The organism is Amycolatopsis speibonae (assembly GCF_042647925.1).
Classification (GTDB): Bacteria; Actinomycetota; Actinomycetes; order Mycobacteriales; family Pseudonocardiaceae; genus Amycolatopsis; species Amycolatopsis speibonae.
Window position 1 is genome coordinate 55,958 of sequence record NZ_JBHRWK010000044.1, and the last position, 57,671, is coordinate 113,628.

Genomic DNA, 57,671 nt, shown 5'->3' on the forward strand with positions numbered 1-57,671 from the left:
CGGGGCATTTCCGGCTCCTCACATGCGGTGAAATCGGTACTTCCCACCATCTGGACATCTCAAACTTCGGGAAGATAGTATCGGCTTGTGGGACAGCATAGCGGTATCGGAGTACTCGACAAGGCCGTGGCCGTGCTTCAGGCCGTGGCCGAAGATCCTTGTGGCCTGGCGGAACTGTGCACGCGGACCGGTTTGCCGCGCGCGACGGCGCATCGGCTGGCGGTCGGGCTCGAGGTGCATCGCCTGTTGCGCCGCGGCCCCGACGGGCGCTGGCGGCCGGGGACAGCGCTCGCGGAACTGGCGGGCGGTTCGACCGATCCGCTGCTCGACGCGGCCGGTTCGGTGCTGCCGAAATTACGCGACATCACCGGGGAAAGCGTTCAGCTCTACCGTCGCGACGGCGTCCAGCGCGTCTGCGTTTCGACCGCGGAGCCGCCCAGCGGTCTCCGTGACACGGTGCCGATCGGCTCGCGACTGCCGATGACGGCGGGATCCGGTGCGAAGGTGCTCGCCGCGTGGTCGGATCCGCACACGCAGCGGACGATCCTTTCCGAAGCCGTGTACGGGGAGCGCACCCTGCTCGAGGTCCGCCGTCGCGGCTGGGCCCAGAGCGTGGCGGAACGGGAACCCGGTGTGGCGAGTGTCTCGGCGCCGGTCCGGGATTCGACGGGCACCGTCGTCGCCGCGGTGTCGGTTTCCGGGCCCATCGAACGGATAGGGCGCAAGCCGGGAGCGCGCTGGGCCGCGGACCTGCTCGCCGCCGCGGACGCGCTGCAGGAGCGCCTCTGAGCCGTCCGGACGCATGAGAAGGCCCCCTCGCTCACGGCAAGGGGGCCTTCTCGCGGTCCGGACCGTCCTATCAGAACTCGTCGGCCTCGGTCAGCTCGTGTTCGAGTGTGTCGGCACGCGTGACGAGGGACTTCAGCGGATGTTCGAACTCGTTCCGCAGGTTCAGATCGACCAGCGGGATCGTGTGCTTGAGCAGAGCGACACCGTCCACCACCGCCGCGCCGCCGACCGAGTCACCGCCCGCCAGTTCGAGCAGGCGGCGCAGATCGATCTTGTCGGCCCAGCCGACCGGGGACGAGATCTCCACCCACTCCGCGCCGTCGTGGTCGGGCAAGTGGTGCAACGACACCTGCTGGCCGCGGCCTTCCCCGGTGTCGACCCGGAACCGGAGCCAGCCGTCCCGCTCTTCGAGCACCTCGTACCGCGCCCGGACGAAATTGATCACGCCTGCCCAGATGGACACCCTCGTCACCTCTCGGTTTCGCCGCCTCGTGCGCTGTCGAGCATGGCACATCCGGAGCGGCCTCAGCCGCCCGGATAGAGGCCGGCCATCGCGCGCACGGTCTCGGTCAGGTGGGCGACCAGCGCGGCGGGCTCCAGCGCCTGGGCGTCGATGCCGAGCCTGAGCAACCCGGCGGTGGCGTGGGGCACGCTCTCCATCGGGATCCTGGCGCGCCGCCGGCCTTCGGCGTCATCCTCGGTGAGGGTGCGGCGGGCCAGTCGCACGGCCCGGGGCCGAGGACGTCCGGCAGGGCGGCGATCCCCCGCGGCGACAGGCGGATGAGCGCGGTCTCGGTCTCCTCCGCCTCTTCGTAGCCTTCGACATGTGCCCGCCAGAACGCGGAGAGTGCGAATCCCTCGGGCCGTTCGGCCTTCTCCGGCAGCGTCCGCGACCGCTGGATCGAGGCGACCTTGTAGGTGCGCGGCTGGTTCCGGCGGGCGGCGATGAGGTACCAGACCCCGGCCTTGAGCACGAGCCCCAGCGGATGCAGCCGCCGCGTGACGACGCCGGGTTCCGGCGACCAGCGGCGGTACCGGATCTCGATGACCTGGCCCCGCCACAGCGCTTCCGCCACGGCGGTCAGCAGCGGCACCGGTTCGGCTTCGGAGTACCAGCCGGGCGCGTCGAGATGGAACCGTTGCCGGATCCGCGTCGACGCCTCCCGGTACGGCGTCGGCAACGCGGCCGTCAGTTTGAGTAACGCCTCGACGTCACGGGGACGGTGCGCGCGGTCACGCCGAGTTCCGCGGCCAGCCTGGCCGCGCTCATCTTCCCCCGGTTCCGCAGCAGCAACAGGAGGGACATCATCCGGCCGGCACGCACGATCCGAAGTCTGCCAGCGACCGCTGACAGAAGATGTCAGTGAAGGCGCCGCAAGATCGTCGGCATGAACGATTTCGACGGCTGAAGACCCTTTTCGAGGACGGTGACGACTGATACGAGTTCCCCGGGACCTCCACCTGCCTGCCGATCTTCGGGGGCGGCGGCAACACCGAGGAGATCGTTTTCCCGACGCTGGGCAGCAGCGGCTTCACCCCGCGCCTGTTCGACGTCGAGAGGAAGGAGTGGTCGATCTACTGGGCGAGCAGCCGGACCGGGCTGCTCTATCCGCCGGTGGTGGGCACTTTCGCCGACGGGCGAGGCGACTTCTACGGCGACGACACCCACGACGGGCGGCCGATCAAGACGCACTTCATCTGGTCGGAGATCACCGCGACGTCGGCGCGGTGGGAGCAGGAGTTCTCGGCTGATGGCGGGAAGACCTGGGAATCGAACTGGGTGATGGAGTTCAGCCGGGTCTGAGGGTTCGGCTGAGGCCCGGAATAGCGTGGGTCCAGGTGGTCGTGAGTGGCGATTCGGGTTCTCTTGAGGAGCAGGACAACCGTGTCGGGCTGGTGATGGGGACTTTCGCCGCGTCGGATTCGGGGAAGGTTCCCTTCGCGTCACCCCGCTGGGTTCCGGTGGTCCCAGACCTGCGCTACCCGACTGTCCTGAAGGGGTCCTTCAGGACGTTGAACGTCTTCAAGGGGGCCTTCACGACACCGAGCCCACCGACCCCGGAATGCCTCCAATGAAGCGCTTGCCCTTCCCTCAAAACCCCACTTGCCACTCACGACTGTTGCCGCTGTGACTCCCGTGACCCCAGTGACACCTGATGCGCTCTCGCCGAAACGCGTCCCGCTAAAGGGGCGCCATGCGGTAGCCCGACCCTCGCACGGTGTGGATCAGCGGCGGATCCTTCAGCTTCCGCCGCAGCCGCGCGATGACGACGTCGAGCACGTTCGACGCCGGGTCCGCCATCTCGTCCCACGCGTACCGGATCAGCTCCCGCCGCGAGACCGGCCGTCCGGTCGCGGCCATCAGCCGTTCCATCACGAGGTATTCCTTGCGGGTCACGGTGAGCAGCACGCCCGCCCGCGAGATCTGGTGCCTGCCGGTGTCGAGTTCGACGTCGGCGCATCGCAGGATCACCGCCTGCCCGGCCATGTCGCGGCGGCACAGGCTGCGCACCCTGGCGATCAGTTCCGGCATGGCGAACGGCTTGACCAGGTAGTCGCCGCCGCCGACGCGCAGCCCGTCGATCCGGTCGGCGACACTGTCGCGCGCGGTCAGGAACAGCACCGGCAGCGGCCATCCCGCGCCGCGCCGGTTCCGCACGTACAGCAACGCGTCGCCCGAGGGCAGCATCCGGTCGAACACCGCGCAGTCGTAGGCGTTCACCATCAGCGCCTCGTCGGCGCCGGGCAGGTCGGCGGCGGTGTCCACCGCGAAACCGTCGCCGCGCAGGGCGAATTCCAGCGCCACCCGCAAGTTTTCGTCGTCTTCGGTCACCAGCACCCGCACACTGGCACGTTATCGTGCGATGGCCGCCTCCACGTCGGCCACGTGCAACCCGCGCAGTTCTTCGAGCGCGGGCATCCGGCCCATCAGCCGCAAGCGCTGGGACTGAGCCGTGCGCGCCTTCTCGAACAGCAGCCGCGCGTCCCGCGCGTTGCCGAAGTTGACGTCCCCGGAAACGCGCCGGAAGTGGTCGGTGAGCACCGGGGCGGCGCCGGGGTCGAGTTCGTAGTCCCCGGCGGCCGCCATCCGCCCGAAGATGGCGAGCAGTTCGGCGGGGTTGTAGTTCTCGAACTCGATCGTCTTGCCGAAACGGGACGCGAGACCGGGGTTGGCGGCGAGGAAGTCGACCATCTCGTCGGTGTACCCGGCCACGATCACCGCCACCTCGTCGCGATGGTCCTCCATCAACGGGACCAGGGTGTCGATCGCCTCCTGACCGAAGTCGCCGCCGGAACCGGCGAGCCGGGTGAGCGTGTACGCCTCGTCGATGAACAGGACGCCGCCTTTGGCCTCCTCGAACACGGTCGCGGTCTTCTCCGCGGTGTGCCCGATGTACTGCCCGACGAGATCGCGGCGGGACACCTCGCGGAACTCGCCGATCGGCAGGACTCCCAGAGCCTTCAGCAGTTTTCCGTAGATCCGCGCGACCGTCGTCTTGCCGGTCCCCGGCGCGCCCGCGAAGATCAGATGGTGCCCGGCGGCGCCGACCGGCAGCCCGGCCCGGCGGCGCCATTCGTTGACCTGCAACTCGTCGACCAGCGCACGGACCTCTTCCTTGACCTCGGGAAGGCCGATCATCGCGTCGAGTTCGGCGAGCATCTCGTCCAGGGCGCTGTCGCCGGCGGTGCCGGGATCCGCGGCTTCGCTGACCTTCGGCGTCGCTCCTTCGGCGATCGCGATCCCCGGTTCCGCGGTGTTGGTGACCCGGCAGGCGGAGATCTCACCACCGCAGCCGGACGCGAACGCGATCCCCGGTCCGCGTGTGTCGGTGACCGTGCAGCGCTCGATCACCGGCACCCCGTGGTGCGCCACGGCGATCCCCTCGTGACCGGTGCGCGAGATCACGCAGTTCTCGATGCTCGGCCGGGCGTACTGATAGACGTAGACGCCGCGCAGCCCGCACCCGGTCACCGTGCAGCCGGTCACGACCGGATCGGCGCCCTGGCCGAGGGTGATCCCGTCCCCCGTCACGTCTTCCACGGTGGTGTTCTCGATCCTGCCGGGCGAACCGTCGACGAGGATCCCCTGCTCCGCCGCCGAAATCACGGAGCCGGTCACGGTGAACGCCGTCAGGCCGCGGATCGCGATCGCCGGGCCGCGCCCACCGGAGACGGTGCAGCGCCGGACGGTCAGTTCCGTGTCGTCGGCGTGGATCGCGGAAGCGTCACCCGCCAGGATCTCGATCCCTTCGAGGACGAGCGTTCCGCCGGTGGTGCGGAAAACGGGCCTGTCGGCGCCCCTGCCGTCGACGACGACGGTGGCGCCGTCGGCCGCGGCCAGGGTCACCCGCAGGCCGGTCAGTTCGGCGGTTTCCGCGTATTCGCCACCTTCGATGGTGATGACGGCGTTGTCGGAAGCCTCCGCCAAGGCGTCGCCGATGGTCGGATACGCGCCGGGCCGTCGCGCCACCAGCAGGACACGACCGGGGGTCGAGGTGGTCATCAGCCCGCCTTCGCCATCAGCCAGCCGCGGTCGACGGCCTTGGCGCCGGCCTGGAACCGGCTGCGGGCGCCGAGCCGGTTCATGATGTCGGCGACCATCCGGCGCACCGTACGCACCGAGATGCCGAGCCGCGCGGCGGCGGATTCGTCGGTCGTGCCGGAGAAGAGCAGCGTCAGCAGCTCCTGCTCGCGGCAGCTCAGGATCGAAGCGTTCTCAGGCTCCTGGAGGTCCAGCGGGACGAGCGGGGCGGCGGCCTGCCAGATGCGCTCGAACAGCCCGACCGTCGCGGTGACCACACCGGGCAGCCGGAACACCGCGGAACCGGCCTGCCTGCCGTCCGCGGGGAGGACGACCGAGGTCCGGTCGATCACCAGCGCGTCCATCGGGACCTCGGCGTCGGTCCGCACCTCGGCCCCGGCTCGCGAAATCCGGTTGAGCGCGCCGGACATCCGCGCGGAGTCGGGGAAGAGCACCTTGTGGCGTACGCCGGGGCGCACGTTCGCGAGCGCGATCCGCTGGAACGCGGTGTCCGTTCCCGTGCTCATGACGAGCACCTCGCCGGTCGCTTCCGCGAGCAACTCGCCGAGCCCCGCCCGGTCGCTGCCCGGGCCCGCTCCCGTGACCAGGCTGAGCTGGCCGGTCTGCACGGTCATCGCAGGTACCTCCCTCTTCCCCCGGCGCGGTGCCGAACGACGTCCTGTTCATGCCAGTTCCCCGCCTTCCGGGCGGCGATGGCCACCTGAGGCGTTAGCGTTCAGGGGCACCGCGGAACTGCATGCGTCTACTTTCGCTGTCCGAACATGAGGTTTTGATGACACGGGTGATGGTCGTCGAAGACGACGGGAATCTGCGCCTCGCGCTGGTCACACAGCTGCGCTCGGCGGGTTTCGCCGTCGACGACGCGGGAGACATCGCGACCGCCGACAGGTTGCTGCGCGGTACGCACCACGACTGCGTGGTGTTCGACCGGATGCTGCCGGACGGCGACGCCATCTCCTACGTCCACATGCGACGGCAGCTGGGCTGGCGGGCGCCGGTGCTGTTCCTCACCGCCCGCGACGGGCTCGCCGACCGGGTGGCCGGCTTCGAACACGGCGGCGACGACTATCTCGTGAAACCGTTCGTGATGGCCGAACTGACCGAGCGGGTGGCGAACCTGTGCCGCCGGTCCGCGTTCGACCGGCCCTCGGTGCTGCACCACGAGGATCTGGTGATGGACTGCGCGCGGCGCGAAGTGCGCCGGGCGGGCGTGCTGCTGACCTTGACCAACAAGGAGTACGCGGTGCTCGAATACCTGCTGACCAGGGCCGGGCTGCCGGTGCAGCGGGCGGATCTGATCGAGCACTGCTGGGACGCGCAGGCCGATCCGATGTCCAATGTGGTCGACGTGGTGGTGAAGCGGTTGCGCCGCAAGTTGAAGGAACCCGAACTGATCCACGCCGTCCGCGGGCTCGGCTACCGGCTGGGCACCCGATGAACACCCAGTCCTCGGCCGATCGGCTGCGCAGACTGCGCTGGACGCTGACCGCGTTGTTCACCGTGATGAACACCCTCGGGCTGGTCGTGTTCGCGTGGCTGCTCATCAGCGCGGACAGCGACCAGGGCGAAGATCGGATCGACGCCGAGCTGAGCAAGGTCACGGCGTCGGTCAGCAGGCTGGTCGCCTTCGACGGCACCATCGACCTCGGCTTGGTCAACACCGACGTGCTGAACGACCGCTGCCCTCAGTTCGCGATCCTGCCCGGGAGCGCACCCGCTTTCCCAGCACACCTCTCGCGGGCGATCTGTGTCCCGATGAGCGAACAGTTGCTGAACGGCCTCGCCACCGAAGCGGTGCGAGGCGGCAAGCTGGTGCAGGGTCACCAAAAGGGCACCGACGGCGCGATGGTCAAGGTCCGCGCGGAACCGTTGCGCGACGGCGACGGCAAGGTGTTCGCGGCCGTCGTCGCGGTGCTGCCCACCGCGACCGAAGACGACGCGCACACCCGGTTCACGCTGCTGGTGATCGGCGGCACCGTGCTGCTGGTAGCGGTACTGGGCTTCGCGGGCCACCTCCTGTCCGGCCGCTCGATCCGGCCCGCGGCCGCGGCCTTGCAGCAACAGGAAGTCCTGCTCGCCGAAACCGCGCACGACCTCCGCACCCCTGTCGCGGCCCTGCGCGCGCTCGCCGAAACCGCGATGGCCAACCCCGCCCAGTCGGCGGAACTCCTGCCGCGGACCGTCCGCCTCGCCGCGAGAATGGGCGGGATCATCGACGACCTGCTCGTCCGCGCCCGGCTCGCCGCCGGCGTGGAACAACTGAACATCCAGCCGATCTGGCTCGACCAGCTGGTGGTGGGCGTGGTCGAGGACACCGCGACCGAAGGCGCCGAAGTCACCGTCACCGCCGCTCCCACGAAGATCGACGCCGACCCCACGCTGCTGCAACGGGCGATCGGCAACCTCCTCGACAACGCCATGCGCTACGGCCGCCAGCCGGGCGCGAAGGCGTTCGTGCACCTGACCGTCGCCGGCGGCACCGTGACCGTCGCGGACCACGGCCCCGGTATCGACACCACGATGGCGGGCGAGGCCTTCGACAGGTTCGCCAGCACCGGCGGGTCTTCCGGGCTCGGGCTGTCCATCGTGCGGTGGGTCGCCCAGTCGCACGGCGGCACGCTGGCGGTCTACAACGCGGACGAGGGCGGCGCGATCTTCGAACTGCGGTTCCCGGTCAGTACTTCCTGAGTGAAGGAGTGACGAACGTGACCTTCGACATCATCGGCCTGTGCCGCGACGAACCCGGCGCGGAGGCGACCATCGAGGCGCTGCTGGTGGCGGGCCCGGAGCTGTTGGTGGCGGAGCACGCGGACAGCGGGGTCACGCGACTGCACCATCCCGACGGACGGCCGCTGGTGGTCATTGAGGACATCCGGCTCGTCCGGGTCGCCGGTGAAGCACACCGCCTGCTCGGCCTCGACGCCGAGACCGAAGTCCCGCATCCGGTGTGGTGGGTGGAAAGCCGCGCGCCGGATGACGATCCGGAAGCGGAAACCGTCGCCAGGACCTTCATCGGAGCGCTTCTCGAAAGGACCGGAGGACTGTCGTGGTCGAACCGCTGACCGACACCCCCGCCGCCGACATCGAGACGGCGGAGGCCATCGTCGTCGAACAGTTCCGGTCCGTCGTCTCCGCTTCTCCCAGGCTCCTCGGCGCCGCACGGGCAGCGGCCGCGAGTGGCCGGCTCCTCCAGGTGGTCACCTCCGAACACAGCTGTCTGACGTATCCCCTTGAACTGCTGCTCGGCGAGGGCAGGTGCGAATGGGTGATCCGGGATTCCCGGGGCGGCCACCGCGACGGGACGCGTGGATTCCCCTTGCACTGGAACGGATCCCGCTTCGCTCACGAACCGGATGCCACGGCGGCGGCACCGGTGGGACCGGTACCCGGCTCGGGCGCGTTGGAGGTGCGGATCACCACCCTGCACGGCGACGGCGCGGCGCTCCGGCTCGGCAAGGCGGTCGAAACCGTGACATCGGCGCTCGGCGGCGGCGAACCGGCGGGCTGGGGCGCGGCCGAACCGGTCACCGAGCCGTGGTCTGCCGCCACGCTCACGAAACTCTGCCGTGACCGGCTGCCCGCGCGGGCGGAAGTGATCGTGACCGGTCCCGGCGTGGTGGGGCGGTTGCGTGCACGGAAGGTGGGAGCCGGGGTGCTGGAGGAGGTCGAGCTCAGTGGTCCTCCCGCGGGAACGGTGCCGCGGGAAGCCGTCGAGGCGCTCGCCGCCGAAGCCGCGGGTTTCGCCCGGATGATGGTGGTCGCCGCTCATCCCGGCAGGCCGGACGGCCTGCGGGTCAGCGGTCCGACCCCGCCCGCGCTGCCCTACGGTGTCCTCATCGGACACGAGATGGTCGCCAGGAACGGTGTCCCGCACGCCGAACGGACGCCGGCCGCGAGGGTGGCGATCCTCGACGACGTCGGCCATCAGGCCGCGTGGTGCAGGCTTGACGGCGGACAGCGCCTTCCGTACGAACAGCTGGCCGCCATCCTGCACCACTACGGGATGCCGGATCAGGGCTGAGACGACGGCCAGAGCCGCGGATACCGCCTTGCCCACTCGGCGGCGAAGCGCTCGTCTTCGGCCGGGGACCGGGCCGAGAAGTGCCAGAACGCGTCACCGGCTACGGTTTCCAGCAGGCCGGACGATCCCTGTCCGCCGAGCCAGTCCTGGGGCAGGCCGGGGATCCCGGCCCGTGCCCCCACGACCGCGCCGGCGATCGCCCCGGTGATCGCACTGCGCCCGGAGTGGTTGACGGCGGCCCGCATCGCCCGGCGAGGATCGAAGAACCGCCGCGACACCGCGAGCATGGCCCGGCCCAGCGCGTCGACGGCCGTGCGGCCGGTGCCGAAACCGTCCAGTTCCTCGGGATCGGGGCGGATCTGTTCGGCCTGCGCGCGCACCGCGGCGGCGAGTGCGGCCACCGCCGGGCCACGCGCGCCTTCGCGCTCGGACACCCGTCGGCAGACGACCTGCGGCGGCGGCGCGTCGGCGTGGAACAGCGCGGTGAACAGTTCGGCCAGCACACCGGCGGCCTCGGCGGTGGGACCGTCGGCACCGGCGCCCGTCGCGAGCAGCCTGCCGACCTGCGCGGCGGTCGCGGCGTCGGACGCGGGGCCGCCGCCACAGAGTGCCGCCACCATTCCCAGCACCAGAAAGGTGACGTCGTCCCCGGCGAGAGGCGGCTCCGTCGGGCCGTCACGGAGTTCCGGGACACGGGAGAGCCATCCTGCCGGGATGTCCGGCCCCGGCCGCGAGAACAGCGCACCGAGCGCCATCAGCCCGCCGGGGGCCGCACCGCCGAACCGCGCGGGCAAGGCACGCAGCAGCCCTTCGGTCTGGAAGAGCAGCCGCCGGGTCAGCGGGCCGGGCCGTCCGGCGGAAACAGGTTCGGCGATCCCTTCCTCGCCGAACCTCGTCTTGATCTCGGACCAGGACGCCGAGTCCACGGCGGAGCCCAACGCCTCCCCCGCGGCGAACCCCGCGAACGCGCCCGCGACGCGGTGCCAGGCGAACCGGTCTCCGGAGGTGTCCTGGCGAAAGAACTTGCCGGAGGACGACACGTGGGGCCGGACCCGGCCCGCGGCGTCGTATCCGGCCACGAGACCGTTCTCGCCGAGGTCTTCCGGCCAGGACTGGCCCGCGAGGTCGTCGTCCGGGGAGTCGATCCCGCCGGATCCCACCCCGTTGCGCTGTTCCCACGCCCGGCCGAGCACGAACCGCTGACAGTCCTCGACGGACAGTTCGAATCCGGCCGCCCTGGCCTTGCCTGCCGCGTCACGGAGCCCGGCGGAGGGGTCGATCCCCTCCGTTCCCGCACGGAGCTGTTCGATCATGGACACCACCGGTGCCGAGTATTCGGCGGGGACCTCCACGATTCGGCTGACAGCGCGGAGGAACGGCCACCGCGCTCGCGCCCAGGTGAGTTCCTCGACGGTGACGGAGTCCGAAGGGAACGAACCGGGGTTGACGGCCAGACCGGCACCGGGGAACTCGGCGGCGAACGACCTCACGTCCATCCGCACCCATTTCGCCGTCCCCACCGGGAGTCGCCTGCTGGAACTGAACACCGTCAAGATCCGCGGATTCTCCTGCCACAGCGAGGGAATCGGTCGTTCCGTCCGCGGGTCGACCGGGATGTGGACGGCCGCGGTGAGCAGACCGGCGAGATACCGTTCACGGCTGAAACGCTGTACTTCCAGGCAGCCGAGCAGGTGCTCGAGCGGGGTCTCCATGGCCGGATGTCCCAGCCGCTCGGGGCCGGGACGGTAGCCGGGATTGACCCGGATCTCCCCCGTCGGCCCGCCCGCCGGATCGAACTTCCGCCAGCCCAGCACGGCACTCGACGGCACACCGAGATAGGCCACCCCGCCCCGCGCGAACTCGGGTTCCAGGATCTCCCGCCAGTCCTCTTGTCCGGCGAAGGCGACCGGCACACTCGGCCCGAGACCGTCCGGACCGGGATCCGGACGGCGCAGTTCTCCGTTCGCCCGCACGAGCAGCACCGGCCTCGGCACGAGCGAGGCGAGCCGGTCCCCGCCGTCCAGCGCGCGAATCGTGTTGTACGGAACCAGCCACCCGTCCGGAACCTCACGCACCCGCTCGTGCTCGACCCTGACCGCGTGTTCCCCTCTCGTCAGATCCGCGGGCGTGCCGAAGCGCAGCCACGCCTGTGCCTTCGCGATCGCTTCGCCAGCCTGCACGGTCAGTCCTCCGTTTGCGTGTTCTTGGTGACCACGACTTCGAGTTTGGCGAAGTCGTCCTCGACCCGGACTCCCTGTTTCGGGTACCAGGCCCGCATCGCGACATTGGTGCCATGCCATTTGGGCTTGATGTCGGTCCAGAATTCGACTCCCCTGCGGCCTTCCGGCAATGGGCCGCGATAGGCCTGCACCACCGGCGCACTGTCCCCGTAGACAGGGGCCCTGCCCCAGATCTCGCGGGAGTCGGCTTGCATTCTCGCCACCCCGGCGTTCTGGCTCGTGCTTTCCAGCCGGTGGAACGGGCCGTATCGGGCCGGGGCACCCGGTGGCGCCGGATCCGCGTCCGCGACCACCTCGAAATCCGAGATCCCGTCGTATTTGAGGACGAGGTCCGCTCCGGCTTCGAGAAACCCGCCCGCCGGTTTCCCGTCCATCGCACCGACGTGGAGATAGACCACCTTGCCGCCGGATGGCACGGCCCCGCGGTCGAAGGGGCGCGAGTCCGGCGTGACGGCACCTCTGGCGAAGATCCGGACCTCGGTCCCGTCGGCCAGCCGCCCGTGGAGATCGAGCCCCGCGACGATCTCCACCACCTTCTCGATGGTCAGACCCGGCAGGCCCAACGCGGCCAGCCGCCGGGAGCCCAGTCCGCTCAAGCCCTTCGCCGCGCTGTCGAACGGCACGTCGGTGAACGGCAGGAGAGCGAGGGCGACCGGCCGCTCGGGCAGCTTCAGCAACCAGCCTGTCTGCGGGTCGAGGAACACGACCCCGTAAGGCCGCCGGACCACCAGCGCGACGTGCTCGCGCGCGAGCCCGTCTTGTCCGGTGTGGACGATGTCGATGACCGCCATCGCGCCGGCCGGGCGGGAGTTCATCGCGGCGATGACACTGTCGTAGCTCACACCGTGACCGGTTTCCCACACACCTCCGAGACGGTCGGAGATGTACGCCAGTGCGGCGGTTTCCTCCGGCCGGACCGGCCCGGCCGTCACGTCTTCGCCACGCAAGCGCAGGACGAAGGCGACCACGGCCTTGGTGCAGTTCGTCAGGTAGCCGTGCCGCTCCGCGTCGGCCGAGTGGGCGAGCGGATTGGTCTTGGGCAGTTCGGGGAACTCCTCCGCGATAAGCCGTTCCGCGTCCGCCCTTCGCACGGAACCATCGTGGATCGACGGCGAGGAGGTGAGCGGCGTCGGCTTGGCAAGGTTCGAAAAGTCGCCCGTCGCGGCCGGTTCCGCGGTGCGGTTCCGCCACTTCGGCAGCCAGTTCCCAGCGCCCTGGGGCACCGTTCCCCATCCGGTGCCGGCGGTCCAGTCCGGCGTGTTCACCATCGGCGGCGGACGACGGGGCGCGGCGGGCTCTCCCGCGGTGGTGGTGCTCTTGCCGGGACCGGACGGCCAGTCCGGGGCGGGTTCCTGGGTCTCCTTCGCCCAGTCAGCCGAACTCAGCCGCTGATAACGCACGATGGCGTTGTTCAGCTCCGCGTTCCCCACCCAGACCGGTTCTCCGTTGCCGGTCCGGCGATAGTGCTCCAGCAGCGTGACCACCCGGTCGGCGAACCGGGCCAGTTCCGCGACGGCCAGCCGCCGCTCACCGAGTGTCTCGTAGTCGCCCCAGCTCTTCCGCGTGTCGAGCCGGGCGGCTTCCGCCGTGATGGACCGTCGCGCTTCGAGGAGTCCGGCCTCGTAGGCGGTTGCCCAGTCCAGGTCCGGCCACAGGTACTCGGCGATCTCGAGCGGTTCCAGGTACCGGAGGGGCGCGGGCGGCTTTTCCGGCGGCTTGGCCGCCATGAACGCGGCGACCTGCCGCATGGCGTCGAACGCCTTCGGGGCCAGCCCGAGCATCGCGGGCCGCTCGGCCCGTCGTGCCTCCGCGGCGATCGCCTCCGCGGACATGGTCACCTGGGCGGTGGCGAACCGCTCCGCCTCCGCCTGCTCCGCCGCCCGCTTGTCCGCCTTCTGCTGATTGGTCGCGGCGATGTTCTTGTCGCTCGCTTCGAGTTCGGCCTTCCGGTGCCACCATTTGCGCCAGCCGATCGCGGGCCCGGCGAACGCGGCCGCGAGGGCGGCGACCGCGAGGGTCGGACTCGCTCCGGACAGCTCGACGGCAGCGACGGTGGCCGCGGCGCCGGTCGCCGAAACCCTCGTGTAGGCCTTCATGAAGTCCGCTCTCGAAGCGAATCCTGGGCGGACCGCGACTTCGTCCGATGTGGACACCGCCTCCGCCTCCTGAGGGCGCGGTGGCTTCGGCGACCCGAAGAGAATCGCCGCGTCACGCAACCGCCCCCAGAAGCCAGGCCTGTGCCCGACCGCCGCCTCGGCCCGCTTCAGGAACTCCTCACGTTCCTTGGCCACCTGCGGATTCGCGAGATAGCGCACTTGCCGCTCGTCGAAGGTCCGCCTGGCGACGGTGAACTCCAGTTCGCTCTGATCGAGCGTGTTCAGCTGCCAGACCGCGATGAACAGGGTGGCGAGGCTGCGTCCGGCACCGTAGGCGAACATGGATTCGAAGAGGGTCAGATGCCGGGCGAGGAACGCGCTCTGGTCGAGAGTCCCCGCGGCGGTGCCCCGGAAGGTCCGCCTGACGATCTCGCTGAAGTAGGGCAGGATGTCCGGGCTGTTGGCCGCTTTGCCGAGCTCGAGCGGCTTGGGCTCGCGGTGCGCGAGACTGAGGCTCTTCGGTTTCGGGCCGGGATCAAGACCGAGACGCTTCGCCAGGTCCACATAGACCTGGCCGTCGTAGGTGGCCAGCAGGTGGTCCAGTTCCCTGGCGTTGTCATCGATCTTCCTGAGCTCTTCTCCCTTCTGGATCTGCGTTCGCCGCCGTTCGGCGAAAGGCTGCAGGAGCGCGGCGACCGCCGAGAGAGCGGCGATGCTGATCACGGACGTCGCCGTGAGCCCGAGGGGGATGCCCACGCCGATCCCGACACCCGCGCCGGTCAACGGCGGCAGGCCGAACCGGCGGAAGTGCTTTCCCAGGCTCTGGGCGAGATCGGGCCGCGGCCCCAGCCGTCCACGGCCCGCCTGTCGTCCGGAGGGCGCGGACGGCCCGTGGTGGGCGGGACCGCCGAGCTGGGCCAGCTGGGCACGTACCTGCTCGGCGGGCACGGCGCCGGCGTCGATCCGTCGCGCCGTGGCGTCGTACGTTCGTCCCTTGGCGACTTGTTCGTCCTTCGCGATCTCCCATTCCCGGGCCATCCGCGCGCCGATCAGTGCATTGACCAGGCCGAAAACCGCCCAGCCGACGCCACTGCCCACGGAGCCCAGGATCAGGAAGACGCCCGCCGAAATCCCCGACGGAAGGACACTCGTGTAGAGGCCGGTGGCCGCGTGGGTCTTCGTCGCGAGGTAGCCGTCCGTTTCCTTGGCGGGGAGATGCCGCTGGACGACCCACCTGACGGGGTCACCCGCCAGCGCAGCCATGCGGTAGTCGCTGCCGCCCTGGTTCGGGTCGAGACCGAGACGGCCCAGCAGGTCGACGATCGCCTTGCGCGCGCGGGCCCGCGCGAGTGGATTCAGCACGGTCCGCTGGAATTCCCGGTCCAGGACGACGACCTGCGCGAGATGTCCCCGGTCGGTGGGTGTCAGCTCCGGCCTGACGTCGAGGTTCCCCTCCGGGCTGAGGTATCCCGGGATGGCGGTTCCGCCGACGGCGAGATCGGCGGCGCCGGCGGCGAGGGCGTGCGCGAGCACGCTGGGGGCGGTGCCATGGGCGAGCCGTGCCGATACGACGATCCGGAGGACGTTCCTCGCGGGATCCCCCGCCGGGCCGCGTGCCGACACGGACCACAGTGCCGCCCGGTCCCCGAGCCAGTCGCCGACTTCGGCGACGACCGTGAACCGCTGATCTCCGGCACCGGCCACGACGGACGACCGGACGTACTCAGCGAACACCGTCAGCCCGGCGTCCTTGACGGCTTGGGAGAAGGCGCGCGCCAGCTCGCCTTCCAGTTCCGGCCGCCTTTGCCCGGCCACGGCGGTACCGCCGATTTCGATCGGCATCCAGCCGTTCCCGGCGGACGGAACCGGCTGGGCCAGGCGGGCTTTCGCCGCCTCGGCCGCCGCGCGGTCCAGCGACGACGCGAGATCTCGATGCTGTTCAGGGGTCAAGGACTCGAGGAGCTTGGGGATCCTCCGCGGCTTGGGGTGTTTGGTCGCGTTCGCCAGCTCCGCCGCGTGCGCGCCCAGCAAGCGGACGACGTCCGGATGTCCCGACGCGGCGGCCTTCGCCATCGCTGTCTGTCCGTCGGCGGAGAGGTTCTTCCACACCTTGGCCGGAACCTGCGTCGGCCTCGCCGGACGCGGTGGTTCGGGAGCCCTCGGCGTCGGCGTGCTGGCTGCTTTCGCCGAAGAGGGCGGGCGCTCGGGGTGCGGCCACTGGCGCTGCGGATGCCTCAGCCGTTTACCACCCAGAGGCGCGAAGGGCGGCGGCAGCTCCGCGTCGGCCGGCCCCGCCGCGAAGAACCGCTCCCGTCCTCCGGAGTCCCACCGGATGGGAAGCGGCGCCATCGTCCGTTCGGCGACGAGTTCGACGTTCTGCAGGGGATCGAGGTGCAGCACCGCGTGGGCGCCGTGCGAGAGCACCAACTTCGCATAGGTGGCGTCGACCTTCGTCGCGAACATCACGAAGATCTTCGTTCCACCCGCGGTGTAGTCCGGGTGACCGCGCTGCTTCCGGATCTTGTCCGCGAGATCTTCCTCGTACCGGACGCTCCCGTAGTCCAGTTTGCTGCGCTTGACCTCGATCCACACCCGCGTACCGTCGGCGAGCTCGCCGAGGATGTCGATGTCGGACAGCTCTTCGCCGTTCGGCCGGTGGATCTTGTGGTCCAGGGCGATGATCTTCAGCCCCGGCAGGCCGAGCCGCTCCAACCGTTCCGGATCCGTGTACCGCAGGTCCGCGAGCCGGAGCGCGCTGCGGAGGGTGGCTTCGAAACCTCTGAGGTTTTCCGGGTTGCCACCCACCTCTTTCGCGTCGATCTTGCCTGCCGGATCCAGCCCGGTGAGTTTCTCGAAGGTGAGCTTCAGGTTGCGTTGGAGCTCCGCGTACAACTCGTCGACGTTGGTGACACCGTGCCTGCCCAGCCTGTCGATGAGCTGGTGCAGGACCAGCCACCTGTCGAGGATGGGACGGTTTTCGTGGAAGAAGAGCGTGCGTCCCATCTCGGCGGCGGACGTCGGCGTGACCTGTTCGGTGAAGAACCGCCGGAGGATGTCGAACCGGGCGGCGTCCAGGTCTTGGATCCGTTGGAGGGGAGCACCCCGCACCGAAGTCAGTTCCCCGAGCCGGTTGTTGAGCTCGGCCAGCGCGACCTGCAGACCGCGCGTCTCGAGCAGTTTCGCGAACGCTTGCTGCACGTCGGCGGGCATCGCGTGCCAGGCCGGAACGAATTTGGCGGGCAGGCCGTCCGGCGGCGGAACCCTGGCCAGCCATTCCGCCAGCGAGGCGGAGACTTCCCGGGAGAGTCCCTTCTCCTGTGCCAGCCAGGTCACGAAGTTCGTCAGTGCGTAGCGACCGGCCTTCGGTCCCACCGTCGGGGCGAGATCCGCGAGGGCGCGCTGTTCCCGGACGGTCAACGCCTCCCAGAGCGGGACCAGCTCGTCCGGCAGATCGGCCGGACGGACGGGAGCGGTGGGCCTCGCCGGATGCGGCTCCTGGCGCTGGGGATGCCGGGGCCGGACGTTGCGGGCGAAAAGCGGGTCCAGCAAGGGAAGTTCGTCCGGTATCCGGCGTTCCCTCCCCTGGTGCAGCACCGCGTCGAATCCGAGCGCGCGCAGGTTCCCGGCGATCCGCTCGATCGCCGCGGCGCTTCCGGCCGACGCCGGGGTGCCGAGAACGAAGTACCGCTTGACGGCGGCGGACGAGGGCGCGATCGACTTCGCCGCGCTGTCGACCAGGTTCGCGGCGTCCTTCTCGCTGGGCCCGGCGAGCCGCCCCACCGTCACCCACACCTCGGTTCCGTCGGCGAGCCGCGCCTTGACGTCGATGGTGCCGAGAAGCTCGCCTTCAGCGGAGAACACCGGTTCCCGGACGCCGTCGATCACCATCCCCCGCGGTCCCTGCACGGCCAGTTCCCAGGCGGCGACGAGTGCGGCTTGCACACTGTCTTTCAGGTTCCGCAGGAGTTCTTTGAGCCGTGGCAGATCCCCGATCGCTTCGAGCAGCTTCTCGATCTCCTCGCGGGGAAGGAATCCGGCCGCCCACATGAGCTGTTCGAGAAGTTCTTCGTGCTCCCGGACCGCCTCGCCGTAGGCGGTTATCGTGTCGGAGTTCAGCGAAATCGTGTAAGGGAACCAAAGACCCTCGGGGGAGCCGAGGATCTGGTACTCGGGCTTGGGCTTCTCGGTCGCGGGTCGCGGCCTGATGGGTTGGGCGTCGAGGATTCCCTCCAGGCGTTCGCGGAACGCCGCCCGCTGCGCGTCGGTCAGCGACGCGAGTCGAGCCGGGGCACCGGCTTTCCCCGTCAACTCCGTCAAGACGCGCTCCAGGACGAACGCGATGTTCACCCCGGCGCCGACGAGCGCGTCGAGGAGGTCCCGTTCGGCTTCGGTCAGCACTTCCCGGATTTCGGGTGGGATCGCGCTCGGCTGGTCTTCCCCGGGGCCCACAGGGAGATCCGGCACGACGGGCTGGTGCCGGAGCGGGATCTCCTCCGGCCAGGCGGGCGCCGTGTGTTCGGGCACCGAAGACGGCAACGGAGCGACGACCGGTGAGCCGGGCCACGGCGGGTTCGCCGACGGCAGCACGGGAGACGTCTCGTCCGGGAGCGGGGGCACCTCGACAGGCGCGGGGTCGACCGGCCGGACGGTGACGTCGGGAGGATCGACGGGCGGCAAGATCTCCACGGGCGGACGCTCCGGCCCACCGGGTGTCAGCGGGGAAACCGGATCGGCCACGCGGTCCGGAAAGGCGGGAAGTTCCAGCGGCCACTCCGGTCCGCGCGGCGGTTCGGGGTACACCGGCCGGTCCGGGACCACGGGCGCCACCGGGATCGTCGTCCGGCCCGGCGGATTCCGCACCTCGCCGGGAGGACGCGGGAAGTCCACGGTCGCCGGGGTCGGGAAACCCACCACCGGCGCGGGCGGGGTCCCCACGTCCGGCCGTGGCGGGAAGCCCGTAAGAGGGCGGACCGGTTCGCCGATGGCCGGCAGCTTCGGATCGATCAGCCGGTGGGGTCCGTCCGCCTCACCCGAGCGCACCTTTTCCGGATCGGGCCGCACGGTCAGGGGTTCGGCCTCCGGCCGCGGCACGGGCTTGGGGACGCCCGAAATCACGTCGCCGATGGTGGCCCGTTCGGCGAGCTGAGCGGCGGCCGGGCTCGGCGAAGACCGGGTGGAGTGGACCGGCGCCGCGTGCTCGGCCCGCGCCGCGGGTGCCTGCGCCCGCGCGCCCGTGGGCGCCGGGTCGGGCAGCACCGCGGTCGCGGCACCGCCTCTCCTGGTTTCCGGCGACAGACCCGACCCGTCGTCGGTCCGTGCGTGACCGGAACCACCGGGGCCACTGGGCGGCGGCTCGTCCGGCGTCCTGTCCAGCGCCCCGGACGGCCCGGGTTCGCCGTCGCCTTTCCACTGCCCGCTCGCCCGCGCCTCCTCGATGCCCACATGCCCGGCCTCGCCCAGCTCCCCCCGCGCGAGGTCCTCCAGGCGGAGGACCTCCCGAGGGTTCGCGGGAGGTCCGTCGTCGCCGTGGCGCGGACCGTCGCCGTCACCGTGCTCCCCCGGCGGACGGCCTTCCTCGTGACTGCTGTGCTGGGGAGCGGTCCTGCCGTTGTCGCCTCCTCTCGGGGTGAGCGACTTCGCCGGTGGCTGCCCTTGTTTGCCTTGGTCACCAGGGCGTTCGGTGCTCGCCGGGGGCCGCTCCCGGTGCGCCGGATGCGCGACGGAGCTGTCCGAAGGCGGCGCAGAAGGGTTTTCGGCCTTTCCGGTGTTCGAAGTGGACGGTTCCACGCCGCGAGGCGCCTCGGACGGCGGGTCGCCCTTCCACTTCCCGCTCGCGTGGGCCTCGGCCGCACCGGCACGGCCTGCCTCTCCCAGCGTGCCGTGGGCCAGTTCGTGCAGGCCGACGGTGTCGAACACGTTCGTCGGCGGATGCCCGGCCTTCACCGGGGATTCCTGTCGCGGTGGCGGAGGAGGCTTGTCGCCCGGCCCGGCGGAGGCATGGTGCTCCGGGCGACCACCCGATCCGGGAGTCTCGGTGAGATCGGCGTTCCGGATGGGTTGACCGGCATGCGGCGACTCGGCCGCGAGTGACTGTTTCGGCGGGGTCGACGGCGGATCCGGAGTATGCGGCGGACGGCCACCGACGCCCGTGTCCGGATCGCGCGGGCCGTCCCCTCCGGTGTCGTGCGGCCGGGCTGCCGGGACGTCGGCGCTGGGACCACCGTGCCTCGCCAGGCTTTCCCCGACCGAACCCGGCAGCGGACCCAGCGGGTTCCGGATGACCCGCGCGGCGGTCTCCGCGCTGATCCCGCGGTCGCCCCTGATGACGCTCTGGACCTTCTCGAGCGCGTGGGGCGCGTTCCTGATGGCCAGCTCGGTGACCGTGGGGACCTTGACGAGCGCCTCGCCGCCCCGGCTGAGCCGCGCTCCGGTACCCGCCGCCAACTTGCCGACCCCCGAAAGTCCGGGGACCCGGCCGGCTGCGGCCCCCGCGCGTGAGATACCCGCCCCGGCGGCACGCGTGGCGGCTCCGACTCCGCGCATACCGATGAGGGCGGCGATGTTCACGGCCGTTCCACCGACGGCGTGCCAAGGGTCTTCGCTCCACTCGTCGTAGTGGATGAACTGCTTCCCGAAGTCGAGCAGCACCGTGCCGAGCTCGCCACGCTCTCCCCCTGGCAGACCGGTCGTGAGGTCCACCCACCCCAGGCCATGGGTGTACGCCTGTACGGCCGCGCCGAGTTTGGCCATCCCGCCCCACGCGAGCACCGCGTTCGACAAGCTCCAGCTGGAACCACCGAGGGGACTGTCCGCGTAGCCGATCAGGCCGCCCACCATCTTGGCCAGGTTCACCAGTCCGTCGTAGACGCCGCCTGCCAGTCCCGGGTTGGGGATCTTGGGCGTCGGGGCGGGCGCGCTGTCCGGATCGGTGATCAGCGCGGCCGCGGCCGTAACCAGTTCGGCGATGTTCTTCGCGATGGCCCTCGCGAAGAACCGCTGTGCCGCCTCACCACCGGGATTGAAAAAGGAGCCGCCGTCGTCCAGGTGGCTGTAGATGAAGCTGTGATAGGAGATCGTTTCCCGGATCTGGGTCTTGACGAAGTCGAGGATCTCCGCGTAACCGCCGTACGCTTTTCCCAGCCCTTCCATGGCGGGCGGAACCTCCTTGACACCGCCTTGGCCTTGCAGGGTGCCGTTGTTGACCCTGGTGATCCCGTCGTACAGCGCGTAGCCGTTGGGATCGGGCCAGGACGTGCGCAAGCCCTGCGCGACGAGGTCCGAGGAGCCGACGGCGGTTTTCAGCGCGGCCGCGCCGTCCTTCCACGCCGTGGCCATCGCGCGAGCGGCTGTTTCGCTGTCCGGCGGCCAGACGCTGTCCTTGGCGTAGCCGCCGTCGTTGAGGACGGCGTTCCACAGGTCGCCTCCCGGCTCGCGCACATCGCCGTCGCCGTCGCCGCTCATGGTCTCGGTGGTCCCTCAGGAAGACAGTGCGTCGGTCGCCGCGGCTTCGCCGTCGAGGTAGTACCCCACGGCCTTCTTCCCACCGTCCGCCGCACCCTGGTAGAAGCCGGGCATCTGGTCGACGATTTTGCTCACTTCGTTCGACGGCGTCTCGAGTACACCTTTCAGCGCGATGCCCATGGGACCACCGAAAAGCGCGCCCGGCGCCTTGATCCGGTCGTGGGCGCTCTTCCACGCGTTCGCGAGATTCGTGCTCGCGGTGCGCAGTTCGTCCAGCTTGCCCTGGGTTTCGACGGGATAGAGGTCGATGAATCCGTCGGCGTTCCGGTCGAGGCCCGTCATCGTGTGTCTCCGGCGACCTGCCGGTCGAGTTCGTGCAGGAACGGGTCGAGCCGCAGATCCGCCGTCTCGGCGGTGGCGTCCGAGGGGAGGTAGTCCGCGGCGATGACGACGCCCTCCTCCTTGGCCAGTACGGCCGCCCGCTGGAAGGTTTCGACGATGGCCCGCGCCAGCGCGGCCGAATCCGGGGTGCGGTAGATCCGGGGATCGAGCCAGAGATCGTGCACCTCTCCGGTGCCGCCGATGGTGATGCTGATCAGGTCGTCGTCGGATTCCGCGGTCACCCGGATTTCGGCAAGGCGCTTCTTCATCGCCCTGACGTCCTCGGCCATCCGCTCGTACTCGGCGTACATGCCGAGGCGCAAAGATGTGTCCACCGGCCCTCCTCGATCGTGTCCGGTCCAGTGTCACCGCGACGACCGGGCCCGGGGCCCGAGTGGCCTGTTTCTGCCACGAGTACGTGAACCGGTGTCCCGCGAGCGGAACATGACGGCGATGAGACGACTTCGGATGGCGGCTGCCGTCGCCGTGCTGGCCATGACGGTCCCTCAGGCGCTCGGTGGCGCGAGCGTGGCGAACGCGGCGCCGCCCGCCGGGGCCTGCCACGACGCCGCTCCCGCCCGCGCCCAGGTGCGCGCGCAACCCTGGGCGCAGCAGGTGCTCGCCCCCGAAAGAGCCTGGCCGCACGGCCGGGGGGCCGGTGTGCTGGTCGCGGTGGTCGATTCCGGGGTGGACGCCGACCATCCCCAACTGCGCAGACCGGGGAAAGTCCGCGAGGGACGGGATTTCTACCTCTCAGGAGGCCATCCCGGCGCTTTCGACTGCGTTTCGCACGGCACCGGGGTGGCGGGCATCATCGCCGCGGATCCTATGCCCGGCATCGGTTTTCGCGGGGTGGCCCCGGACGCGGAGATCCTGCCGGTCCGGGTCAGCGACCGCGATCTCGGTGACCAGGGAGAGCAACTGCGGATCGACCCGCAGGTCGTCGCCAACGGCGTTCGCTACGCCGCGGACCAGGGTGCGAAGGTGATCAACCTTTCGCTGGCCGGCTTCGACGACTTCGCCGTCATCCGGGACGCGGTCGCGTACGCGGTGGCCAGGGACGCGTTGGTGGTCGCCGCGGCGGGCAACGGCCAGCGGGACGCGACGATCGCCTTCCCGTCCTATCCGGCCTCCTACGACGGAGTGCTCGGCGTCGGCGCGGTGGACATCGACGGCGCCAGGATGACCGGGTCGCAGATCGGGTCCTATGTGGACCTGGTGGCGCCCGGTGCCAAAGTGCTGACCACGGCGAGAGTGGACGGCCACGCCTACGTCGACGGCACCAGCTTCGCCACCCCGTTCGTTTCGGGTACCGCGGCGCTGGTGCGCGCCGCCTGGCCCCGGCTGTCCGCCGCCGAGGTCGCCCGGCGGCTGATCGCCACGGCCGCCCCTTCGCGCGGTGGGAACGGAAGCGCGGCTTACGGTCACGGCCTGGTCGATCCCTACCGCGCCGTGACAGACGGTCTCGACACCCGTGGACCGGACGCGCTGCCCGCCCATGTCCCCCTTCCCCCGGATCAGGCGAGGCTGGACAGGATCGCGTCGGAAGAGAGCACCGCGGAAACGGCGAAATGGGGCACCGCCGCCGCGATCGCCGTGCTCACCCTGGTCGTTCTGCTGGCGCTGGTGGTGCCGCGCGGCAAACGCCGCCGCTGGCGAGCGGACCGGGCCGAGGCGGTACCCGTCGAACCGGCGACCGTCGAACCGCCGGAACAGGTCTTCCTCATCTCCGGCCGGTAGGCGGGTTCCCGTCCTGTGGGCATGACGAATGCCCGGCGCTTCCCGCGCCGGGCATCCGGTGTTCCCGGTTAGGCCATGCCCGCGTTGCCGAGGGCGTTGCACGCGCGGCCGAGTGCGTCCTGGCACTCGACCCCCGCCTTGCCCCAGCCCTGGCTCACCGCGCGGTGGCCGTCGGCGGTTTCGAGGTTCTGGTTGTGGCTCCGCTGGTTCACCTGCAGGTACTGCTGGCCGCTTTCGTCGTACCAGCCGTCAGTGGCGAGGGCACGCGCCCGCTGAAGCCGTTCGGCGGACGCGTTTTCGATGCTGTCACCACCGTCGCGATACGTCCGGCCGCCCGTTTCCCCACTGGCGAAGTCCCATTTGAAGTGACCGTCTCCCGACATTTTCCTACCCCTTTCAGGCCTGGTTTCCGATGATCTTCGAGATTTGCGAGCCGCTGTTGAGCAGCGAGTTCTGGGCACCGTCCTGACCGGTACCGAGGATGTTCACCGCGGTCGTCGGGTCTTCGACCAAGGCCTGCTGGCCCCAGTTGAGGAGCCTCCGGTGGCTGTCCCCGGTCATGTCGTTGGTGCTGAGCGCCGCCGACTGGACCACGCCCGCCATCCCACCGGACGCCAGTTCGGTGATCTGCCTGCCGAGAGAGTCGGCCCCGGCCAACTGCTCGCCCTGGCTGCTGTCACCGAACCTGATTCCACCCCGCGCGCTTTCGAAATTGATATTGACTTGCTCGGTCATTCTTCGCCCCTCCTTGTTCCGCCGTGAACTGCCTGTGTCACCGACGCTAGTTCCGGGAGAGGCTCCGCCCCGGCGGGCGGCACGTTCCTGCCAACGTCCCCTTTCGCGGCCCCCGGTCGCGAACCATCGGACGGGTGGCGACAGTCGTGGTGAAGAGACCGATGCGCAGGCCTGCCCCGGAAATGCCGGCGGGCGAGCTGATCCTGCAGGCCCCACCGGAGATCCCGCCCCCGCCGGGCAGGCAGTGGGCGCAGGTACTCACGGTGCTGCCGATGGTGGCCATGATGGCCGCGATGTTGCTGATGTACTCCGGCAGCATGACCGGCTCCCTGCGCTTCGTCATCTACGGGATGATGGGTGTGGCCATGCTCGGCATGGTCGTCATGGGATTCCTGCAAGGTGGCGGCCCGAGCAAACGGGAGATGGCTTACGCCCGGCGCAAGTACCTTCGCCACCTCGCCCAGCACCGGCTTCGGCTGCGGCGCTCGGTACGCCGCCAGCGGGAAGCGATGGAATACCTGCACCCGGACCCGGCGTCGCTGTGGTCTTTGGTGTCGAGCTACCGGCTTTGGGAACGCCGCAAGGACGACGCGGATTTCGGCGTCGCGCGGATCGGCCGCGGCCCGCAGAATCCGGCCGCCACGCTGATCGCGCCCGACACGAAACCGCTCGAGGAACTGGAACCGCTGTCCGCGCTGGCGTTACGCCGTTTCCTCACCACCCATTCCACCATCCGCGAGCTGCCGATCGCCATCGCGGTCAACGGGTTCAGCCGGGTCTACCTGCGGGGAGACCGTGACGCGGCGCTCGGCGTACTCCGGGCGATGCTGGCGCAGCTGGTCACCCTGCACTCGCCGGACGACCTACGGGTGGCCGTGTGCACCGGCGAGGAACGCCGCGCGGACTGGGATTGGGTCAAATGGCTCCCGCACGCCCAGCACTCCGAACGCACCGACCTGCTCGGCCCGTTGCGGCTGGTGGCCGCCACCGTCCCGGCGCTGGAATCCATGCTCGAAGAGGAGCTGACCAAGCGGCCGAGGTTCGACCCGGAGTCGGACGGCCGGGTATCCGGCCCGCATCTGGTGGTGGTGATCGACGGTGGTTCGGTCGCGGGCTCGGACCATCTGATGACCGGCGGCGGTGTCGAGGGCGTGACCGTCGTGGACCTGACGACCATGCCGCCGAGGGCGCTGGACCGGACCACCGTGGTGCTGGCCGTGGACGCCGAAGGAGAACTGCTCAGCGAGACCATCGACGGCGAGGCACCGCTCGGCAGGGCCGACCGGCTGGGCCAGGTGGCGGCCGAGGGGCTGGCCCGTCAGCTCGCCCCGCTCCGCCTGACCGCGGGACTGCGCGGCGACGCCCCGATGACCTCCGAGCTCGGCCTGGCGGAACTGCTGGAACTGGGGGACCCGTACCGGTTCGACCCGGACGACACCTGGGAACCGAGGCCGAACCGGGACCGCCTGCGGCTCAAGGTCGGCATCCAGCCGGACGGGTCCCCGATCGAACTCGACCTCAAGGAGTCCGCGCAGGACGGGATGGGCCCGCACGGGCTGCTGATCGGGGCCACCGGTTCCGGGAAGTCGGAGTTGCTGCGCACCCTGGTGCTGGGCCTGGCCGTCACCCATCCCCCGAACTCGTTGAACTTCGCGCTGGTCGACTTCAAGGGCGGGGCCACCTTCACCCGGCTCGACGCCCTGCCTCACACCAGCGCGGTGATCACCAACCTGGCCGACGAACTACACTTGGTCGACCGGATGACCGACGCGATCAACGGCGAGCTGATCCGCCGTCAGGAACTGCTGCGCGCGGCGGGCAACTTCTCCTCCTTGCGCGACTACGAGAAGGCCAGGGCGGCAGGCGCGCCGCTGCCCGAGGTCCCCACGCTGCTGGTGATCTGCGACGAGTTCTCCGAGCTGCTTTCCGCGAAACCCGACTTCATCGACATGTTCGTCCAAATAGGACGGGTGGGCCGTTCGCTCGGGGTGCACCTCCTGCTCGCCTCGCAGCGGCTGGAGGAGGGCAGGCTTCGCGGTCTGGAAACCCATCTGTCCTACCGGATCGGCCTGCGGACGTTTTCCGAAATGGAGAGCAGGGCGGTACTCGGCGTCGCGGACGCGTTCAAACTGCCACGAGCTCCCGGACACGGCTTCCTGAAGGTCGGGACCGAACAGATGGACCGGTTCCGCTCCGCTTACGTCTCCGGGGTGTACCAGCGTGGCAATGCCGGCGGGGCGGCCATCGCGGCGGGCGGGGAACACCTGGTGCTGAACGAATACACGACGACCTACGTCGCCGCCGAGATCACCGCGGACGAGGAAGAACCGGCACCCGCGGAGGATCCGGACACGGCTGTGGGCGAGACCCTGCTGGACATCCTGGTCGACCGGCTGGAGGGCCGCGGCACACCGGCCCACCAGGTGTGGCTGCCGCCGCTTGACGCGTCGCCGACGCTCGACGGGCTGCTGCCCGGCCTGGTCGCCCACCCCCGGCGCGGGCTGTCCCCCGGCGGACCTGACACGGCGTCGAATCTGCGGCCGGTGCTCGGGATCGTCGACCGGCCCTACGAACAACGGCGTGACCCGCTCACCCTGGACCTCACCGGCGCGGCCGGGCACGTGTTGATCCTCGGCGCGCCGAGGACCGGCAAGAGCACCGCGCTGCGCACGCTGATCCTCAGCCTCGCCCTCACCCACACCCCGCGCGAGGCGCAGTTCTATTGCCTGGACTTCGGTGGCGGCACCCTCGCCTCGATCAGCGGTCTGCCCCATGTCGCGGGGGTGTCCGGACGGCTGGACACCGGCGCGGTCCGGCGGACCATCGCCGAGGTCGCCACCGTGCTCGCCAACCGGGAAAAGCTGTTCGCGGAGCACCAGATCGACGGCATCGCGACCTATCGCAGGCTTCGGGCGGAGGGCCGATTCGGCGACCAGCCCCACGGCGACGTCTTCCTGGTGGTCGACGGCTGGCAAACCCTGAGGGGGGACTTCGAAGGGCTCGAAGACATGGTCGGCGACATCGCCGCCCGCGGCCTGTCGTACGGCGTACACGTCGTGACGGCCACCGCCCGCTCGTTCGATCTCCGGATGAACGTCCGGGACCTGTTCGGCAGCAGGCTGGAACTCAAGATCGGCGATCCCATCGATTCGATCATCGACCGGCGCGCCGCGATGAGCGTCCCGGCCGACGCTCCCGGGCGTGGAGTCTCGATGAGCAAGCACCAGGTTCTCCTGGCCCTGCCGCGAACGGACGGCAGGAACACCACCGAAGACCTCGCGGAGGGTACGGCCGAACTCGTCAACGCGATCGGCGCCGCGTGGCCGGGGCCGCCCGCTCCGTCGGTGCGGCTCCTGCCGGGATTGCTCCCCTACGAGGAACTTCCCGCCACCGACGAGCTGACCGGCGCCGAAGCAGGGCTCGCGGTCGGCATCCACGAACGGGACCTTTCCCCGATGCGTCTCGACTTCGGCGCCGACCCGCACTTCTTCCTGCTGGCGGACACCGAAAGCGGGAAGACGGCCTTCCTGCGCACGCTGGGCCGCCGGATCGAAAAGGCGTACCGGCCCGACCAGGCCCGCATCGTCGTGGTCGACCACCGAAGGGGTCTGCTCGGCGAAATCGGCGACGATCATCTGCTCGGCAGCGGCACCAACGACGCACACAGCCGCGAGCTGCTCGGGGAGGTGGCCGAGGCGATGACCAAACGCCTGCCTGGCAAGGACGTCACGCCCGAACAGCTCCGCGCGCGCAGCTGGTGGGAGGGGCCGGAGATCTTCGTGCTGGTGGACGACTACGACATGGTCGCCACGCACAAGCAGCATCCGCTGATGCCGTTGCTCCCGCTGGTCGCCCAGGGCTCCGACATCGGGTTGCACGTGGTGCTCACGCGCCGCTCGGGAGGTGCCGGGGCCGGGTTGTTCGAGCCGTTCCTGTCTCGTCTCCGCGAGGTCGGTACGCCCGGCCTGATGATGTCCGGCGACCGGGACGAAGGACCGCTGCTGGGCGGCATGCGCGCACAAGTGCTCCCGCCGGGCCGGGGCTGGCTGGTCGATCGCCGTGGCGGCAAGGGACTCGTCCAGCTCGCCTGGCTCGCCCCTCGGGAGTAGTGGCGAAACTCGCTCAGAAGACCTATACGAACACGAAAACGAGAGGGAACATGGGTGGTGGCAGGGTTGACGCCTGGATACCGGCGCTTCGAACGTTCGCCAACAATTTGCACCAGCAGGTCAACGCCATTCCGGCGCCCAAGATCGATCGGGAACCGGGTGCCGGCTGCACGCTCATGAAGGAATGCGAGGCGCTGGCCGCCGCGGACAAGTTCGTGACCGGCGAGCTCAAAGCCTTCATGACCGCGGCCGCCGAAGGATTCCAGACCTTCGAAGACCTCGCCCGACGATGCGCGAACGAATACCAGAACGCGGGCGAAGCCGCCGCGACGGCGATCCAGGGATTGTCCGACAAGGTGAACCGGGGACCGCAACCGGCGTCCGCCCCGGCTCCGAACATCCCTGAGCTCGGTAATCCCTACGAACCCAGCCTCTGACCGGGATGAGAACACCATGAGCTACAAGAGTCTTTCCCTCAAACAGCAGCTCGACATCCTCCGCGGCGAGATCGCGCACACCTATCCTTCGCTCAAACAGGCGAGCGAGATGTGGAAGTCCGTGCAGACCTGGCTCAACCCCGCGAGCCGTTCCCTGTGGGAGTCGACCAACGGGCTGGAACCGTTCTGGGACGACGAAGCCGGGCGCCGGATGGTGCAGTGGCTGCGCGACACCCACACCGGCTCGCTGGGCCCGTGGGAACGTGCCGCCGCGGAGTCTCATGTCACGGACCACATCGACAAGCTCGCCGGGATGCTCATCCTGAACGCTTTCACCTTCGCCTCGGAGGCGACGAAGGCGGCTAACGACCCCGACTACGAGGAAACGGCCAGGTCGGTCGTCGGTGGGAAACTCGACGAAATGGCCGCGCAGTATCTGCGTACGGGCCACGCCATGCTCGCCGCCCGCAGCCGCCCCTGGAACGGGGCACGGGGCGAGGTCGACCCCGGGGTCGACACCGGTTCGTCTCCGGCAGGGCCCGGCTCGCAGAACCCGGCGTCCCCGGAGTCGCCGTCGAATCCGGCTCCCGGCCAGGAAACACCGGCGACTCCCGAACAGCCGCAGAGCCCCACCGAAGACCCGCTGAAGGACGCGTTGGAAGCGGCGCCGGGAGCACTGGACGCCTTGACCAGCGCGCTCGAATCGTTGCAGCAACTGGCAGGTGGCGGGCAGAGCGTTCCCGATCCGGCGGCACTGCCTGTTCCGACGGGTGGGCTGCCCTCGTGGGATCCGTCGTCCCCGTCGCCGTCCGGACTCGGTGACCAGTCGGGAATGCCGAGCCTGGCAGGCGGTGGTGGTGAGCTCCCCGGTGGCGGCGGTGGCATCGGCGGGTCGGGTTCCGGTCTGGGAGCGGGCACTTCGCCGGCGACCCCCGTGTCGCCTTCCGGAACCGGTGCCCTCGGCACGGCACTACCGCCCGCCGCGGCGGGGATGGGCGCGCGGACCGCGTCCGGAGCGGCCAGATCCGGGACCATGCCCCCGATGTATCCACCGCAGTCGGGCGGGGCGCGGGGAAGCGGCGGCGGGGTGAATCCCGGGAACGCCGACCGGGCCACCGGCAGGCAGCGCGAGCGGAAACCCGGTGGCACGCCAGGAGTGTCCCTCATGGGGCGTGCGGGAAAGGGCCGGTCGACGAAGGGGGCGGCGGCACCATCCGCCCCGCCCGGCGCACGGCGGGAATGGGACACGGAGAACGACGGCGTCCAGTTGCTCGACGAAGAACTGTGGCAAGTGGACCCGGTCGTGCGCGAGAACCAGGAAGAGCCGCGGTTCCACGCGGGACGATGAGGAGGGGCAGATGCCCGCAAACGAGATCAACGGAAACACGACCGCGATGAGCGCGTACTCCACCAAGCTCACCGCTCCAGCCCAGCCGTCGTCACTGATGCGGCCGGGATCGGCGAACATCGCCGGGATGTTCGAAGGCATCGCGATGTCCTTGCTGGACAAGGCGGCCACCGCCGAGATGACGGCGCTGCTGACCAAGATCACCGAGGACATGGTCACCGATTCGACGACGGTCAAGGCGATCGCCGCCGATTACACCGCCGCGGACGCGGCCAGCGCGCTGACGCTCGCCACGTCGACCATCAAGCTCGCGCAACAGGGTTTGAGCCTGCTGAAGCAGGCATCGGGCTCCATCGGCCAGGCGCCCGAGTCCACCGAGGAAAAGACCGACACGTCTGCGGCCGACGGCTCGCAGATCCAAGCGTGAGGAGCGATCGATGATCCCCTACCAGCTGCTCCCCATCGAGATGCACGACGTGATGGCACGCGCCGAGGCCGAAAAGGTCCCGGCCCTGCTCGAAGCCGCGACCATGTGGAGGGAGGTGCGAGGCTGGATCGACACCACCGCGGCGGAGATCAATACCCGGGTCGGCGAGCTCACTCCGGAGTGGACGGACGACGCCGGGCGGAAGCACGAAGAGAAGGTCCAGCGAACCTTGGCCGAGCTGAAGTTCTGGGGAGACCGGATCGATCTGGCCGATCCCGCCGGAAAGCTGACGACGCTCGCCACCGACGTCTCGACGACCGCGGCCACAGTGGCGGGGCTCTACGCGGAGTACCGCATCGCCACCCTCACCCCGTTCGGGGCGCCGGCGGCTTTCGCCCTCCAGCAGGCGTCGGGCCTGAAAATGACCGAACTGGGCGGGAACTTCGACTTCTCGATGCTCAGCGTCTGCGCGGCCGCGGGCATCCAGTCACCGGCGGATCTGCTGCCCGCGCAGCAAGCCGTGTCGGCGGAGGGCAACTCCCCAGCGGACTTCCTCGCCGCCGCCGAAGCCGGGATGACCGCGCTGACCGAACTCCAGAGCCTCGCGGAGACAGCGGGTTCGTTCACGGAGGGCGGTTCCTCGGGCATCGACCTTCCGGCACCGGGGGATTGGGCTGGATCCGGCACCGGCACCGGGACCGGCTCGTCCGGGCTCTCGCTGGCAGGCCTTGGTTCCGTTCCCACGGTGCCGACAGTCGGCGCTGTTCCCTCGTTCGGCGGGCTGCCTGGTGGTTCCGGTGCTCCACCCATGCCGACGGGACTGCTGGGTGGAATCGGTGCGGCCGCCGGGGCCGGTGCTCTTCCCGTCTCCGCGAAGCCGGTCGCCGGCAAGCGGGCCCCCAGCCTCGCGTCGGAGATCCAGCCGGGCGCGGCGAGTCCCTCGGGAACGAAGTCCGCGAGCACGGGGATGCCCCCGATGACGCCATCCCACGGCGGCGGAGGTCAGGCCACCGCGGGCACACTGCGGCCCGGCTCGGGCGACCAGCCGACAGGACGCAACGGGGCAGCGCGGAGGGAGTCTTCCGGCCGGAGCGACGGCGTTCCGGCGAAGCTGCGCGGCCGGGCGGCCAGCGGCAACCCGGACGGCGAGTTCACCCTGGCGCGCGGTCGCCGGTCCGGTGAGTCGGACACGGGCTCGGTGCAGCTGCTCGACGAAGACCTGTGGCGGCGCTGACCCCGAACAGAGCTGAAGGGAGCTTTCCCCGCATGTGATGCGGGGAAAGCTCCCTTCGTCGCGTGAGACGCGGGGAAAGTCCCCTTCAGCCGCCCAGGGTCTGGCGCCGCGCGGCGGCCGGGTCGAGGCTCGGGCCTTCGGGCAGGCGGGCGATCAAGCCGGCGGGAAGGCGCACCGGGGTCGCCGACGGGTACCCGAGCATCTTCAGGACGTCCGGCGAAGCCAGCGGATAGCGGCGCCCCATGTCGGTCACCACGGTGAGCGTCCCGACGGGCGCCTGTGCCGACGGCATCGCCTCGACGAGGATCGCGCTGCCCGGCGGCACGTGGACGCGGTCCGCGAGCGGGGTCCCACCGGCGGTCCGGCGGGCGGTGGTCGACATCGGATCCGCGGGTGGCATCGAGGGATCGACGGTCAGCGCGGGGGCGGGGGCGCCGCCGGCGAAGGTCGCGCACACGGTGGCGTCCTGGTCGCGCAGGCGCGCGATGGCCGGACGCGTGACGGGCGCGGCGCCCGCTTCGGGCTGGATCGGGTCCAGCTGCCGCGACACGGTCGCCAGCGAAGGCGGCAGTGGCACGGTCTTGGGTTCGGTACCGGGATAGGCGGCCATCATCTGGGCGCTCGCGCGCTGGACGTCGTACTGCAGTTCGGAGATCGGCCGCAGGGCGTCCCGTTCGGCGAGGTAGTGCTGCTGCCCGCCGCCAGAGGTCTGCACCATCAGCAGCATCCCGTTCCGGATGTCGGTCCGGCCCGGCACGGCGGTGGACACCTCGCCCGCCGCCGCCACCGGGAACGGGCCGATCGGCACGCCTTCCGGCAGCACGTCGAGCCACGCCCGGCCGACCCGCGCCCACGGCTCGGCGGTGAGCGCCAGCCCGGTGCCGACGGCGCCGTAGTCGTTGATCCGGTGCCGGTGCCCGCGCCAGACGACGAACCTGTCACCGGTCGACGTCGATTCCACCAGCAGCGCCTGGTCTCCCAGTTCCGCGCCGCCGGACGGCGAGACGCCGGCCAGCAGTACCGATTCCTCGATCCGGCTGCCCGCGAGGTCGCTCGCGGGCGCGGAGCACAGCGACCACGCTCCGGTGAGCAGTTTCTCGGGGCCGGGCAAGCCGTCCGGCGCGTCGGCGATGCCGATCCGGGGTCCGCGCGGGACTCCGGCGAGCGAATCGCGCGAAACCCGTTCCGTGGTGCCGTGTTCGCCGAGCAGCAGCAACGCGGACGCGTAGTTCGCGACCGGATGCAGCCGCTCGTCCAGGTAGACGTACCGGGTACCGCTCTCCTTCTCCACGATGACGGCGGCGTTCTTGCGCCAGGCGTTGTTCCCGCCGGGCACGATCATCCCGTAGACCCCGACGCACGCCAGCGCCACGATCGCCAGCGCGATCCCGGCGAACGTGGCACCGGACGGACGGCGGAAGGGTGGCTGTTCCGGATCGGTCTCCCTGGTCACGAGCGCGGAAATCGCGCGCTGCACCAGGAATTGGTACGCCTGCAGCTGATCCCGTTTGGACGCCATGGTTTCAGCCCCCCAGTCCGCGCACGTAGCCGTACAGGCCGAGCACCGAGCACGCCACCGGGACGACGGCGATCATCACCAGGATCTCGAAGTACTCGGCGATCCGGCCGAGATACGGGTTCGCGGCGCGCGTGCTCAGCACGACACCGGAGGCGATCACGCCCGCGGCCACCGCCAAGGACAGCGGTCCGGCCAGGACGAGCAACAGCGAGCGGTCGGTCATGAGCGGACCCGCCAGCAGGCAGCCGGCGCCGAAGATCCCGGTCACCAACAGCAGTGATCGCTGCCGCAGGATCGGATACAACCGCGCCCGCACCAGGAAACCGGCCGCGAGCAGGGCGACGAGGACGACGGCGGCCTCGCTGTCGCTGCGGATCAGCTGCCACTGGCAGTACATGACGACGATCGCCGCGCCGCCGAGCATGCCGGTGAGCAGCGCGTCCGCTCTGGCCACGGCGGCGTGCACGAGGGCGAGCGGTGGCTGGGGATCGTCGCGGACGAGGTCCGCGGTCGACCGCGGCAGCACCGGCATCGGCACCCTGCCGAGCCGCAGCGCCAGCGGCGCGAACGTGGTCGAGAGCGCGAGCACGCCACCGCCGATCACGGCCGCCGAGCGGTAGCCCGCCAAGTCGTCGAAAGTGGCCAGCCAGCCGCCGAGCACCCCGAGGAGGCCGATGGTGGCCGCCCCGGCGAACAGTTCCGGCGCGGCGGTCACCCCGAGATGGCCGACGACGGCCGCGAGCAGCAGCGCCGCGCTCCCCAGCAGCAGGTGACCGGCGGACAGCTCACCGATCGGGTCGTCGCCCGCCAGCAGCAGAGCGCCGCCGGTGAAGGCGAACGGAAGCGCGACAGCGGCGATCACCGCCCCGGCCCCGGCGTCGCGCAGGGCCCGCGCGAGCAGGACGCCCGCGGCCAGCAGCAGCGCGGAAACGGCCAGTGCCCAGGACGCCGGTGACGTCCAGGGCGGGCCGGCGCGCAGCACCGCGAGCAGGCCGAAGGACATCGCCACCGCGCCGACGGCCAGTCCGGTCCACCGCGTGTGCCGCGGCCCCCAGGCCTTGCCGGTGCGGCCGGAGCCGGTCGCGATCGCGTCCACGAGGTCGTCGTACTCGGGCTCCGGCCATTCGGCGCGGCGCGGCGTCAGATGGAGGATCTCCCCGTCCCGGACCCGGTGCGCGCCCAGCGTCCGGTCCAGGTCGAAGGCCGTGCCGTCGGCGCGGCGCAACTGCCAGCCGCCACCGGCGACCCCGTCGTCGGCCATTCCTTCGCCCGCTCGCGCGAGCAGGCCGGGAAGGATCTCGGCGACGGACGCGTGTTCCGGCAGCGCCATGTCGATGCGCCGGTGCGGAGTGGTGATGGTGACCCTGACCAGGCCGGCAGTCTGCATGGGAAAAGAGTCCGCCGACGAGGAGTCCGCCGGGCCGTCACGGCAGGAACCTGCCGCCGGGAAAACACGACGGATCCGGCCTTCTTGGGCGACAATGGGGTCATGAGCATCGAGACCACCGGCGGACCGAGGCTGCTCGCCCAGGGCCCCATCGCCACCGTCTACGCGGGCCGGGACCCCGTGACGGGCAACGACTTCGCGGTCAAGATGTTCCCCGGTTCCTTCGACCGCGAGACCTCGGCGTGGCTCGAACGCGAACGGAAGGCGCTGGCCGCGGTACGTGCGACGAGGTCGGTCCTGCAGATCGACGAAGTCCTGTCCCACCCCGACGGCCGCTCCGGTGTCCGTCGTGAACTGTGCCCGGGTTCGCTCGCGAACCTGCTGGATTCCGGTGCCCGGCCGGGTGTTCCCGACGTTCTCGCCCTCGGCGCCGCGATCGCGTCGGCGCTCGCCGCGGCGCACGGAGCCGACGTCCTGCACGGCGGGGTGAGCCCGCACAACGTGCTGTACCGCGCTTCCGGCGAATTCGTGCTCGCCGACTTCGGGGTGGCTCTGCGGCGGCGGTTCCCGCGCGATCCGATGTACGCGGTCGAGTACACCGCGCCGGAAACCCTGCGCGACGACACGCTTTCCCCAGCGTCCGACCTTTATGGACTCGGCGCGGTGCTCTACGCCGCGTTGACCGGCACACCGCCCTTTCCCCGGCACACCGGGCAGCAGCCCGGCGAGCGGATCCTCCAGGTGCTCCGGGAACCGGTGGCGCCGATCCAGGACGCGAGTGTCCCGCGGGAACTCTCCGGCACGATCCTCCGGCTGCTGGCCAAGGAACCGGCCGACCGGCCCCAGGACGTCGCGTCGCTGGCCCGGCTGTTCACGAAGCTGCGGATGCCCGGCGGGGAGGTCGTCAGCGCGGAATCCGCCGACGCCCCGAGCGAAGAAGAGCCCGAGGTCGAGTTCGACGACTTCGCCGAGGTCCACCGGCCCTCCGCGCCGGTCCCCTCTGCTCCGTCCGCCCGGCCGGTCCACGCGGTACCGGCGCCGGTCCAGGTGGTGCAGGCGCCGCCGTCGGGCGGCCGCACCCTGGTCCGCGAGTTCAGCGGCCCGCTCAAGACCGAACGCGGGATTCCTTGGCGCCCCATCGCGTTGGCGGGCGCCGGGGTGCTCGTCGCCGGGCTGGCCGTGGTGCCGCTGTTCCTCGGCCCGGCGGAGATCGGCGGGCAGGCCGTCCCGGTGGCGGCCGCGATCCCGCCGCCGTCACCGGCTTCCGCGCCGGCCCCCGACGTCAAGCTGGCCCTCGCGCCGCCGCAGGATCAGAGTGATCACGTGCAGCTGACCTGGACCGCGGAAGGCGAACTGGACTTCGTCGTGATCATGGCGGGCGAGCGGCTCGAGACGAAACAGCTCGTCGCCCACCGCCAGCGCAGCCTGGACGTCCCGGTCGACCCGGCGCGCCGGTACTGCTTCCAGCTCCGGGCGACCGACGGCCGCCACATCTACACCACCGAACCGATCGCGATCCGCGGCGCCCGCTGCACCACGTGAGGGGTCGTCCCGCCTGACCCAAGGTGAGCGAAGGCGTAACTCGCGTGATCAGAAGCGTAACTCGCGTGATCAGGCGGGTAACTCGGTGATCGTCGTCTGAACACGAGTGATCCCTCTCTGATCACGCGAGTTACCCGCCTGATCACGCGAGATCGCTCATCTCACCCGCACCCAGCGCGGGCAGACGCGGTGAAGGGCGCTTTCCCCGCATGCCATGCGAGGAAAGCGCCCTTCAGCCGTCTTTCCCGACCCTCCCCTTGATCGGTATCAGGGTCCGTGGCTCGAGTGCCGCCAGCACCCGAGCCACGAACGGTCTGGTGGCCAGCCCCCGGCGCACCTCGCCGACCTCCTGCCAGGCCCGCCGGACGGCGCCGTCGCCCACCGGGACACCGGACCACAGCGTCACGTCCAGCACCTTGGCCAGCCTGGCGACAGGCTCACGGATTCCCTCTCCCGCAAGCGATCCCGCCGATTCGGCGAGGTCGCGCGGGGTCATCCCGATCCGGAACGGCACGCCGTGCGCGCGCAGCCTGTCGCGGATCTCGTCCCAGGCGCCGAGTACCCCTTCGGCACCGGATCGGCGACGACGACGCCGGGCACGGACGACCTTCGCCACCGGGACCCCGAGAAGCCACAGGAGTCCGAAAAGGACGATCGCGGCGGCGAGCGAGACCCACCACCAGCCCACGCCCGCCTCGGCGTTCCGGTCCTCGGCGGTGTCCGACGGCGTACCCGCCGGAAGCTGGGGCGGCCGCAGGTCCTGTTCGGCGGGCAGTTGCGCCCTCGCCCTGGCGACGGCCTTGCCGGAAGCGGCCTGTTCCCGCCCCGACTTCCCCGCCGAGGCGGTGGGGTCGAGCGGCACCCAGCCCGCGCCGGCGACCGCGACTTCGGGCCACGCCAGGACATCGCGGTTGCGGACGACGTGCATCCCGCCGTCGGTCTCGGCCGAACCGCGGAATCCGACGACCAGCCGCGCCGGGATACCGCTCATCCGCGCCAGGACGACGTACGCGGCGGCGAACTGCTCGCTCGTCCCCCGTTTGCTCTCCAGCAGGAAATGCCGCAGCTGCGGCCAGCCGTGCCCGGTCGGCAGCTCGTCCGAACCCGCCGCGAGCAGGTAGTTCTTGGCGAGGAAGCGTTCCAGCTGCAGCGCGGTCTGGAACGTCGGACGCAGACCGCGCACGGCGTCCTTGGCCACCTGCTCGACGTCGGGCGGCACGGCACCGAGACCGCCGAGACCGCCCGATGCCCGCCCGTCGACCTCCCCAGAACCCAGCTCGACGTCGGGCGAGGACCAGCTGAGCCGGTAGTTCCGTTCGAGCCCCGGCGTCGGCGACTCCATCAGCAGAGTCCCCGCGGACTGGTCCACCAGCGGTGTCACACCGTCCACGCCGGTGAGATCCTGATGGCTCGGCAGCCAGGGGCCCGCGAGTCCGCGCACCTTCAGTTCGGCGGCGGCGCCCGCACCGCCGGGCGCGCCGTCGAGACCCGCGCCGAGCCGCTGGAGCCGGGAATCGGACAGCCAGTTCGCACCGTCGAACCCGTTCAGCACGATCAGGCGCCATTGATCGACGGGAGTGTCACTGCGGTAGCGGAACACCTCCTCGCCCGGCCGGGTCAGCCGCTGGGCGATCTCGTCCAGCGGGTTGCCGAGTCTGCTTCGCGGCGGGGGCGCGGCTTGGGTGTCCTTGAGGGTCAGCGGATCGCGGCCGACCGGATCGAGCACGGCGAGCGCGATCGCCCCGGCGACGAGCGCGACCACGGTGGTCAGCGCCGGCCAGACCGCCGATCCCGTCACTCGCCAGGAGAACCGCGGTCCGCCGGGCGCCCGGCGGACCGGCCGGGTGCGGCCGCCGGACCACAGCAGGAGCCCGGCGGGCAGCGCGTACCCCAGTGCCGCCGCCATCGCGCCGATTCCCGTCAACGCCTGATACGCCTGCGCGAGCCCGGCGACGGCCAGGCTGGGCACCAGCGCGACAAGCGGCTTCTTCAAGCGCAGCAACAGTTCCAGCCCGAGTACGACGGCGAGCAGCACCGACAGCGGGACGAACAGGAGTTGCTCGGGAACCGCGCGCGCGGGCCACGTGGACTGCAGGGTGAGCCGCCAGCCTTCGGTCAGGCCGCGCGACACCTCTTGCAGGGAGGTGAGCGTGGGCAGGAAGGCGAGCGTGGTCGAGGTCAGCACCGTCTCGATCAGGCCGAGCAGACCGAGCAGCGCGACGAGCAAAGGACGGTAGGGAACCAGCTTCGGGAACTTCGCGGTCAGCTCGGCACAGCCGTAGCCGAGGAGGACGACCACGAGCACCGGGACGAGCAGCGGCTCCCAGCCGAACACCGGCGCGAACAGCAGGCCGCCGGCCGCCGTCGCGCCCAGCAGCCCGGCGACCGCGAGCCGATCGAATCCGGCGCTCATGCCTTCCCCGCCAAGGTGTTCCATTGGGCCGCCGCGCCTGCCGCGTCGACAGCGATGATCAGGCCACCGGAACCCGCCGACGGCCTGAGGTCACCCAGCCGGACCACGGTGTCGGGCCGCCAGCGGGCGGCGTGGCCGAGGTCGGCGTCCGGGCCGGTGATCACCACCAGCACCCCGCCGGGGCGGTGGGCGGCGGCCAGGGCCGAAGGCAGCAGCGGCGCGTCGTCCGCGGCGTCCTGGGTGACGAGCGCGAGCGCGTCCAGCAACGTCCTCGCCGCGCGCACCCCGCTGTCGGTCAGGGTGTCCGCGCCCGCGGACGTGATCAGGCGGCAGTGCTGCCCCGCCGACGCCGACGCGTAGAACAGTGAGGCCGCCACCTCGACGGCCTCTTCGAAAACGGCTGGGCTCATCGCTCCGGGCCGCGTGTCGAGTACGGCGGTGAACCGCGGCTGGGCCGGGTCGGCGTACTCGCGCACCATGAGCCGCCCGGTCCGGGCGGTCGCCTTCCAGTGCAGATGCCGGACCTCGTCGCCGATCACGTACTCCCGCACCGCGCGCAGATCCGCCGAACCGCGCAACGGCGGGTCGGTGATGGGGCCTTCGTGGTGGTGGCGCGGATGACCGGCCTGCGCAGCGCGCACCGAGTGCCGTCGCGGATGCACCCACAACCACGCGGTGCTCCCGACGGTCCGGTCGCCGCGGGCGAGGTCGAACAGGTCGGGCCGGTGCACGACGAGCGGGCCGACCCGCAGCTTCCCGCGGACCGTCGTCGGCAGTTCGTAGTGGTAGGTCGCTTCCGCGCCGGGGGCCAGCGGGCGGACGCGCAGGCTGTGCGTTTCGGTCCCGATCCCGTCCCCCGCGGTGAAACCGCCGTGCCTGCGTGAACCGGCGTTGCGGACGACGAGCGAGGCCAGCGCGGGCTTGCCACGTTCGACCCGGTCCGGCTGGACGGTCCGGCCGATCTCCACCTGCGGCCGGAACCTGGTGGTGGCCAAGGCGATCAGCACAGCGCCCGCCGCGATCCCGGCGAAGGCACGGAAGAACGTGAACCCGGCCAGCTCTCCGAGGGCGTAGAACCCGGCGGCGAAGGCGAGCACGACGACACCGCGGCGGGTGAGCCGCACGGCCTACCTCCCCATCGCGGCCATGGGAGCGGCCGTCGCGCCCAGGAGTTCGTCGACGATGTCGGCGGTCCGCCGCTGGTTGAGTTCCGCGTCGGGCGTCAGCACGAGCCGGTGGTCGAGCACCGGATGCGCGACGTCCTTGACGTCGTCCGGGGTGACGAAGTCGCGGCCGAAGGTGGCGGCGAGCCCCTGCGCCGCCCGGATCAGCGCGATACTGCCGCGCGGGCTCGCGCCGTAGCGGACGTCCGGATGCGAACGGCTCGCCGCGGCCAGCCGGACGGCGTAGTTGACGATCTCGGGGGCCAGGTTGGACTTCCGGACCTCGTCGATGACCGACTGGACGTCGGCGATGCTCAGCACCGGCTTCAGCTCGTCCGGCGTCACCCCGGCGCAGTCCCCCATCACCACCCGCATCTCGGATTCCAGATCCGGATAGCCGACCGAGATACGCATGAGGAACCGGTCCAGCTGCGCCTCGGGCAGCCGGTAGGTGCCCTCCAGTTCGATCGGGTTCTGCGTGGCCACCACGAGGAACGGCCGTGGCACCGCCTGGCCGACCGAATCGACGGTGACCCGGCGTTCGGCCATCACCTCCAGCAGCGCGGCCTGTGTCTTCGGCGTCCCCCGGTTGATCTCGTCCGCCAGCACCACGTTGGCGAAGATCCCGCCGGGGTGGAACTGGAAGCGTTCGGCGTTCTGGTGGTAGACCATCACGCCGGTGATGTCGCCGGGCAGCAGGTCGGGCGTGAACTGGATCCGGCTCCACCGGCCGCCGATGCTGGCGGCCAGGCAGCGCGCGATCGTCGTCTTCCCGACGCCGGGCACGTCCTCCATCAGCAGGTGCCCCTCGGCGAACAGCGCCGCGACGGTGAGCCGGACGACCTCCGGTTTGCCGCGCACCACCGATTGCACGTTCTCGGCGATCTGCTCGTAGGCGACCCTGGGTGTGAGCGTCACAGAAGTTCCTTTTCCTTTCGTCGGCGCAAGCCCACCATCGCGATCGGCCCGAGCCAGAGCACCGAGCCACCGGGAGCGCCGCCGTTCATCGCGCCGCTGTTCGGGGCAGCACCGTTCGGGGCGGCACCTCCCGGGGCGCCTCCGCCCGCGCTGGGCACGCCGGTCCAGCTGTCGGTGCCGGTGCCGCCGGTCGTCTTGATGGTCGCGGTCACCGTGATGGCGCCGATGTAGCCCACGTTGTTGATGTTCAGACTGGTGGCACCGGAGCAGGCCTTCGAGGCCGAGAGCGCGGTATCGTACTTCGCCTGGCAGGTCGCGGTCGCGCCCTTCCCGTTGGCGTTGACGGAAACGATCAGGCCCGTCGTCCCCACCCGGACCCCGGAGATGGTGATGGTCGGCGGATCCGACGGCACCGGAACGGTGACCTTCCTGCTGCCGGTGGCCCCGGTGAGCGTGGAGCCCGAGCCGAACTTCGTGACCGCGCGGACCGTGACGGTCGCGGTGCCGGTGATCCCGCTGAATTCCGTGGACGTGGCCGAAAGGGTGCGCTGACCCTGCCCCGTCGCGCTCACCAGATAGTGCACGAGCGTGCCGCCGCGGAGGTCGGGCTGGGTCCAGCTCACCGTCACCTTCCCGGCGGAAGTGGCGTTCGCGGTGACGACCGGTGCCGTGGCGGGCCGGTTCGCGGGTCCCGGGGTGACCGCCTTGGCGCTTGCGCCCACACCGACTCCCGCCGAGTTCTCCGCGACCACGGTGATCACGTACGCGGTTCCGTTTATCAGCCCGGAAACCGTGGTCCCCCGTGACGATCCGCCGAGGCGAGTGGAGCCGCCGGTCCAGGTCACGCGGTAGCCGGTGATCCGCGCCCCGTTGTCCGCGGCCGGGCTCCACGAGACCTTGACCGACCCGTCGCCCGCGGTCGCGCTCACCTTCCTCGGCGCGCCGGGCGGAGTCGCCTTCGCCACCGGCGGGGGCGCCTTCTGGGTGTTCGGAGGCGCCTGCTGCCGCTGTTCACGCTGCGGCGGGGGCTGTTCGCCGGACGGGTCCGGCTCGGCCGACGGCGCGCCCGCGGTCTGGCTGTTGGCCGCCTTGTCGACGTCGACGTCGACCACCGAGCCGTCCTCGCCGTTGACGACCAGCACGTGCGAGCCGTCGGAGCTGTCGACGTAGATGCGGTTGTCCTCGCCCTTGGCCAGCCTCGGCGCCGTCCCCTGGCTCGGCACCTTCGCGGTGGACTTGAGCGTGCCGGCGGCGTCGTAGGTCAGGACCTCGCCGCGGGTTTCGTCGACCATGGAGACGACGTTCGACGAGGAGAGCGGGCCGTTGAACCGGCTGCCCTTGGTCAGCTCGACCGAAATCGGCTTCGCGGAGGGGCGGTCCTGGTCGAGTCCGCTGACGTCGATGAGGTGGAGCTGGTTGCGCTCCGGGTCGGCGATGGCCAGCCGGTCACCGGCGGCGCTGTTGGCCACCTGCGCCGACGGCGAAAGCTTGATGCCGAGCGGAAGGGCCTCGCCGAGCCCGTCCGGGCCGACCCGGTGGAGGCTGTCGCCGGTCATGTCGAGCACGACCGGCCGGTCGCCGACCAGCGTGAGCCCGCCACCGTGCCCGGGCGGCAGCTGCGCGGTGCAGGTCAGGACGGCGGCACCCTTGGGCAGCTCGCAGATCGAACCGTTGTCGACGCGGTGCACCCACACCGTGCCGTCGGCGGTCGCGACCGGCCGGGACAGCGGGCCCCCCGCGGGCACTGTCGCGGACGGGTCACCGAGCCGCACGATCTGACCGGCGTTGCGGTAGACCAGGTACGGGCCGCCCGCGATCTCCATCACGAACGGCGTTTCCGGCGCGGGCGGCGGGGTGGACTCCTCCACGCTCAAGGTCGCCTTGTCGAACTCCGTGATGCGATTCCGCTCGACCACGTAGCCCGAATCGTCCCCCTGCACGACCTGGCTGCCGCTCGCGGCGCCGGGCACGTCCGCGCGCGCGTCGACGCGGCTCGTCGAGCCGTCGACGTGGAACGCGGACTGGGCGGCGTCGTTGTAGACCCAGTGGCCGATCTGGACGAATTCCAGCCGTTCCGGGGTCGCGGCCTGCCCGGTCACCGCCAGTCCGACCAGCGCCAGGCAGCCGGCGGCCACCAGCGCGACGGCCATCCGCGTCCTGGCCACGACGCTGAAGCGCTTCGTGTCCCGCTCATCGGTGTTCACGCGATCAAGCTAGAGAGTCACCATGAAATTTCGATGAAACTGCCTGTCTCGGGCCTGTGTCATCGAAACCTCATGTTCACCGGACACGCTGAGGCGGACATCGAGGAGGCAGGACGATGACCGAATTCGGCGCGGCCAGGACGGACGGGCGGTACCACGCGCCGCCTCCGCCGCTTCCCCGGGCGGCGCCGGCCGTAGCGCGGCCCGAAGCCATGCCCGATCCGCTCGCCTACGCCGCGCCGGCGGCTCGGGCCGCCGCGCGCGAGGCCGCGCTCGCCACGCTGAACGCCGCCCGCCAGGCGGAGCGACGGCCGCAGTGGGCCGCGTCGGCACCCGTTCCCGCTCCCGCGTACGGTTCGCCGCCGGATCCGCCGGCTCCCGCTTCGGGACGGCGGCCCGGACGCCTCGGCGGGATCGGCGTACCGCAGATCATCTGCTGGCAACTCGTCCTCGTCGCGCTCGTCCTGGTGGCGGGGCGGCCCTGGCCGCTGGTGGCGGCGGTGATCACCGCCGCCGTGGTGGTCCTCGCGCTGACCGCCGTGCGGGTTCGCGGGCGCTGGCTCTACGCCTGGCTCGGTTCGGCGTCGGGCTACCTGCTGCGCGATCGCGACCGCGATCTCCGGACCGCGGGCGAGGCGGGCCGGGCGCTGCTGCGCCTGCTGTCGCCGGAAGCGCAAGGGAGCACCGGCGAGATCGGCGACGAGACGGTGTTCATGGTCAGCCGCGCCGACGGGATCACCGCTGTGCTGCAGCCGAAATCGGCCGCGCGCGAGCGGCCGATGCCGTCGCCGCTGACGTTGCTGCCGCCGTCGCGGGAACAGGATCTGGACGTCGCCGCCCAGGTCATCCACCACGTCGGCGCGGACCGCTCACGGCCGCCGCGGGGCTGGGTCGCGCTGCAGGCGCTGCGCACGGTCGAGCTCCACCGCGACGCCGACGTGCGGCAGGCACTCGGGAACACGGTCCGTCGTGTGCGGCGGCAGCTCCGGCGCGACGGACTTCCGGTGCGGGCGCTCGCCGAGAACGAGGTCCTCGGCACGCTCGCGTCGCTGGCGCATGTCACAGCGGGCCGAGCACGGATCCGGGAGGAGTGGCGGCTCTGGCACAGCGGCCAGATCGGCCAGGCGACCTTCCGGATCGACGGCTGGGGCGCGCTGTCACCGGCGCTCGCGGCGGAGCTGCCACGACGTCTGCTCGCCGCCGCTCCCCGGGCCGCGGTGACACTCGCGGTGACCGCGCGCCGGAACGCCGCCGAGACCGAACCTCAGGTCACCGCGGCGATCCGGGTCGCCGCCGCGGGGGCTCACGCCGTCGAGCACGCGGTGCGGGATCTGGAACTCACCGCCCGCCGCTGCGGGCTCACCCTGGAACGGCTCGACGGCAGGCACGCCAAGGGAGTCGCCGCCACCCTGCCGCTCGGGGTCAGTTGAGCACGACGATCGCGACGTTGAGCGCCGTCGCGTACAGCGTCCAGGCGAGGTAGGGCAGCAGCAACGCGGCCGCGACCCGGGAAGACCGGCGGAAGTACAGCACGGTGACGACGGTGGCGATGTCGAGCAGGACTATGTCGAGCAGGGCGAGACCGTACGCGCCGGCCGCGAAGAAAAGCGGCGTCCAAGCAGCGTTCAGGACCAGCTGCGCCGCGTACCAGGCCAGCGCCCGGCGTTCGCCGCCGGATTTCCGGTACAGCCAGCCGGAGACGGCGATCCCGAGGTAGAGCACCGTCCACACCGGACCGAAAAGCCAGGCCGGTGGCGCGAACGGCGGCAGGTCCAGTCCACTGTAGACAGATCGGGCGTCGGCGGCGGCGAGCCCGCCGACGAGCGCGGCCGCCGCGACCGCGGCCAGGAACGGGAGGAACGCCAGCGGCGCGCGGAGTCGTCCTGGGATCGTGGTCATCCTTCGAGGGTAAGGGGGTGAACGGGGTCTCGCGCGCTCAAAATCCGTCGCGCGAGGAGGGCGGCGCGCCTAGGATCGTTCGCACGATGAACGACGAGACCTTCCTTGCCCACGTGGCCGACAACCTCGCCGCGCTGCCCGCCGCACAGGCCGTCACCCTCGGCGGATCGCGCGCCCAGAACACCCACGGACCCGGCAGCGACTGGGATTTCGCCGTCTACTACCGCGGCGGCTTCGACCCCGCGGACCTGCGCGCCGTCGGCTGGGACGGCGAGGTCTCCGAGATCGGTGCCTGGGGCGGCGGCGTGTTCAACGGCGGAGCCTGGCTCACGATCGACGGCAGGCAGGTCGACGTCCACTACCGCGACCTCGACGCCGCCGAACACCACCTCGCCGAAGCGTGGCAGGGCCGGTTCCACTGGGAGCCGCTGATGTTCCACCTCGCCGGTGTCCCGAGCTACCTGCCTGTCGCCGAACTCGCCGTCAACCGGGTGCTGCGCGGTGACCTGCCACGACCGGAGTACCCGGAAGCGTTGCGTGCGGCGGCTCCGCCGATGTGGCGGGGCCGCGCGGAACTGACCCTTCGCTACACCCGTGGCGCCTTCGTCCCGCGCGGGCAGGCCACGGAGGTCGCGGGCGCGCTGGCCACCGCCGCCATGGAGACGGCGCACGCGGTACTGGCGGGCCGCGGCGAATGGGTCACCAACGAGAAGCAACTGCTGCGGCGGGCGGGATTGCGCGATGTCGACGCGATCGTCGCCGGTCTGCGGGCGGATCCCGGCGTTCTGGCCGGGGCGGTACACGAGGCGGAAGCGCTGTTCCAGGCGGCGGATCTCGCCAGTAAGTAGCCGGAATCGCCCGATTGGATTGTCCGATTTGGCCGACCGGGGCCGCCGGGTTCTGGTTGTCGCCATGTCCACGACCGATGTCTCCGCGCTCGCGCGGACCACACTGGCGGCGCACCAGTCGCTGTACCTCGCCACCGCCGGCGAATCCGGCCCCTGGGTGAACGGCGTCTTCTTCGCCGAGTCCGACCTGTTCACCCTCGTTCTCGTGCTGGAACAACGAGGCCGAACCCTCGCCGCGCTGCGGGGTAACCCGGGGGCCTCGGTCATCGTCTCCACCGGCTCACCCGCCGACCCGTTCCTCCAGGCGATGGTCCGCGCCGAGATCCTCGACGGCGAACGGGCCCAGACCGCCCGTGAGCTGCTCGTGGCGAAGGTGCCGTACGTCGCGCCGTTCCTGGACACGCCCATCGAGACGGGTCCAGCTGGCCGTGGAGTCCTGGCGGGTCACCGACATCCCCAACGGAATGCTGCCCGGCAAGGAACTGGCGGCCGTCTGACCCGTTGTGGCGCGGGTCACGGAATGACGGGCGATCTTGAGCGCTACAGAGAGATAAGACCCGTTCCGTATCCCTAGGGAGTGACATGTCCGCCACCACCACGCCGGAAGAGACCGCTCTGGCCGTCCCCGCGCTCGACGACTTCGACTTCCCGCTCACCGACGGCGCCGCTTGCCGCATCGACGACCCCGACTGCGAAGCCTGCCAGTAAGCGCCTCGTGAGTCCTGGCTACGGCTGGCTCCAGGTGGTCGTGAGTGGCAAGTGGGGTTAGAACGACACTTGCCACTCACGAGTTCGCTGGGCGAGCTGTTCGCTACGCGTTGAGCCTGCTTCGCAGGTCCTGAAGGATCTTCGCGAGCAGACGGGACACGTGCATCTGGGAAATCCCCAGGCGGGCGGCGATCTGCGACTGGGTCAGGCCGTCGAAGAACCGCATCACGATGATCGCCCGATCCCGTTCCGGCAGCCCTTCGAGCAGCGGCACCACGGTGTGGCGGTCCTCGATGAGCTCGAACCGGGAATCCAGTTCCCCCACCACGTCGGACAGGGGAAGCGTCCCCTCGCCCTCGTTGACCGGCTTGTCCAGGGACGACGTCTGGTAGCTGTTCGCGGCGAGCAGGCCCTCCCGGACGGTGTCGACGTCCACGTCCAGATGACCGGCGAGTTCGGACGGGGTCGGCGCGCGGCCGAGGAGCTGGGTCAGTTCCGTGGTCCCGCGGGACAGCCGGGTGCGCAGCTCCTGCATCCCGCGCGGGACGTGCACCGCCCAGCCGGTGTCGCGGAAGAAGCGCCGTACCTCGCCCATGACCGTCGGCACCGCGTAAGCCAGGAAGTCGCCGCCCTGCCAGGGATCGAACCGGTCCACGGCCTTCATCAGGCCGATCCGCGCGACCTGGATCAGGTCTTCCTTCGGCTGACCGCGTCCGCCGAACCGCACGGCGATGTGTTCCGCGATCGGCAGCAGCTCGAGGATCAGGCGCTCGCGCAGCCGCTCGTGCTCCGGATGGCCGCCGGGCAAGGCCGCCATCTCTTCGAACAGGGGGCGGCAATGCGAGTACTCGTCACTCCGCCGCCGTGTCCTGGTACTCGGGCGGTTCTCCAGCAGAGACGGTGCGTTCATCGACGACTCACCTGTCCCTTTTGGACCGTCATGATTCTCCTCCCGTCGGCGAGCCGTGGATACCCGGCGGGTAAGTACGGCAAACATCGGCGTCGCGACGTTCGGCCATGGTTCGCCGGTGCGCGGACGGGGTACACGCGAGCCACGACGAAGGAAACCGCCCTCGGCCGCCGATCGGAGGCAGGATGGACCACTCGCGCGCACCGGTGCTGGAGGCGATCGCGGCTTACCGCCGCGCCGGCGGGCTCGCCTTCACCCCACCGGGGCACAAGCAGGGGCGCGGCGCGGACCCGCGGGTGCTGGCGCTGCTCGGCCGGGACGCGTTCGCGTCGGATCTGCTCACCCTCAACAGCTTGGACGACCGGCGGATGTCGCACGGCATCCTCGCGCAGGCACAGAAACTCATGGCCGACGCGGTCGACGCGGAACACACGTTCTTCTCCACCTGCGGCAGCTCACTGTCGGTCAAGAGCGCCATGCTCGCCGTCGCCGGACCGGGTGAACGACTCCTGGTCTCCCGTAACGCGCACAAATCGGTCGTCGCGGGGCTGGTGATCAGTGGTGTACGCCCGGTTTGGGTCCGCCCCAGGTACGACGAGGAACACCACTTGGCGCATCCTCCCGGCCCGGAAGAGACCAAGGCCGCGCTGACGGAGAATCCCGACGTCAAAGGCATGTTGCTGATCACACCCACTGACTACGGCACCTGTGCCGACATCCGCGGCGTCGCTCGTGCCTGTCACGACGCGGGCAAGCCGTTGATCGTCGACGAGGCGTGGGGTGCCCACTATCCGTTCCACGACGACCTGCCGACCTGGGCGATGGACGGCGAAGCCGACCTCTGTGTCACCAGCACGCACAAGATGGGCAGCGGACTCGAACAGGCGTCGGTGTTCCACCTGCGAGGCGACCGGGTTTCGGCGGATGTGCTGAAGGCGAGGGAGGACCTTCTCGGCACCACGAGCACTTCCGCGCTGCTGTTCGCCTCCCTCGACGGCTGGCGGCGGCAGATGGTCGAACATGGCGAAGAGCTGCTGAGCAAGGCGCTGGCGCTGGCCGCTCGGGTCCGCGAAGAGGTCGACAGCATCTCCGGTCTGCACGCGCCGGCCGACGAGTTCCACCCTTTGGCCTTCGAGCACGACCCGCTCAAGATCGTGATCGATGTCGCCGGGCTCGGTATCACCGGCTACCAGGCTGCCGACCATCTCGCCGAACGTCATCTGCACACCGGCCTGTCCGATCACCGGCGGATCGCGGTGCAGATCACCCACGCCGACGACGAAGAGACGGTTTCGGCCCTGCTACAGGGCTTGCGCGGGCTGGCACGCCACGACTTCGACCGACGGCCGCCGGTCGAGCTGCCGTCCGGTGCCGAACTCACGCTGGAGATGCGGATGCTGCCCCGCGACGCGTTCTTCGCCGACGCCGAGCACGTACCGCTGGAGAAGGCCGAAGGGCGCGTCAGTGCCGAAATGATCAGCCCTTATCCGCCCGGCGTACCGGCGATCGCTCCCGGCGAGGTGTTCACCGACGCGATCGTCGAGTACCTCCGTACCGGCGTCCGGACGGGGATGTTCATCTACGACGCCGCGGATCCCGGCCTGGACACGGTCCGCGTCGTCGGCTGAAAGCCGGTCATCCACTCGGGGCGAGCGTTACCCTCGCCCCATGGCCTGCCGAATCACCGAACTCATCCTCGACTGCGCCGATCCGGTCCGGATGGCCGCGTTCTGGTGCGAAGTGCTCGGCTACGTCGAGATCGGCAAGGAAGGCGAAGACATCGAGATCGGCCCGCCCGGCACCGGGTTCGGCGGCCCGCAGCCGACCTTGATCCTGAGCCGCAGCGACGATCCGAAGCCCGGCAAGCTCCCCCTGCACCTCGACGTGAACCCCACTGACCGCGAACAGGACGCGGAGCTGGAGCGGCTGCTCGCGGCCGGCGCGCAACCCGCCGACGTCGGACAGACCGGTGAAGAGTCGTGGCATGTCCTCGCCGACCCCGAAGGCAACGTATTCTGTTTGCTGCGCAAGCGGGTCGCCCCCTGACTGCACCGTCCACATAGGACTCCCAGGTCCTCGGTTGGCGGTGTACGGCACTGGGTATCCGATGAAGGACACGAAAACCTACGGGATGGTCACTGATGGTGGACGAAGGACTCTGGCGGCGGGACAAAGCCGACTTCGGTGCGGGCGGAGACACGTCCGCGGGGCCGTTGTCCGACCAGTTCGTCGAGCTCACCCGCCTGCTGCTGGCCGCCTCGACCCCGGCGCAGGTCCTCGAACAGATCATCGACGCCGCGTACCGGGTGGTGCCGGGCGCGGATCTGGTGTCGGTCACCCTCCGGGCCCCGGGCGGGACCTTCCATACCCCCGTCTCGACCGGCGAGGAAGCCCTGGAGCTCGACGAGGTGCAGTACCGCGCCGGGACCGGCCCCTGCGTCGATGCCGCCGACAGCGGCAGCCCCGGTTACATCCGCAGTGAGGACCTGAAGGCGGAGAAGAGGTGGCCTGACTTCTCCGAGGCCGCCGTGCGGCACGGCTACACCGCGATCCTGTCCACCGTGCTGGTGCCCGACGCGAATCCCCCCAGGCTGCCCGGGGCGCTGAACATCTACAGCCGCCGCCCCGGCGCTCTCGACTCCTTGGCTCAGGACACCGCGCTGCTGCTGGCCACCCACGGTTCGCTCGCCCTGGCGAGCACCAGCGCCGTGAACCGGGCGGAGCTGGAGGCGAGTCATCTCCGGCGGGCCGTCGAATCCCGCGACGTCATCGGGCAGGCGAAAGGGATCCTCATGCAGCGACGCGGCCTGACCGCCGACGAAGCCTTCGACCTGCTGCGCCGCACCTCCCAGGACCTCAACGTCAAACTCTCCGAGGTCGCCCGCACCCTCGCCACCCGGCACACCGAGCTCGACACACCCTGACACGCGTCAGGCGAGGTCGAACCGGTCCAGTTCCATGACCTTCGCCCAGGCCGCCGCGAAGTCGGCGGCGAACCGTTCGCGGGCGCTCTGGCCCGAATAGACCTCGGACAACGCCCGCAGCTGCGAGTTGGAGCCGAAGACGAGGTCGACCGCGGTGGCGGTCCACTTCACCTTGTCCGTGGCCACGTCCCGGATCTCGTACACGTTCTCCTCGGACTCCGACGCCTTCCACCGGGTGCCCGGTGAGAGCAGGTTGGTGAAGAAGTCGTTGGTGAGCACGCCGGGCCGGTCGGTGAGGACGCCGTGCCGGGTATCGCCGTGGTTGATGCCGAGGGAGCGCAGACCGCCGGTGAGGACGGTCATCTCGGGAGCGGTCAGGCCGAGCATGTACGCGCGCTCGACGAGCAGCGTCTCCGGCTGCAGTTTCTCACCGGCACGCAGGTAGTTGCGGAACCCGTCGGCACGCGGTTCGAGGAGCGCGAACGAGTCGACGTCGGTGTCCTCCTGCGCGGCGTCGGTGCGACCCGGGTGGAACGGCACGGTCACCTCGGTGCCCGCGTCGCGCGCCGCCTTCTCGACGGCGGCCGAGCCGGCCAGCACGATCAGGTCGGCCAGTGAGATCTTCGCGCCACCGGCGTCGTTGAACTCGCGCCGGATGCCTTCCAGGGTCTCCAGGACGGTCGCGAGCCGCTCAGGTTCGTTGACCTCCCAGCCACGCTGGGGTTCCAGCCGGATCCGGGCGCCGTTGGCACCGCCGCGTTTGTCCGTGGAGCGGAAGCTCGCCGCGGCCGCCCACGCGGTGCCGGCCAGCTGGGCGACCGTGAGACCCGATTCGAGCACCTTCGCCTTGAGCACGGCGATGTCGGCGTCACCCACCAGATCGTGGTCGACCTCCGGGACCGGGTCCTGCCACAGCTGCGGTTCGGGCACCCACGGCCCCAGGAAGCGGCTGACCGGGCCCATGTCGCGGTGCAGCAGCTTGTACCAGGCCTTGGCGAACGCCAGTGCGAACTCGTCCGGGTGCTCCAGGAAGCGGCGCGAGATCCTCTCGTACGCCGGGTCGACGCGCAGTGCCAGATCCGTCGTGAGCATGGTCGGCTTGTGTTTCCTGGCCGCGTCGTGGGCGTCCGGGATGATCGCCTCGGCGTCCTTGGCGACGTACTGCTTGGCGCCGCCGGGGCTCGTGGTGAGCTCCCACTCGTAGCCGAAGAGGATCTCGAAGAACCGGTTGCTCCACCGCGTCGGAACGTCGGTCCAGGTCACCTCGAGACCGCTGGTGATCGCGTCGGCGCCCTTGCCGCTCTCGTGGCTGCTCAGCCAGCCGAGGCCCTGCGCCTCGATCGGGGCACCTTCGGGCTCCGGGCCCACGTGGTCGTCGGCGATACCCGCACCGTGGGTCTTGCCGAAGGTGTGACCGCCCGCGATGAGCGCGACGGTCTCCTCGTCGTTCATCGCCATCCGGGCGAAGGTCTCCCGGATGAAGTGCGCCGCCGCGGCCGGGTCCGCGTTGCCGCGAGGCCCCTCCGGATTGACGTAGATGAGCCCCATCTCGGTCGCGCCGACCTCGGGCACCATCTCGGTGTCACTGGCGTAGCGATCTTCACCCAGCCAGGTGTCTTCCGGCCCCCAGGAGATCTCCTCGGGCTCCCACGTGTCCACGCGGCCGAAGCCGAAACCGAACGTCTCGAAGCCCATCGACTCCAGCGCGACGTTGCCGGCGAGCACGATCAGGTCGGCCCACGAGAGCCGCTGGCCGTACTTTTCCTTGACCGGCCACAGCAGCCGCCGCGCCTTGTCGAGGTTGGCGTTGTCCGGCCAGCTGTTGAGCGGGGCGAACCGCTGCCCGCCGTCACCGGCGCCGCCGCGACCGTCGTGGACGCGGTACGTACCCGCGGCGTGCCAGCTCATCCGGATCATCAGGCCGCCGTAGTGGCCGAAGTCGGCGGGCCACCAGTCCTGTGAGGTGGTGAGCACCTCGGTGATGTCGCTTTTGAGCGCTTCGACGTCGAGTTTGGCGAACTCCTCGGCGTAGCTGAAGTCCTCGCCGAGCGGGTTGGCCTTCGCCGAGTGGACGTGCAGCACCGAGAGGTCGAGCCGGTTGGGCCACCAGTCCTGGTTGGTGCGCGGGCGAGCGCCCGGCTTCGGCTTCGGCGCGTCGATCGCCGGGTTCTCGCTCTCGCTTCCGTGCGCGGTCACGGAGTCCTGGGCCACGGGGCAGCCTTTCTCCGGGGTGTCACTCATTTTCTTCCTTCCGAGCAGGCGAATCATCGCTGGACGGGTTCGGCCGCGCAGCCGGGGCAGACACCCCAGTAGACGACCTCCGCCTCGTCGACCGCGAAACCGTGGTCACCGGAGGCGGTGAGACAGGGGGCATGGCCGACGGCGCAGTCGACGTCCGCGATCGCGCCGCAGGAACGGCACACGACATGGTGGTGGTTGTCCCCCACCCGGGTCTCGTAGCGGGCGAGCGCGCCGGCGGGCTGGATGCGCCGGATCAGGCCGGTTTCGGTGAGCGCCCGCAGCACGTCGTAGACCGCCTGGTGGGAGACCGTGGGAAGGTCGGCCCGCACCAGCGCTGTCACCGTTTCGGTGTCGACGTGCGGATGGTCTCGCAGCGCCGCGAGCACGGCCAGCCGAGGCCGGGTCACGCGCAACGAGACCGCACGCAGTTGTGCCTCGAAGTCGGACATCACCGAAAACGATAGGAGCCTGTCTGGACTCGGTCAAATCACACGCCGCGGAAATCCCCCGGTCAGGTCTCGTGAGTGGCTACGACGGTTCTCTTGAGGGGTAAGGCAAACCTGGCGTGTTTTGTGGACGGTGTCGGTGACTCTGCGCGAAACCGGGTCTGGGGCGTCGACTGTGTGGATTTTGGTGCGTTGGATGACCGGAAATCCCCACACCCCTCACCCTGAGTGACACCACACGCCCTCGCCGGACACGTCGACCCGACACTTTCGCCCTACCCCTCAATAACCGTCGTAGCCACTCACGAGGCCCGCGACCGTTTGAAAAGGATCACTTTCGGGTATCAGGTATTCGGGGCATGACTCACGGGGTGGATTCATGACGAAGAACGGGAAAGGCAAACCGCCGGACCGCATCGAGACCATCGACGTCGAGTGCCTCGAAAGCGCGGTCGACGTGCTGCGCGCGCTGGACTACCGGCAAGGCGGCGCCTTCAGCCGGGACGCGGTGCACGTCGTGAAAACGGTGAGCCGGCTGCTCCATTGGGGCGCGGTCCCCGGCGCGCTCCGTTCACGCCTGTTGACCGTTCTCGCCGATCTGCACAATCTGCTCGGCTGGACCGAATTCGACATCGGCCGCCGGATACCGGCGGCAATCCGGTTCGACCGCGCGCTCGATCTCGCCGTCGAGGCCGGAAACGACAATCTCGTCGCCAATATCTGTTATCGCCTCGCCAGGCTGGCCCTGCACCATGACGACGTCGAGGGCGGGCTGAGTCACCTCCGCCGGGGGCAGGCGGCCGCCCACCGGTCCGGTTCCCGGCGGGCGCGGGCGATCCTGGCGGTCAACGAAGCCTGGGCACTGGCCAAAGCCGGTGACGAGCGGGCCGCGCTGGTGAGCCTCGCGCGGGCGGAGAACCAGTTCGAGCGGGCGAACACGTGGAGGCCCGCCCTCCCTTGGGAGGCCTTCTTCGGCACCACGGACATGGCCGCGATGCGCGGTACCGTCCTGACCGAACTGGCCCAGACGGTCACGCCCCGGCACAGCGACGAGGCGATCGTCCGGCTTCGCGACGCTACCGGCCGCTACGGCGCGGAAATGTCCCGCAGCCTGGCGCTCACCCTGAGCATGCTCGCGCAGAACCACGCGCTCCAAGGCGATTTCGACGAGGCCGTCCGCACCGGCACCGAGGCCGTGGACCTGGCGCGCGGCCTCGGTTCCACCCGGACGAAGGACCGGCTGGCCCCGCTGGCGGCGCTGCTGCGTGCGCGCACGACCGATTCCGGCTCCCGTGAGCTGCTCGACCGGATCGACCGCTATCGCGCCGAACCCGTCCCGTAGCCGGCGAAACGCCGTCCGAGCAGCGCCGCCGTCGCCGCGAAACCGAGACACAGACCGGCCCAGACTCCCCAGCCGCCCCAAGCGAACACGGAGGCGAACAGGAGCATGGCAGGCACGCCGACAGCCCAGTACCCGACGAGCGTGCAGCGGAGCCCGGAAGCGGTGTCGCCGAGCCCGCGCAGCAGTCCGACGAGAATGTTCTGCGTCCCCTTGGCGTACTGCTGCGCGATGGCGAACACCAACAGGGTCGACGCGGTTCCCAGCACCACCGCGTCGGCGTCGTCGTGCAGGAACGGCCACACCAGGATCCCTGGCACCACTAGGTATCCCAGGCTCACCACGGCCATGAAGGACCACGAGAGCGTGAGCGCCTGACGGGCGATCTCCGGAACCCGCCGGTTTTCATCATGGGCGATCGCGCGACTGACCAAAAGGGACGATCCCTGCGACAGCCCGATATTGGCCTGGTAGACGATGTAGGCGAGCTGGTTCACGACATTCGAAGCGGCGAGCATCGCCGGGCCGAAGGCGCCCATCAGCATCGTCGCGATCGAGGTGATGGCGGCTTCCGAGCCGTAGGTGAAACAGATCGGGGTCCCGTGCCGGACGATCCGCCGGACCACCGCGGGATCCGCGCGCCAGAGCGTGAGCGACACCATCGGGCGCAGCCGCGGGTCCCGGCGGACGGCCGAGGCGAACACGGCGAGGGTGAAGAACTGGACCAGCGTCGTCGCCAGGCCGATCCCGGTGACGCCGAGTGCGGGCAGTCCCGCCCAGCCGTAGACGAAGGCCGCGTTGAGGGCGGCGTTGACCGCGATCGACACGCAGGTCACGCCGAGGAGGGATCCCGGTCGCCGCAGCCCGACGGCGAACTGCCGCAGCACGTTCAGCCACACCATGGGGAGCAGCCCGCCCGCCAGCGCGAACATCATCGCACTGGCGAGCGAGGCGATCTCCGGCTGCTGGCCCAACAAAGGCAACGCGGCCGCGAGTCCACAAAGGACGGCCGCGCCGAGTACCGCGGTCAGGGTCGCGACGAGCAGAGCCGACCGCAGGAGCGACCGGATCTCGTGCCGCGCGCGCTCGTCGAGTCCGTCCGTCCCGGTGCGGAGTTCCCCCGCCCCGGCCGCCGTGGCGACGAGGTTCCCGACGCCGGTGACCATGCCGACGCACATGGTGCGGATCTGGTTGTAGAGCAGGATCGCCAGGCCGCCCGCCGCCACCGCGGTCACTCCGAGCAGGCCGAGCATGGCCAGGTCGACGCTGGTGAGCGCCACCTGCGCCAGCTGGATCCCCGCGATCGGCGCGGCCAGCGCGACTAGCGCCCGGTAGCCGCGCGTCGCCACCGCCGTGCTCACGCGCCCACCGCCACCGGGGCCGGACGGGCCGCCCGGTCGCGCGTGGCCACCCGCACGGACTCGGCATAGGTGGTGAACCAGCGATCCATGCGGCGGTGGGCGAGCTCGTCGAGCACTCCCCTGGCGCGCAGCCATTCGTCGTCGTAGACCGAGTCGAGGTACTTCTCCCCGGCGTCGTTGCACAGCACCACGACGACGCTTCCGGCCGGATACGCGTAAAGCCGCCGCAGCGCGACGTGGATCGCGCCGCCGGTGGTCCCGCCGACCAGCACGCCGGTGCGCCGGGCGACGACCCGTGCCCCGGCGAAGGCGTCACTGTCGGACACGCGGCAGGCTTCGCCGATCACCGACCGGTCCACGTTGTCCCCGACCGGGAATCCGGCGGGACTGCCCGCCCCGGTCTGGTGGTAGATCCCCGGCGCGCCACCGAAAATGATCGAGCCGACCGGTTCGACGGCCACCGCGTGGGTGCCCGCTCCCGCCTCGCGCAGGGCGCGGGCGGTCCCGCACAGGGAGCCGCCGGTGCCGATCGCCGCGACGAGCACGTCGACGGCGCCGAGCTGCCGCACCAGTTCCCGCGCCAGCCCGGCGTAGCCGTTGCCGTTGCCGGGATGGTTGTGCTGATCGGGATGGTAAGCCCCGGTTTCGGCGGCGATCCGGGCCGCGACCCGTCGCCGCTGGACCGAGCTGACCCCGCCGCCCGGCGGGCAGTCGACGAACACCAGTTCCGCGCCCAGCGCGCGCAGCATCCGGAGCTTGTCGCGGGCGGCGTGGTGGTCGACGACGGCGGTGAACCGGTAGCCGCGTTCCAGCGCGAGGAGCGCGAGCCCGTTCCCGGTGTTGCCGGAGGTGGGCTCGACGATGTGCCCGCCCGGCCGCAGCCTGCCTTCGAGTTCCGCGTCGTCGATCATCCGCCTGGCCATGCGCACCTTGCACGAGCCGGTCGGGTTGAGGTGGTCGAGTTTGAGCAGGAGCCGCGTCCCGGTACCGGTGCGCGCGAGCTCCAGCAACGGCGTGCCCCCGATCAGGTCGGACGCGCGCTGGACGATCGTCATCGGATCTCCTGGATCGGGTGGTCGGTGTCGACGTGCCAGCGGTCGCCGTCGAGAACCACCTTCGGCGGCAACGGGAGCTGATGGAACCCGCTCTCGTTCTTGTCCATCTGGTAGCCGGCCGTGTTGGGGTACACGAGCAGGTCGCCGGTCCTCGGCCGCGCGGGCAGCTCCACCGCGCGCCAGGTCAGCACGTCGTACTCCATGCAGCTGGACCCCGCGACGACGGTGCGCACCGGTGCGCCGCCGGGGCCGTCCTGGCGCACGAGGACCGGATCGGGCAGGAACTCACTGCCCTTCCACTGTTCGGACAGGCTCATGGACAGGCCCGCGACCGTGGTGATCAAGTGGTCTCCGGCGGGTTTGCAGCCCAGCACCGGGAAGACCGAGAACCCGGCGCCGTCGACGAGGGCCCGGCCGGGTTCGAGCAGGAGCTCGATCCCGGACTCCCGCAGACGTTCCGCGAGCGGCTTCCCGGCGATCTCGTGCCGCAGGACGGCGGTGACCATGGCCGCGCCGGTCGGCGTCTGGTGGTACGGATAGGTCCGCGCCGGGTTGCGGGAGGCGTGGAACCAGCCGTCGTGCCTGCCGGATTCGAACCGCGCCCAGTCCTCGGCGTCCACATAGGACACCGCGATCCCGCCGCCGATACTGATCTTCGACGCGGGATGCCCGAGCGCGCGGGCGTCGTGGCACAGCTCGATCAGGGACGCGGCGAGTTCCGCCCGCGGCACGACGTCGTAGCCGTCGAGGTGGAACGAGAAACCCCGCAAGACGACAGGGCCCGCGCAGTGCCGCACAGCCGTGGCCAGCGCTTCGGGGGCGAAGCCGAACCTGCTCTCCGGCGCGGACGGCGGTCGCACGCGCAGCAGCACTTCGGCCGTCTCGCCGAGTTCCGCGGCCAGCCGCGCGACGCGTTCCAGTTCGTCGGCCGCGTCCACCGCGATGAGACAGCGGTGCCGCAAGGCGAGCCAGAGGAGACCGTCCGGCTTGGCGGCGCCGGTCACCCCGATCGCCTCCCCGCGCACCCCGTTGCCGAGGGCGTGCACCAGTTCGGGCACGCTCGCGACGTCGACCCCCGTGCCGGGCCGGGTGCATTCCCGCAGCCACGCCGCCGCCTTGTTCGCCTTCTTCCCGTAGTAGACGGTGCCCTCGACACGCTCGGCGGCGAGCGCCGCGAGCAGTTCCCCGAGGTTGTCGGCGAAGGAGGCCGGATGGAGCACGTGGAACGGGCCG

General features: G+C 70.6%; 47 protein-coding genes and 1 pseudogene (2 of these 48 running past the window's edge). 21 read left to right on the forward strand and 27 right to left on the reverse strand.

Annotation, left to right across the window (positions count from 1 at the left end):
• Positions 1–8 carry the start of a 3-isopropylmalate dehydratase large subunit gene (leuC, locus tag ACFOSH_RS26415; RefSeq protein WP_378241754.1) on the reverse strand. 1,411 nt of this gene lie to the left of the window's left edge, so 8 of the gene's 1,419 nt are visible here — the first part of the coding sequence; it begins with the start codon at positions 6–8; its stop codon lies beyond the left edge, outside the window.
• Positions 9–87: 79 nt separating this feature from the next.
• Between leuC and ACFOSH_RS26420 the strand changes: the two genes are divergently transcribed.
• On the forward strand, positions 88–789 hold the full coding sequence (locus tag ACFOSH_RS26420; RefSeq protein ID WP_076162773.1) for an IclR family transcriptional regulator: 702 nt from the start codon (positions 88–90) through the stop codon (positions 787–789).
• 70 nt (positions 790–859) lie between these two features.
• Here ACFOSH_RS26420 and ACFOSH_RS26425 read toward each other — a convergent pair whose 3' ends face one another.
• The 4 genes and pseudogenes from ACFOSH_RS26425 to ACFOSH_RS26440 form a co-directional block, all read right to left on the reverse strand.
• On the reverse strand, positions 860–1,252 hold the full coding sequence (locus tag ACFOSH_RS26425) for a hypothetical protein (RefSeq protein ID WP_378241755.1): 393 nt from the start codon (positions 1,250–1,252) through the stop codon (positions 860–862).
• Between the two features lie 62 nt (positions 1,253–1,314).
• Entirely contained in the window at positions 1,315–1,515 is a 201-nt protein-coding gene (locus tag ACFOSH_RS26430; protein WP_378241756.1) for a WYL domain-containing protein, read from the reverse strand.
• Positions 1,516–1,742: 227 nt separating this feature from the next.
• Positions 1,743–1,883, reverse strand: a pseudogene (locus ACFOSH_RS45150) (WYL domain-containing protein); the annotation flags it as partial.
• 95 nt (positions 1,884–1,978) lie between these two features.
• Entirely contained in the window at positions 1,979–2,113 is a 135-nt protein-coding gene (locus tag ACFOSH_RS26440) for a hypothetical protein (protein WP_378241757.1), read from the reverse strand.
• 294 nt (positions 2,114–2,407) lie between these two features.
• Here ACFOSH_RS26440 and ACFOSH_RS26445 point away from each other — a divergent pair, with 294 nt between their 5' ends.
• Positions 2,408–2,593 (forward strand): hypothetical protein, encoded by a 186-nt coding sequence (locus ACFOSH_RS26445; RefSeq protein ID WP_378241758.1) that lies wholly within the window; start codon positions 2,408–2,410, stop codon positions 2,591–2,593.
• 378 nt (positions 2,594–2,971) lie between these two features.
• Here the strand turns inward: ACFOSH_RS26445 and ACFOSH_RS26450 are convergent, their stop codons facing one another.
• The 3 genes from ACFOSH_RS26450 to ACFOSH_RS26460 are packed head-to-tail and all read right to left on the reverse strand — an operon-like array spanning position 2,972 to position 5,946.
• Positions 2,972–3,634 carry a winged helix-turn-helix domain-containing protein gene (locus ACFOSH_RS26450; protein WP_378241759.1) on the reverse strand — a complete coding sequence of 221 codons (663 nt, stop codon included), beginning with the start codon at positions 3,632–3,634 and terminating at the stop codon, positions 2,972–2,974.
• A 9-nt stretch (positions 3,635–3,643) separates the two neighbouring features.
• Positions 3,644–5,293 (reverse strand): right-handed parallel beta-helix repeat-containing protein, encoded by a 1,650-nt coding sequence (locus tag ACFOSH_RS26455; RefSeq protein ID WP_378241760.1) that lies wholly within the window; start codon positions 5,291–5,293, stop codon positions 3,644–3,646.
• Complete coding sequence (locus ACFOSH_RS26460) at positions 5,293–5,946, reverse strand: helix-turn-helix transcriptional regulator (RefSeq protein WP_378241761.1); 654 nt, start codon at positions 5,944–5,946, stop codon at positions 5,293–5,295. Before ACFOSH_RS26460 ends, ACFOSH_RS26455 begins: the two co-directional genes overlap by 1 nt.
• A 158-nt stretch (positions 5,947–6,104) precedes the next feature.
• Between ACFOSH_RS26460 and ACFOSH_RS26465 the strand changes: the two genes are divergently transcribed.
• Genes ACFOSH_RS26465 through ACFOSH_RS26480 form a run of 4 tightly spaced genes read left to right on the forward strand, consistent with a single transcriptional unit; the run spans position 6,105 to position 9,353 of the window.
• Complete coding sequence (locus ACFOSH_RS26465) at positions 6,105–6,770, forward strand: response regulator transcription factor (RefSeq protein ID WP_378241762.1); 666 nt, start codon at positions 6,105–6,107, stop codon at positions 6,768–6,770.
• Positions 6,767–8,020: a sensor histidine kinase gene (locus ACFOSH_RS26470; RefSeq protein ID WP_378241763.1), complete on the forward strand. Its 1,254-nt coding sequence runs from the start codon at positions 6,767–6,769 to the stop codon at positions 8,018–8,020. The genes ACFOSH_RS26465 and ACFOSH_RS26470 overlap by 4 nt, the downstream gene beginning before the upstream one ends.
• 17 nt (positions 8,021–8,037) lie before the next feature.
• The gene (locus ACFOSH_RS26475; protein ID WP_378241764.1) at positions 8,038–8,394 is read left to right on the forward strand and encodes a hypothetical protein; all 357 of its coding nucleotides are present in this window, start codon (positions 8,038–8,040) and stop codon (positions 8,392–8,394) included.
• Positions 8,379–9,353, forward strand: coding sequence for a DUF6177 family protein (locus ACFOSH_RS26480; RefSeq protein ID WP_378241765.1), 975 nt, complete (start codon positions 8,379–8,381; stop codon positions 9,351–9,353). Before ACFOSH_RS26475 ends, ACFOSH_RS26480 begins: the two co-directional genes overlap by 16 nt.
• Here ACFOSH_RS26480 and ACFOSH_RS26485 read toward each other — a convergent pair.
• From ACFOSH_RS26485 to ACFOSH_RS26500, 4 genes are read right to left on the reverse strand one after another with little or no spacing between them, the layout of a single operon-like run.
• The gene (locus ACFOSH_RS26485) at positions 9,344–11,533 is read right to left on the reverse strand and encodes a YrhB domain-containing protein (RefSeq protein ID WP_378241766.1); all 2,190 of its coding nucleotides are present in this window, start codon (positions 11,531–11,533) and stop codon (positions 9,344–9,346) included. The two genes, ACFOSH_RS26480 and ACFOSH_RS26485, sit on opposite strands and share 10 nt — an antisense overlap.
• Before the next feature lie 2 nt (positions 11,534–11,535).
• Complete coding sequence (locus ACFOSH_RS26490; RefSeq protein WP_378241767.1) at positions 11,536–21,150, reverse strand: WXG100-like domain-containing protein; 9,615 nt, start codon at positions 21,148–21,150, stop codon at positions 11,536–11,538.
• Between the two features lie 15 nt (positions 21,151–21,165).
• Positions 21,166–21,492 (reverse strand): hypothetical protein, encoded by a 327-nt coding sequence (locus ACFOSH_RS26495; RefSeq protein WP_378241768.1) that lies wholly within the window; start codon positions 21,490–21,492, stop codon positions 21,166–21,168.
• Positions 21,489–21,866 (reverse strand): YbaB/EbfC family nucleoid-associated protein, encoded by a 378-nt coding sequence (locus ACFOSH_RS26500; protein ID WP_378241769.1) that lies wholly within the window; start codon positions 21,864–21,866, stop codon positions 21,489–21,491. The genes ACFOSH_RS26495 and ACFOSH_RS26500 overlap by 4 nt, the downstream gene beginning before the upstream one ends.
• Before the next feature lie 118 nt (positions 21,867–21,984).
• On the opposite strand from ACFOSH_RS26500, the gene mycP reads away from it, so the two are divergent.
• Positions 21,985–23,271: a type VII secretion-associated serine protease mycosin gene (gene mycP, locus ACFOSH_RS26505; protein ID WP_378241770.1), complete on the forward strand. Its 1,287-nt coding sequence runs from the start codon at positions 21,985–21,987 to the stop codon at positions 23,269–23,271.
• 68 nt (positions 23,272–23,339) lie between these two features.
• On the opposite strand, the gene ACFOSH_RS26510 is transcribed toward mycP, so the two are convergent.
• Both ACFOSH_RS26510 and ACFOSH_RS26515 read right to left on the reverse strand, forming a co-directional pair.
• Positions 23,340–23,654 (reverse strand): hypothetical protein, encoded by a 315-nt coding sequence (locus ACFOSH_RS26510; protein WP_378241771.1) that lies wholly within the window; start codon positions 23,652–23,654, stop codon positions 23,340–23,342.
• A 13-nt stretch (positions 23,655–23,667) separates the two neighbouring features.
• A complete protein-coding gene (locus tag ACFOSH_RS26515) occupies positions 23,668–24,006 on the reverse strand; it encodes a hypothetical protein (RefSeq protein ID WP_378241772.1) in 339 nt (112 codons plus the stop codon).
• A 134-nt stretch (positions 24,007–24,140) separates the two neighbouring features.
• Between ACFOSH_RS26515 and eccCa the strand changes: the two genes are divergently transcribed.
• The 5 genes from eccCa to ACFOSH_RS26540 are packed head-to-tail and all read left to right on the forward strand — an operon-like array spanning position 24,141 to position 31,561.
• Positions 24,141–28,115, forward strand: a complete 3,975-nt coding sequence (gene eccCa, locus ACFOSH_RS26520; protein WP_449224195.1) for a type VII secretion protein EccCa — start codon at positions 24,141–24,143, stop codon at positions 28,113–28,115.
• A gap of 50 nt (positions 28,116–28,165) precedes the next feature.
• Positions 28,166–28,552, forward strand: coding sequence for a hypothetical protein (locus ACFOSH_RS26525; protein WP_378241774.1), 387 nt, complete (start codon positions 28,166–28,168; stop codon positions 28,550–28,552).
• 16 nt (positions 28,553–28,568) lie between these two features.
• Positions 28,569–29,900 carry a hypothetical protein gene (locus tag ACFOSH_RS26530; protein ID WP_378241775.1) on the forward strand — a complete coding sequence of 444 codons (1,332 nt, stop codon included), beginning with the start codon at positions 28,569–28,571 and terminating at the stop codon, positions 29,898–29,900.
• Between the two features lie 10 nt (positions 29,901–29,910).
• Positions 29,911–30,327: a hypothetical protein gene (locus ACFOSH_RS26535; RefSeq protein ID WP_378241776.1), complete on the forward strand. Its 417-nt coding sequence runs from the start codon at positions 29,911–29,913 to the stop codon at positions 30,325–30,327.
• A 10-nt stretch (positions 30,328–30,337) separates the two neighbouring features.
• Positions 30,338–31,561: a hypothetical protein gene (locus ACFOSH_RS26540; protein ID WP_378241777.1), complete on the forward strand. Its 1,224-nt coding sequence runs from the start codon at positions 30,338–30,340 to the stop codon at positions 31,559–31,561.
• Between the two features lie 85 nt (positions 31,562–31,646).
• Here the strand turns inward: ACFOSH_RS26540 and eccB are convergent, their stop codons facing one another.
• Entirely contained in the window at positions 31,647–33,080 is a 1,434-nt protein-coding gene (eccB, locus tag ACFOSH_RS26545) for a type VII secretion protein EccB (protein WP_378241778.1), read from the reverse strand.
• Positions 33,081–33,084: 4 nt separating this feature from the next.
• Positions 33,085–34,467 carry a type VII secretion integral membrane protein EccD gene (eccD, locus tag ACFOSH_RS26550; RefSeq protein WP_378241779.1) on the reverse strand — a complete coding sequence of 461 codons (1,383 nt, stop codon included), beginning with the start codon at positions 34,465–34,467 and terminating at the stop codon, positions 33,085–33,087.
• Positions 34,468–34,569: 102 nt separating this feature from the next.
• Between eccD and ACFOSH_RS26555 the strand changes: the two genes are divergently transcribed.
• Positions 34,570–36,009, forward strand: a complete 1,440-nt coding sequence (locus ACFOSH_RS26555) for a serine/threonine protein kinase (RefSeq protein ID WP_378241780.1) — start codon at positions 34,570–34,572, stop codon at positions 36,007–36,009.
• 232 nt (positions 36,010–36,241) lie between these two features.
• On the opposite strand, the gene ACFOSH_RS26560 is transcribed toward ACFOSH_RS26555, so the two are convergent.
• From ACFOSH_RS26560 to ACFOSH_RS26575, 4 genes are read right to left on the reverse strand one after another with little or no spacing between them, the layout of a single operon-like run.
• Positions 36,242–38,422, reverse strand: coding sequence for a transglutaminase TgpA family protein (locus tag ACFOSH_RS26560; RefSeq protein ID WP_378241781.1), 2,181 nt, complete (start codon positions 38,420–38,422; stop codon positions 36,242–36,244).
• A complete protein-coding gene (locus tag ACFOSH_RS26565) occupies positions 38,419–39,546 on the reverse strand; it encodes a DUF58 domain-containing protein (RefSeq protein WP_378241782.1) in 1,128 nt (375 codons plus the stop codon). Before ACFOSH_RS26565 ends, ACFOSH_RS26560 begins: the two co-directional genes overlap by 4 nt.
• Before the next feature lie 3 nt (positions 39,547–39,549).
• The gene (locus tag ACFOSH_RS26570) at positions 39,550–40,503 is read right to left on the reverse strand and encodes an AAA family ATPase (RefSeq protein WP_378241783.1); all 954 of its coding nucleotides are present in this window, start codon (positions 40,501–40,503) and stop codon (positions 39,550–39,552) included.
• Positions 40,500–42,707, reverse strand: a complete 2,208-nt coding sequence (locus ACFOSH_RS26575; protein WP_378241784.1) for a fibronectin type III domain-containing protein — start codon at positions 42,705–42,707, stop codon at positions 40,500–40,502. The genes ACFOSH_RS26570 and ACFOSH_RS26575 overlap by 4 nt, the downstream gene beginning before the upstream one ends.
• 116 nt (positions 42,708–42,823) lie before the next feature.
• Between ACFOSH_RS26575 and ACFOSH_RS26580 the strand changes: the two genes are divergently transcribed.
• Positions 42,824–44,137, forward strand: a complete 1,314-nt coding sequence (locus ACFOSH_RS26580; RefSeq protein ID WP_378241785.1) for a type VII secretion protein EccE — start codon at positions 42,824–42,826, stop codon at positions 44,135–44,137.
• On the opposite strand, the gene ACFOSH_RS26585 is transcribed toward ACFOSH_RS26580, so the two are convergent.
• The gene (locus ACFOSH_RS26585) at positions 44,130–44,606 is read right to left on the reverse strand and encodes a TspO/MBR family protein (protein ID WP_378241786.1); all 477 of its coding nucleotides are present in this window, start codon (positions 44,604–44,606) and stop codon (positions 44,130–44,132) included. The genes ACFOSH_RS26580 and ACFOSH_RS26585 overlap by 8 nt on opposite strands.
• A gap of 86 nt (positions 44,607–44,692) precedes the next feature.
• On the opposite strand from ACFOSH_RS26585, the gene ACFOSH_RS26590 reads away from it, so the two are divergent.
• From ACFOSH_RS26590 to ACFOSH_RS26600, 3 genes are all read left to right on the forward strand, one after another.
• Entirely contained in the window at positions 44,693–45,454 is a 762-nt protein-coding gene (locus tag ACFOSH_RS26590; RefSeq protein ID WP_378241787.1) for a nucleotidyltransferase domain-containing protein, read from the forward strand.
• A gap of 64 nt (positions 45,455–45,518) precedes the next feature.
• A complete protein-coding gene (locus ACFOSH_RS26595) occupies positions 45,519–46,028 on the forward strand; it encodes a pyridoxamine 5'-phosphate oxidase family protein (RefSeq protein ID WP_378241788.1) in 510 nt (169 codons plus the stop codon).
• A gap of 8 nt (positions 46,029–46,036) precedes the next feature.
• The gene (locus ACFOSH_RS26600) at positions 46,037–46,162 is read left to right on the forward strand and encodes a hypothetical protein (protein ID WP_378241789.1); all 126 of its coding nucleotides are present in this window, start codon (positions 46,037–46,039) and stop codon (positions 46,160–46,162) included.
• 103 nt (positions 46,163–46,265) lie between these two features.
• Here ACFOSH_RS26600 and ACFOSH_RS26605 read toward each other — a convergent pair whose 3' ends face one another.
• A complete protein-coding gene (locus ACFOSH_RS26605) occupies positions 46,266–47,072 on the reverse strand; it encodes a SigB/SigF/SigG family RNA polymerase sigma factor (protein WP_378241790.1) in 807 nt (268 codons plus the stop codon).
• A 185-nt stretch (positions 47,073–47,257) separates the two neighbouring features.
• Here ACFOSH_RS26605 and ACFOSH_RS26610 point away from each other — a divergent pair, with 185 nt between their 5' ends.
• From ACFOSH_RS26610 to ACFOSH_RS26620, 3 genes are all read left to right on the forward strand, one after another.
• Positions 47,258–48,700 carry an aminotransferase class I/II-fold pyridoxal phosphate-dependent enzyme gene (locus tag ACFOSH_RS26610; protein ID WP_378241791.1) on the forward strand — a complete coding sequence of 481 codons (1,443 nt, stop codon included), beginning with the start codon at positions 47,258–47,260 and terminating at the stop codon, positions 48,698–48,700.
• 40 nt (positions 48,701–48,740) lie between these two features.
• Positions 48,741–49,118, forward strand: coding sequence for a VOC family protein (locus ACFOSH_RS26615; protein WP_378241792.1), 378 nt, complete (start codon positions 48,741–48,743; stop codon positions 49,116–49,118).
• A 95-nt stretch (positions 49,119–49,213) separates the two neighbouring features.
• On the forward strand, positions 49,214–49,996 hold the full coding sequence (locus tag ACFOSH_RS26620) for an ANTAR domain-containing protein (protein WP_378241793.1): 783 nt from the start codon (positions 49,214–49,216) through the stop codon (positions 49,994–49,996).
• A gap of 6 nt (positions 49,997–50,002) precedes the next feature.
• Here ACFOSH_RS26620 and katG read toward each other — a convergent pair whose 3' ends face one another.
• Positions 50,003–52,237 carry a catalase/peroxidase HPI gene (katG, locus tag ACFOSH_RS26625; protein ID WP_378241794.1) on the reverse strand — a complete coding sequence of 745 codons (2,235 nt, stop codon included), beginning with the start codon at positions 52,235–52,237 and terminating at the stop codon, positions 50,003–50,005.
• A 23-nt stretch (positions 52,238–52,260) separates the two neighbouring features.
• Entirely contained in the window at positions 52,261–52,686 is a 426-nt protein-coding gene (locus tag ACFOSH_RS26630; protein WP_378241795.1) for a Fur family transcriptional regulator, read from the reverse strand.
• Between the two features lie 376 nt (positions 52,687–53,062).
• Between ACFOSH_RS26630 and ACFOSH_RS26635 the strand changes: the two genes are divergently transcribed.
• Positions 53,063–54,025, forward strand: coding sequence for a hypothetical protein (locus ACFOSH_RS26635; protein ID WP_378241796.1), 963 nt, complete (start codon positions 53,063–53,065; stop codon positions 54,023–54,025).
• Here the strand turns inward: ACFOSH_RS26635 and ACFOSH_RS26640 are convergent.
• The 3 genes in view from ACFOSH_RS26640 to ACFOSH_RS26650 are tightly spaced (each overlapping or abutting the next) and all read right to left on the reverse strand, a layout consistent with a single transcriptional unit that may run on beyond the window.
• Positions 54,001–55,383: an MATE family efflux transporter gene (locus tag ACFOSH_RS26640; RefSeq protein WP_378241797.1), complete on the reverse strand. Its 1,383-nt coding sequence runs from the start codon at positions 55,381–55,383 to the stop codon at positions 54,001–54,003. The genes ACFOSH_RS26635 and ACFOSH_RS26640 overlap by 25 nt on opposite strands.
• A complete protein-coding gene (locus ACFOSH_RS26645) occupies positions 55,380–56,438 on the reverse strand; it encodes a PLP-dependent cysteine synthase family protein (protein ID WP_378241798.1) in 1,059 nt (352 codons plus the stop codon). Before ACFOSH_RS26645 ends, ACFOSH_RS26640 begins: the two co-directional genes overlap by 4 nt.
• Positions 56,435–57,671: the 3' portion of a Y4yA family PLP-dependent enzyme gene (locus tag ACFOSH_RS26650; protein ID WP_378241799.1), read on the reverse strand. Its footprint extends 110 nt past the window's final position; the window shows 1,237 of its 1,347 coding nt (coding positions 111–1,347); its start codon lies beyond the right edge, outside the window — the gene reads right to left on this strand; the stop codon is at positions 56,435–56,437. The genes ACFOSH_RS26645 and ACFOSH_RS26650 overlap by 4 nt, the downstream gene beginning before the upstream one ends.

Coding starts and splice junctions, on each gene's coding strand:
- ACFOSH_RS26455 (WP_378241760.1), bottom strand. CDS start 5,293: ATGACCACCTCGACCCCCGGTCGTGTCCTGCTGGTGGCGCGACGGCCC.
- ACFOSH_RS26460 (WP_378241761.1), bottom strand. CDS start 5,946: ATGACCGTGCAGACCGGCCAGCTCAGCCTGGTCACGGGAGCGGGCCCG.
- ACFOSH_RS26465 (WP_378241762.1), top strand. CDS start 6,105: ATGACACGGGTGATGGTCGTCGAAGACGACGGGAATCTGCGCCTCGCG.
- ACFOSH_RS26470 (WP_378241763.1), top strand. CDS start 6,767: ATGAACACCCAGTCCTCGGCCGATCGGCTGCGCAGACTGCGCTGGACG.
- ACFOSH_RS26490 (WP_378241767.1), bottom strand. CDS start 21,150: ATGAGCGGCGACGGCGACGGCGATGTGCGCGAGCCGGGAGGCGACCTG.
- ACFOSH_RS26495 (WP_378241768.1), bottom strand. CDS start 21,492: ATGACGGGCCTCGACCGGAACGCCGACGGATTCATCGACCTCTATCCC.
- mycP (WP_378241770.1), top strand. CDS start 21,985: ATGAGACGACTTCGGATGGCGGCTGCCGTCGCCGTGCTGGCCATGACG.
- ACFOSH_RS26510 (WP_378241771.1), bottom strand. CDS start 23,654: ATGTCGGGAGACGGTCACTTCAAATGGGACTTCGCCAGTGGGGAAACG.
- ACFOSH_RS26515 (WP_378241772.1), bottom strand. CDS start 24,006: ATGACCGAGCAAGTCAATATCAATTTCGAAAGCGCGCGGGGTGGAATC.
- ACFOSH_RS26525 (WP_378241774.1), top strand. CDS start 28,166: ATGGGTGGTGGCAGGGTTGACGCCTGGATACCGGCGCTTCGAACGTTC.
- ACFOSH_RS26530 (WP_378241775.1), top strand. CDS start 28,569: ATGAGCTACAAGAGTCTTTCCCTCAAACAGCAGCTCGACATCCTCCGC.
- ACFOSH_RS26535 (WP_378241776.1), top strand. CDS start 29,911: ATGCCCGCAAACGAGATCAACGGAAACACGACCGCGATGAGCGCGTAC.
- ACFOSH_RS26540 (WP_378241777.1), top strand. CDS start 30,338: ATGATCCCCTACCAGCTGCTCCCCATCGAGATGCACGACGTGATGGCA.
- eccB (WP_378241778.1), bottom strand. CDS start 33,080: ATGGCGTCCAAACGGGATCAGCTGCAGGCGTACCAATTCCTGGTGCAG.
- eccD (WP_378241779.1), bottom strand. CDS start 34,467: ATGCAGACTGCCGGCCTGGTCAGGGTCACCATCACCACTCCGCACCGG.
- ACFOSH_RS26555 (WP_378241780.1), top strand. CDS start 34,570: ATGAGCATCGAGACCACCGGCGGACCGAGGCTGCTCGCCCAGGGCCCC.
- ACFOSH_RS26560 (WP_378241781.1), bottom strand. CDS start 38,422: ATGAGCGCCGGATTCGATCGGCTCGCGGTCGCCGGGCTGCTGGGCGCG.
- ACFOSH_RS26580 (WP_378241785.1), top strand. CDS start 42,824: ATGACCGAATTCGGCGCGGCCAGGACGGACGGGCGGTACCACGCGCCG.
- ACFOSH_RS26585 (WP_378241786.1), bottom strand. CDS start 44,606: ATGACCACGATCCCAGGACGACTCCGCGCGCCGCTGGCGTTCCTCCCG.
- ACFOSH_RS26590 (WP_378241787.1), top strand. CDS start 44,693: ATGAACGACGAGACCTTCCTTGCCCACGTGGCCGACAACCTCGCCGCG.
- ACFOSH_RS26595 (WP_378241788.1), top strand. CDS start 45,519: ATGTCCACGACCGATGTCTCCGCGCTCGCGCGGACCACACTGGCGGCG.
- ACFOSH_RS26600 (WP_378241789.1), top strand. CDS start 46,037: ATGTCCGCCACCACCACGCCGGAAGAGACCGCTCTGGCCGTCCCCGCG.
- ACFOSH_RS26605 (WP_378241790.1), bottom strand. CDS start 47,072: ATGAACGCACCGTCTCTGCTGGAGAACCGCCCGAGTACCAGGACACGG.
- ACFOSH_RS26610 (WP_378241791.1), top strand. CDS start 47,258: ATGGACCACTCGCGCGCACCGGTGCTGGAGGCGATCGCGGCTTACCGC.
- ACFOSH_RS26615 (WP_378241792.1), top strand. CDS start 48,741: ATGGCCTGCCGAATCACCGAACTCATCCTCGACTGCGCCGATCCGGTC.
- ACFOSH_RS26620 (WP_378241793.1), top strand. CDS start 49,214: ATGGTGGACGAAGGACTCTGGCGGCGGGACAAAGCCGACTTCGGTGCG.
- katG (WP_378241794.1), bottom strand. CDS start 52,237: ATGAGTGACACCCCGGAGAAAGGCTGCCCCGTGGCCCAGGACTCCGTG.
- ACFOSH_RS26630 (WP_378241795.1), bottom strand. CDS start 52,686: ATGTCCGACTTCGAGGCACAACTGCGTGCGGTCTCGTTGCGCGTGACC.
- ACFOSH_RS26635 (WP_378241796.1), top strand. CDS start 53,063: ATGACGAAGAACGGGAAAGGCAAACCGCCGGACCGCATCGAGACCATC.
- ACFOSH_RS26645 (WP_378241798.1), bottom strand. CDS start 56,438: ATGACGATCGTCCAGCGCGCGTCCGACCTGATCGGGGGCACGCCGTTG.